At 71.4% G+C, this 57,671-nt stretch carries 50 protein-coding genes and 1 tRNA gene (1 of these 51 running past the window's edge); 17 read left to right on the top strand and 34 right to left on the bottom strand.

The features are described from left to right. Positions 1-171: 171 nt before the first annotated feature. Entirely contained in the window at positions 172-1,068 is an 897-nt protein-coding gene (locus tag QRN49_RS03425) for a hypothetical protein (protein ID WP_284753953.1), read from the bottom strand. A gap of 83 nt (positions 1,069-1,151) precedes the next feature. Next, positions 1,152-2,141 (bottom strand): class II fructose-bisphosphatase, encoded by a 990-nt coding sequence (gene glpX / locus QRN49_RS03430; protein ID WP_017886722.1) that lies wholly within the window; start codon positions 2,139-2,141, stop codon positions 1,152-1,154. 159 nt (positions 2,142-2,300) lie between these two features. On the opposite strand from glpX, the gene fbaA reads away from it, so the two are divergent. Together fbaA and QRN49_RS03440 are read left to right on the top strand one after the other, a co-directional pair. After that, positions 2,301-3,329 (top strand): class II fructose-bisphosphate aldolase, encoded by a 1,029-nt coding sequence (fbaA, locus tag QRN49_RS03435; RefSeq protein ID WP_017886723.1) that lies wholly within the window; start codon positions 2,301-2,303, stop codon positions 3,327-3,329. 105 nt (positions 3,330-3,434) lie between these two features. After that, complete coding sequence (locus tag QRN49_RS03440; RefSeq protein ID WP_284753954.1) at positions 3,435-4,694, top strand: M18 family aminopeptidase; 1,260 nt, start codon at positions 3,435-3,437, stop codon at positions 4,692-4,694. Positions 4,695-5,088: 394 nt separating this feature from the next. Here the strand turns inward: QRN49_RS03440 and QRN49_RS03445 are convergent, their stop codons facing one another. Both QRN49_RS03445 and QRN49_RS03450 read right to left on the bottom strand, forming a co-directional pair. After that, complete coding sequence (locus tag QRN49_RS03445; RefSeq protein WP_284753955.1) at positions 5,089-5,835, bottom strand: DUF6264 family protein; 747 nt, start codon at positions 5,833-5,835, stop codon at positions 5,089-5,091. After that, the gene (locus QRN49_RS03450) at positions 5,832-6,896 is read right to left on the bottom strand and encodes a 4-hydroxy-3-methylbut-2-enyl diphosphate reductase (RefSeq protein WP_081827167.1); all 1,065 of its coding nucleotides are present in this window, start codon (positions 6,894-6,896) and stop codon (positions 5,832-5,834) included. The genes QRN49_RS03445 and QRN49_RS03450 overlap by 4 nt, the downstream gene beginning before the upstream one ends. Before the next feature lie 126 nt (positions 6,897-7,022). Here QRN49_RS03450 and xseA point away from each other — a divergent pair, with 126 nt between their 5' ends. From xseA to QRN49_RS03475, 5 genes are all read left to right on the top strand, one after another. Beyond that, the gene (gene xseA / locus QRN49_RS03455; protein ID WP_111055645.1) at positions 7,023-8,258 is read left to right on the top strand and encodes an exodeoxyribonuclease VII large subunit; all 1,236 of its coding nucleotides are present in this window, start codon (positions 7,023-7,025) and stop codon (positions 8,256-8,258) included. A 71-nt stretch (positions 8,259-8,329) separates the two neighbouring features. Next, complete coding sequence (locus QRN49_RS03460) at positions 8,330-8,575, top strand: exodeoxyribonuclease VII small subunit (RefSeq protein WP_071405754.1); 246 nt, start codon at positions 8,330-8,332, stop codon at positions 8,573-8,575. Further along, entirely contained in the window at positions 8,572-9,207 is a 636-nt protein-coding gene (locus QRN49_RS03465; RefSeq protein ID WP_071405755.1) for a DUF4245 domain-containing protein, read from the top strand. The genes QRN49_RS03460 and QRN49_RS03465 overlap by 4 nt, the downstream gene beginning before the upstream one ends. A 56-nt stretch (positions 9,208-9,263) precedes the next feature. Then, positions 9,264-9,878 (top strand): carbonic anhydrase, encoded by a 615-nt coding sequence (locus tag QRN49_RS03470; RefSeq protein WP_027464510.1) that lies wholly within the window; start codon positions 9,264-9,266, stop codon positions 9,876-9,878. A 100-nt stretch (positions 9,879-9,978) separates the two neighbouring features. After that, positions 9,979-11,382, top strand: a complete 1,404-nt coding sequence (locus QRN49_RS03475) for a class II fumarate hydratase (protein WP_194621525.1) — start codon at positions 9,979-9,981, stop codon at positions 11,380-11,382. Between the two features lie 171 nt (positions 11,383-11,553). On the opposite strand, the gene phoH2 is transcribed toward QRN49_RS03475, so the two are convergent. The 3 genes from phoH2 to QRN49_RS03490 form a co-directional block, all read right to left on the bottom strand. Further along, positions 11,554-12,915, bottom strand: coding sequence for an RNA 5'-3' helicase PhoH2 (phoH2, locus tag QRN49_RS03480; protein ID WP_175330838.1), 1,362 nt, complete (start codon positions 12,913-12,915; stop codon positions 11,554-11,556). 521 nt (positions 12,916-13,436) lie between these two features. Then, complete coding sequence (locus QRN49_RS03485; RefSeq protein WP_284753956.1) at positions 13,437-14,546, bottom strand: aminotransferase class V-fold PLP-dependent enzyme; 1,110 nt, start codon at positions 14,544-14,546, stop codon at positions 13,437-13,439. An 85-nt stretch (positions 14,547-14,631) separates the two neighbouring features. Then, positions 14,632-15,417 carry an isoprenyl transferase gene (locus QRN49_RS03490; protein ID WP_027464506.1) on the bottom strand — a complete coding sequence of 262 codons (786 nt, stop codon included), beginning with the start codon at positions 15,415-15,417 and terminating at the stop codon, positions 14,632-14,634. Between the two features lie 96 nt (positions 15,418-15,513). Between QRN49_RS03490 and trhA the strand changes: the two genes are divergently transcribed. Further along, the gene (trhA, locus tag QRN49_RS03495) at positions 15,514-16,233 is read left to right on the top strand and encodes a PAQR family membrane homeostasis protein TrhA (RefSeq protein WP_245164562.1); all 720 of its coding nucleotides are present in this window, start codon (positions 15,514-15,516) and stop codon (positions 16,231-16,233) included. 183 nt (positions 16,234-16,416) lie between these two features. Here the strand turns inward: trhA and QRN49_RS03500 are convergent, their stop codons facing one another. Together QRN49_RS03500 and mca are read right to left on the bottom strand one after the other, a co-directional pair. Further along, positions 16,417-16,722, bottom strand: a complete 306-nt coding sequence (locus tag QRN49_RS03500) for a hypothetical protein (protein WP_194654674.1) — start codon at positions 16,720-16,722, stop codon at positions 16,417-16,419. After that, positions 16,719-17,609, bottom strand: a complete 891-nt coding sequence (gene mca / locus QRN49_RS03505) for a mycothiol conjugate amidase Mca (RefSeq protein ID WP_027464504.1) — start codon at positions 17,607-17,609, stop codon at positions 16,719-16,721. Before mca ends, QRN49_RS03500 begins: the two co-directional genes overlap by 4 nt. Before the next feature lie 19 nt (positions 17,610-17,628). Here mca and QRN49_RS03510 point away from each other — a divergent pair, with 19 nt between their 5' ends. Continuing rightward, complete coding sequence (locus QRN49_RS03510) at positions 17,629-18,120, top strand: DUF4307 domain-containing protein (RefSeq protein ID WP_051596498.1); 492 nt, start codon at positions 17,629-17,631, stop codon at positions 18,118-18,120. 71 nt (positions 18,121-18,191) lie between these two features. After that, positions 18,192-18,680: a transcription elongation factor GreA gene (greA, locus tag QRN49_RS03515; RefSeq protein WP_017886739.1), complete on the top strand. Its 489-nt coding sequence runs from the start codon at positions 18,192-18,194 to the stop codon at positions 18,678-18,680. Positions 18,681-18,812: 132 nt separating this feature from the next. Here greA and ilvA read toward each other — a convergent pair whose 3' ends face one another. Beyond that, complete coding sequence (gene ilvA, locus QRN49_RS03520) at positions 18,813-20,072, bottom strand: threonine ammonia-lyase (protein WP_071406124.1); 1,260 nt, start codon at positions 20,070-20,072, stop codon at positions 18,813-18,815. 48 nt (positions 20,073-20,120) lie between these two features. Then, positions 20,121-21,380, bottom strand: coding sequence for an AI-2E family transporter (locus QRN49_RS03525; protein ID WP_284753957.1), 1,260 nt, complete (start codon positions 21,378-21,380; stop codon positions 20,121-20,123). Positions 21,381-21,473: 93 nt separating this feature from the next. On the opposite strand from QRN49_RS03525, the gene QRN49_RS03530 reads away from it, so the two are divergent. After that, a complete protein-coding gene (locus tag QRN49_RS03530; protein ID WP_284753958.1) occupies positions 21,474-22,757 on the top strand; it encodes a winged helix-turn-helix domain-containing protein in 1,284 nt (427 codons plus the stop codon). A 4-nt stretch (positions 22,758-22,761) separates the two neighbouring features. Here QRN49_RS03530 and QRN49_RS03535 read toward each other — a convergent pair whose 3' ends face one another. Further along, positions 22,762-23,664 (bottom strand): M48 family metalloprotease, encoded by a 903-nt coding sequence (locus QRN49_RS03535; protein ID WP_284753959.1) that lies wholly within the window; start codon positions 23,662-23,664, stop codon positions 22,762-22,764. Between the two features lie 19 nt (positions 23,665-23,683). Next, a complete protein-coding gene (locus tag QRN49_RS03540; protein WP_027464499.1) occupies positions 23,684-24,265 on the bottom strand; it encodes a LemA family protein in 582 nt (193 codons plus the stop codon). Between the two features lie 218 nt (positions 24,266-24,483). On the opposite strand from QRN49_RS03540, the gene QRN49_RS03545 reads away from it, so the two are divergent. Both QRN49_RS03545 and QRN49_RS03550 read left to right on the top strand, forming a co-directional pair. Continuing rightward, positions 24,484-26,889, top strand: coding sequence for an Ig-like domain-containing protein (locus tag QRN49_RS03545; RefSeq protein ID WP_284753960.1), 2,406 nt, complete (start codon positions 24,484-24,486; stop codon positions 26,887-26,889). A gap of 240 nt (positions 26,890-27,129) precedes the next feature. Then, complete coding sequence (locus QRN49_RS03550; protein WP_284753961.1) at positions 27,130-28,821, top strand: class I adenylate-forming enzyme family protein; 1,692 nt, start codon at positions 27,130-27,132, stop codon at positions 28,819-28,821. Positions 28,822-28,888: 67 nt separating this feature from the next. Here QRN49_RS03550 and QRN49_RS03555 read toward each other — a convergent pair whose 3' ends face one another. From QRN49_RS03555 to QRN49_RS03590, 8 genes are all read right to left on the bottom strand, one after another. Further along, positions 28,889-30,229, bottom strand: coding sequence for a threonine/serine exporter family protein (locus QRN49_RS03555; protein ID WP_027464496.1), 1,341 nt, complete (start codon positions 30,227-30,229; stop codon positions 28,889-28,891). Positions 30,230-30,515: 286 nt separating this feature from the next. Continuing rightward, positions 30,516-30,589: transfer RNA gene (locus QRN49_RS03560), tRNA-Leu, on the bottom strand. 71 nt (positions 30,590-30,660) lie between these two features. Further along, complete coding sequence (locus QRN49_RS03565) at positions 30,661-32,136, bottom strand: NAD(P)/FAD-dependent oxidoreductase (protein WP_284753962.1); 1,476 nt, start codon at positions 32,134-32,136, stop codon at positions 30,661-30,663. A 40-nt stretch (positions 32,137-32,176) separates the two neighbouring features. Continuing rightward, positions 32,177-32,725, bottom strand: coding sequence for a DUF501 domain-containing protein (locus QRN49_RS03570; RefSeq protein ID WP_071406119.1), 549 nt, complete (start codon positions 32,723-32,725; stop codon positions 32,177-32,179). A gap of 75 nt (positions 32,726-32,800) precedes the next feature. Beyond that, positions 32,801-33,334, bottom strand: coding sequence for an FtsB family cell division protein (locus tag QRN49_RS03575; RefSeq protein WP_111029598.1), 534 nt, complete (start codon positions 33,332-33,334; stop codon positions 32,801-32,803). Between the two features lie 334 nt (positions 33,335-33,668). Next, positions 33,669-34,952 carry a phosphopyruvate hydratase gene (gene eno, locus QRN49_RS03580; RefSeq protein ID WP_027464494.1) on the bottom strand — a complete coding sequence of 428 codons (1,284 nt, stop codon included), beginning with the start codon at positions 34,950-34,952 and terminating at the stop codon, positions 33,669-33,671. Between the two features lie 123 nt (positions 34,953-35,075). After that, positions 35,076-36,320 (bottom strand): histidine--tRNA ligase, encoded by a 1,245-nt coding sequence (gene hisS, locus QRN49_RS03585; protein ID WP_259589161.1) that lies wholly within the window; start codon positions 36,318-36,320, stop codon positions 35,076-35,078. Positions 36,321-36,590: 270 nt separating this feature from the next. Further along, positions 36,591-37,286, bottom strand: a complete 696-nt coding sequence (locus QRN49_RS03590) for a MazG family protein (protein ID WP_284753963.1) — start codon at positions 37,284-37,286, stop codon at positions 36,591-36,593. Between the two features lie 90 nt (positions 37,287-37,376). Here QRN49_RS03590 and nhaA point away from each other — a divergent pair, with 90 nt between their 5' ends. Further along, on the top strand, positions 37,377-38,555 hold the full coding sequence (nhaA, locus tag QRN49_RS03595; protein ID WP_284753964.1) for a Na+/H+ antiporter NhaA: 1,179 nt from the start codon (positions 37,377-37,379) through the stop codon (positions 38,553-38,555). Positions 38,556-38,714: 159 nt separating this feature from the next. Here the strand turns inward: nhaA and mfd are convergent, their stop codons facing one another. The 12 genes from mfd to QRN49_RS03655 form a co-directional block, all read right to left on the bottom strand. Further along, positions 38,715-42,323 carry a transcription-repair coupling factor gene (gene mfd / locus QRN49_RS03600; RefSeq protein WP_284753965.1) on the bottom strand — a complete coding sequence of 1,203 codons (3,609 nt, stop codon included), beginning with the start codon at positions 42,321-42,323 and terminating at the stop codon, positions 38,715-38,717. A gap of 82 nt (positions 42,324-42,405) precedes the next feature. Then, complete coding sequence (gene pth, locus QRN49_RS03605) at positions 42,406-42,990, bottom strand: aminoacyl-tRNA hydrolase (protein WP_017886754.1); 585 nt, start codon at positions 42,988-42,990, stop codon at positions 42,406-42,408. A 29-nt stretch (positions 42,991-43,019) separates the two neighbouring features. After that, positions 43,020-43,643 (bottom strand): 50S ribosomal protein L25/general stress protein Ctc, encoded by a 624-nt coding sequence (locus QRN49_RS03610; RefSeq protein WP_071405234.1) that lies wholly within the window; start codon positions 43,641-43,643, stop codon positions 43,020-43,022. Between the two features lie 230 nt (positions 43,644-43,873). Then, on the bottom strand, positions 43,874-44,782 hold the full coding sequence (locus QRN49_RS03615) for a hypothetical protein (protein ID WP_284753966.1): 909 nt from the start codon (positions 44,780-44,782) through the stop codon (positions 43,874-43,876). A gap of 31 nt (positions 44,783-44,813) precedes the next feature. Continuing rightward, positions 44,814-46,166 carry a D-mannonate dehydratase ManD gene (gene manD / locus QRN49_RS03620; protein WP_284753967.1) on the bottom strand — a complete coding sequence of 451 codons (1,353 nt, stop codon included), beginning with the start codon at positions 46,164-46,166 and terminating at the stop codon, positions 44,814-44,816. Next, on the bottom strand, positions 46,163-47,446 hold the full coding sequence (locus QRN49_RS03625; protein ID WP_284753968.1) for a mannitol dehydrogenase family protein: 1,284 nt from the start codon (positions 47,444-47,446) through the stop codon (positions 46,163-46,165). The genes manD and QRN49_RS03625 overlap by 4 nt, the downstream gene beginning before the upstream one ends. Further along, the gene (locus tag QRN49_RS03630) at positions 47,443-48,330 is read right to left on the bottom strand and encodes a sugar phosphate isomerase/epimerase family protein (protein ID WP_284753969.1); all 888 of its coding nucleotides are present in this window, start codon (positions 48,328-48,330) and stop codon (positions 47,443-47,445) included. Before QRN49_RS03630 ends, QRN49_RS03625 begins: the two co-directional genes overlap by 4 nt. Next, on the bottom strand, positions 48,327-49,529 hold the full coding sequence (locus QRN49_RS03635; protein ID WP_284753970.1) for a Gfo/Idh/MocA family oxidoreductase: 1,203 nt from the start codon (positions 49,527-49,529) through the stop codon (positions 48,327-48,329). Before QRN49_RS03635 ends, QRN49_RS03630 begins: the two co-directional genes overlap by 4 nt. Then, the gene (locus tag QRN49_RS03640) at positions 49,526-50,365 is read right to left on the bottom strand and encodes a sugar phosphate isomerase/epimerase family protein (RefSeq protein WP_284753971.1); all 840 of its coding nucleotides are present in this window, start codon (positions 50,363-50,365) and stop codon (positions 49,526-49,528) included. The genes QRN49_RS03635 and QRN49_RS03640 overlap by 4 nt, the downstream gene beginning before the upstream one ends. A gap of 73 nt (positions 50,366-50,438) precedes the next feature. Continuing rightward, positions 50,439-51,398: a carbohydrate ABC transporter permease gene (locus QRN49_RS03645; RefSeq protein WP_206647628.1), complete on the bottom strand. Its 960-nt coding sequence runs from the start codon at positions 51,396-51,398 to the stop codon at positions 50,439-50,441. Then, positions 51,395-52,417, bottom strand: a complete 1,023-nt coding sequence (locus QRN49_RS03650) for a carbohydrate ABC transporter permease (protein ID WP_284753972.1) — start codon at positions 52,415-52,417, stop codon at positions 51,395-51,397. The genes QRN49_RS03645 and QRN49_RS03650 overlap by 4 nt, the downstream gene beginning before the upstream one ends. Continuing rightward, entirely contained in the window at positions 52,417-53,772 is a 1,356-nt protein-coding gene (locus tag QRN49_RS03655) for an ABC transporter substrate-binding protein (protein WP_284753973.1), read from the bottom strand. The genes QRN49_RS03650 and QRN49_RS03655 overlap by 1 nt, the downstream gene beginning before the upstream one ends. Positions 53,773-53,892: 120 nt before the next feature. Between QRN49_RS03655 and QRN49_RS03660 the strand changes: the two genes are divergently transcribed. The 3 genes from QRN49_RS03660 to QRN49_RS03670 all read left to right on the top strand — a co-directional run bounded on the left by QRN49_RS03660 (position 53,893) and on the right by QRN49_RS03670 (position 57,337). Beyond that, positions 53,893-55,050 (top strand): LacI family DNA-binding transcriptional regulator, encoded by a 1,158-nt coding sequence (locus tag QRN49_RS03660; RefSeq protein WP_284753974.1) that lies wholly within the window; start codon positions 53,893-53,895, stop codon positions 55,048-55,050. 63 nt (positions 55,051-55,113) lie between these two features. Continuing rightward, positions 55,114-56,610, top strand: coding sequence for a glucuronate isomerase (gene uxaC, locus QRN49_RS03665; protein WP_284753975.1), 1,497 nt, complete (start codon positions 55,114-55,116; stop codon positions 56,608-56,610). Between the two features lie 127 nt (positions 56,611-56,737). Then, positions 56,738-57,337, top strand: a complete 600-nt coding sequence (locus tag QRN49_RS03670) for a class I SAM-dependent methyltransferase (RefSeq protein WP_284753976.1) — start codon at positions 56,738-56,740, stop codon at positions 57,335-57,337. A gap of 30 nt (positions 57,338-57,367) precedes the next feature. Here the strand turns inward: QRN49_RS03670 and QRN49_RS03675 are convergent, their stop codons facing one another. Further along, a protein-coding gene (locus QRN49_RS03675; protein WP_259491845.1) for a type II toxin-antitoxin system death-on-curing family toxin crosses the window boundary here: on the bottom strand, positions 57,368-57,671 show its 3' portion. It continues 74 nt past the right edge of the window; 304 of the gene's 378 nt are visible here — the last part of the coding sequence; its start codon lies off the right edge, out of view; it ends in the stop codon at positions 57,368-57,370.

Genomic DNA, 57,671 nt, shown 5'->3' on the forward strand with positions numbered 1-57,671 from the left:
ACGGATCACCCTTGACCGGATCATCACCCTGATCGACAACGTCCCACCCCGACGGTCGCCCCATCATTCCTCCCCAGGTCCGATCTATCGCGCCGTTGTCCACAAGCGCGCGAGTGTGACCATATCAGGGGGCAGCGACGGGGACGAGTGCCGCCGACCGGGGTCCACCCGTCAGAGGGCCGCGCGGACCGACTCGAGATCCGGGAACCCGCGGAGCCGGTAGCGCGTCGGGCGGACCTCGAGTTGCTCGATCAACCCGGAGGCCAGCTCCCTCAAGCGACCGAACGGCACGGGCTGCGTCTGCCCGTCGAGGGTCACGAGCACGATCGTGTCGACCGCGGCGACGACGGTCTCGACGTCCTCGGTCCACGACGAGTACGAGAAGGCCGGGTCGTCCTCGGCGAGCCGGGCGACCGAGACCGCACCGACGTGGACGTCCTCGCCCCGCCGGTCGAACGACTCCTGCAGGGCGTCCTGCTGCAGGTTCGCGGCGGTCGCGGTCCAGAGCGCGCGGATCGTCCGGAGCTCGCCGTCGAGCGACGGGTGCTCGAACCGGACCCACCCGTCACCGCGCAGCACCATGGGCGGTCCGCTCAGGACCTCGCCCTCGTCGTCGGCCAGGATCTGCTGGGCGACACCGGCCGCGACCTGGAGCCCGTCCTCGTCCTGGTCGCCGGTGACGATGAACGTCGTCGGCGCAACCGGGAAGACCACTGCGCTGCCGCGGAACTCGATCCCCTGGAACGCCTGCGGTGCGAGCACGAGCACCACGGCGAGGTCGGGGTCCTGGATGACGATCGTGCCAGGCTGGATCACCGCGACGTCGCCTCCGGCCTGCTCCTGCGCGGCGGCGACGGCTGCGCGCAGGACGTCGTCGTCCGCCCAGCCCATCTCGGCGAGCGCCGGCGCGGTGAGGATCGCGCCGTCCTCGTCCGCCAGGATCACGCCGAGGTCAGGCGCCACCGGCACGACGTGCGGCAGCCGGTCGGCCGTGCCGTCCGCCTCCGCGTGCAGCGTGCGGATGCCCGCGGTGTCCAGTCCGACGATCCGTGCCGTTGTCGCAGTCATGCGTCGAGCCTACGCAAGGGCTCGTACAACGGGGCGCCGCCGGAAGACCGGCGACGCCCCGAAGCGGCAGACGATCGTCCGGCCTAGAACCACTTCTCCGCACGGTGGTCCGCCTGGATGCGGCGGATCGTGTTCGAGCGCGAGCGGAGCACGAGCGAGTCGGTGTGGATGACGCCGCGCGAACGACGGACACCGTCGACCAGGACGCCGTCGGTGACGCCGGTGGCGACGAAGAACGTGTTGTCACCCGTGACCAGGTCGTCCTGGTCGAGGACCTTGTCCAGGTCGTGGCCGGCGGCGATGGCGCGCTCACGCTCCTCGTCGTCCTTCGGCTGGAGCTTGCCGAGGATCACGCCGCCGAGCGCCTTGATCGCGCACGCCGTGATGATGCCCTCGGGGGTGCCGCCGACACCGACGCACATGTCGATGGTCGAGCCGGGCAGCGCGGCGGCGATGCCACCGGCGACGTCACCGTCGAGCAGCAGTCGCGTGCCGGCACCGGTCGCGCGGATGGCGCGGATCAGCTCGTCGTGGCGCGGACGGTCGAGCACGGCGACGACCATGTCCTCGAGGTCCTTGCCCTTGGCCTTCGCCAGCGCGCGGATGTTGTCACCGATCGGCTTCTCGAGGTCCAGGACACCGCGACCCTCGGGGCCGGCGGCGATCTTGTCCATGTAGAAGACGGCGGAGGGGTCGTACATCGAGCCACGGTCCGAGACGGCCATGACGGAGATGGCGTTCTGGCGGCCAGCGGCGGTGAGCGAGGTGCCGTCGATCGGGTCGACCGCGATGTCGCAGGCCGGGCCGTGACCGTTGCCGACGTGCTCGCCGTTGTAGAGCATCGGGGCGTTGTCCTTCTCGCCCTCACCGATGACGACGACGCCGTCGAAGTTCACCGTGCCGAGGAACTTGCGCATCGCGTCGACCGCGGCGCCGTCGGCGAGGTTCTTCTCACCACGCCCGACCCACGGCTGCGCACGGATCGCGGCGGCCTCCGTCGCACGCACGAGCTCGAGCGCGAGGTTGCGGTCGGGCTGGAGGAACAGGGAGCCGGTCTCAGTCGTGGGAGTCACGACCCGAGCCTACCGACCGGCGGCCGACCGACGGTCCGGACACCGGGCCCGTGCACGCATGTGCACGCCGGACGTGAGCCGACCGCGTAACCCGGACCGTGCCTCCAGTCCGGCTGACTACGATCGGCGGGGACATCACCGAAGTCGAAGGAGATCCACGTGCCCATCGCAACGCCGGAACAGTACGCCGAGATGATCGAACGCGCGAAGGCGGGCAAGTTCGCGTACCCCGCGGTCAACGTCTCCTCCTCGCAGACCATCAACGCGGTCCTCCAGGGCCTGCAGGAGGCCGGTTCCGACGGCATCCTCCAGGTCACGACGGGCGGTGCCGACTACTTCGCCGGCCACACCATCAAGAACCGCGCAGCTGGTGCCCTCGCGATGGCGAAGTTCGCCCACGAGGTCGCCAAGAACTACGACATCACGGTCGCGCTGCACACCGACCACTGCCCGAAGGACGCCCTCGACGGCTTCGTCCTGCCGCTCATCGCGGCGAGCGAGGAAGAGGTCCGGCAGGGTCGCAACCCGATCTTCCAGTCGCACATGTGGGACGGTTCGGCCGTGCCGCTCGACGAGAACATCGAGATCGCGAAGACCATGATCGAGAAGACGCGGAACATCAACGCGATCCTCGAGGTCGAGATCGGCGTCGTCGGCGGCGAAGAGGACGGCGTCCAGCACGAGGGCACGAACGACGCGCTCTACACGACCCCGAACGACGTCGAAAAGGTCGTCGACGCGCTCGGCCTGGGCGACAAGGGTCGCTGGATCGCGGCGCTCACCTTCGGCAACGTGCACGGCGTCTACAAGCCGGGCAACGTCAAGCTCCGTCCCGAGCTCCTCGGCGAGATCCAGGCGTCCGTCGCGGCGAAGCACGGCACCGGCGAGAACCCCCTCGACCTCGTCTTCCACGGCGGCTCCGGCTCGACCGACGACGAGATCCACGAGGCAGTCCGCAACGGCGTCATCAAGATGAACATCGACACGGACACCCAGTACGCGTTCACCCGCTCGATCGCGGACTCGATGTTCCGCAACTACGAGGGTGTCCTGAAGATCGACGGCGAGGTCGGCAACAAGAAGCAGTACGACCCCCGCGCCTGGGGCAAGGTCGCCGAGACCGCCATGGCGGCTCGCGTCGTCGAGGCCGCGAAGGTCCTCGGCTCGGCAGGCCACGCCAAGGGCTGAGCAGGTCCGTCCGGTCGGGTCCACCGGCCTGGAGGAACGGGGTGCGTCCGACGGACGCGCCCCGTTCTGCGTCGGGTCGCCCCCACCCCGTGCCACGATGGGCGGGTGACCGTCGACGCCATCGCCTCCGAGTTCGCCCAGTTCGTCACCGAGTCGCCCACCGCGTTCCACGCGGCGGCGGCGACCCGTGACCGTCTCGTCGCGGCCGGGTTCACCGAGCTGTCCGAGCTCGACGCCTGGCCGACCGAACCCGGTGCGTACGTGGTCGTCCGCGACGGCGCCGTGATCGCGTGGCGCCTGCCCGACGGTGCCGTCCCGACGACGCCGTTCCGGATCCTCGGCGCCCACACCGACTCCCCCGGCTTCCGCGTGAAGCCGAACCCCGGCGTGCGCACCTGGGGCTGGGAGCAGCTCAACGTCGAGGTCTACGGCGGCGCGCTCCTGTCGACCTGGTTCGACCGTGACCTGCGGATCGCCGGCCGGGTCGTCGACGCCGACGGCAGCGTGCGGCTCGTCAGCACCGATGCCGTCGCCCGCATCCCCAACCTGGCCATCCACCTCGACCGCGGGGTGAACGACGGCAAGGAGATCGACCGCCAGCGCCACACCCTGCCGATCGTCGGGGTCGACGGCGACGCCGGTGGGACCTCCGTCGTGGAGTGGCTGCTCGCCCGGCTCGGCGAGGGTGCCGTGTCGTGGGACCTGTTCCTCGCGGACACCCAGGCGCCGGCCCGGATCGGCATCGAGCGGGAGTTCCTGGCGTCCGGCCGGATGGACAACCTGACGAGCGTGCACGCCGGACTCCGGGGCATCGTCGACGCTCCGACCGACGGTGACCACATACCGGTGTTCGCGGCGTTCGACCACGAGGAGATCGGGTCGTCGACGCCGTCCGGTGCCGGGGGTCCATTCCTCGAGGACGTCCTCGGCCGTGTGCAGGAAGGACTCGGCGCCACCCGCTCCGAAGCCGCCCGGGCGTTCCGTGCATCGTGGCTGCTGTCGAGCGACGCCGGGCACCTGGTGCACCCGAACCAGCCGGAGAAGCACGACCCGACGAACCGCCCGCGCCCCGGGGCCGGACCGCTGCTGAAGATCAGCGCGAACCAGCGCTACATGACCGAGGCGAAGGGCGAGGCCGTCTGGGCCGCCGCCTGCGAAACCGCCGGTGTGCCGTGGCAGCCGTTCGTCAACGTGAACACGATCCCCGGCGGCTCGACCATCGGCCCGATCGCGGCGACCCGGCTCGGGATCCCGACGATCGACATCGGCGTCGGGCTGCTGTCGATGCACTCGATCCGGGAGCTCGTGCACGTCGATGACCTGGCTGCCCTGCACGGAGCGGTCGCGGCGTTCCTGGCCGGCTGACCTCCGGCTGCTGGCTGGGGTGGTCGCGACTCCCCGCACGCGCAGGGCCGAGGGGTCGCGAACTGTCGGTTGCGCCGGTGCCGGACGACACTTCGTGACCACTCGACGGCGGGCCCGCGGCGTGTTGCGACCAATCGGCGGTGGCTGCTGCGCTCGCCCGGGAGGCTGACGACGCTCGCCAGAGGGGCACCGGCACCGCGACCGGCCGACGGACGGGCTGCCGAGAGGTCACGACTCCCCGTACGCGCAGGGCCGAGGGGTCGCGAACTGTCAGTTGCGCCGGTGCCGGACGTCACTTCGTGACCACTCGACGGCGGGGCCGCGGCGTGTTGCGACCACTCGGCGCATGGATGTCGGCGCCGCGCGGAGACCGGCGCCGCGACCAGCCCGGCGGTCAGGCGCCGGACTGTCGCAGCATGAAGTCGACGAAGGCCTGGTCCTGCATGACCACGACGACGAACGCGATCGTGCTGATCGCCGTGGCGACGACCGCGCCGACCAGCGGCACCCAGAACGTCCGCTTCCGTGCGCGGAGCCGACGGATGGACCACCAGGCGACCAGGGCGAAGACGACGACGTTGGTGATCGCGGCGATGGCGGCCGCCGTGCTCAGGGCGCTCGGGTCGTTCAGCGCCGTGTACTGGGTCTCGAGGGTGCGCCGCACGGTGGAGGCGACCTCGCCCACGGACAGGGACTGCACCACGGAGACCAGCCCGAAGGCGAGCAGCCCGACGGTGAGCACGAAGTCGGCCGGTGTGCGACCGAACCGGCTGCCGGCCATCGACCGCTGCGCCCCGGCAGGGACTGCACCGGAGCGAGCGTCCGCACCGGCGCGGTCGCCGCGGACGCCGTCGCTCGGAGCAGCGTCGCGCACGCCGGTGGCGGGGGCCTGGTCCTGCCGCTCCCGTGCCTGGCGCTCCCGCTCCTGGCGTTCCTGCTCGACGAGGACCGGGTTCACCCAACCCTCTGGCGCGTACTCGCCGTACCCGGGGGCGGGACGGCCCTGGGGCCGGCCGTTCGCGGGGCCGGCGGCCGACGTCGCGGACGCACCCCGAGCCTCCTGACCGGTACCAGCGCCGGCGTCGCCGTGGTTCGCCGGGTCGCGACGCGGGACCGAGGACCAGCCGTCCGAGCCGCTCATGCCCGACGCCCGCCGAGCGCGCGCGTCGGGTTGCCCGACGCGTCGGTGCGGAGCTCCTTGGGGAGCGAGAACATCAGGTCCTCGTGTGCGGTGACGACCTCTTCGACGGCGGCGTAGCCGGCGTCGGCGAGCTGTTCGAGCACCTCGGCCACGAGTTCTTCCGGCACGGATGCACCGCTGGTCACGCCGACCGTCTCGACACCGTCGAGCCACTCCTGCTGGATCTCCTCCGCGTAGTCGACGCGGTGGGCGGCGCGGGCACCGTGCTCGAGCGCGACCTCGACCAGGCGGACGCTGTTCGACGAGTTCGCCGAGCCGACCACGATCACCAGGTCGGCACCGGGCGCGACCTTCTTGATCGCGACCTGGCGGTTCTGGGTGGCGTAGCAGATGTCGTCCGACGGGGGGTCCTGGATGGCCGGGAACTTCTCGCGCAGCAGCCGCACGGTCTCCATCGTCTCGTCGACGCTGAGCGTGGTCTGCGACAGCCAGACGAGGTTGTCCGGGTCGGGCACCGACAGCGCGGCGACGTCGTCGGGGCCGTTCACGAGGATCGTGCGGTCCGGGGCGTGCCCCATCGTGCCCTCGACCTCTTCGTGGCCGGCGTGGCCGATCAGGATGATGGTCCGCTCGGCCTTGGCGAACCGGGTGGCCTCGCGGTGGACCTTGGTGACGAGGGGGCAGGTGGCGTCGATGGCGTGCAGGTCGCGCTCGGCGGCACCCGCGACGACGGCCGGCGACACACCGTGCGCGCTGAAGACGACGTGCGAACCACGGGGCACCTCGGCCACGTCGTCGACGAAGACGGCACCGCGCTGCTCGAGCGTCGACACCACGTGCACGTTGTGGACGATCTGCTTGCGGACGTAGACGGGCTCGCCGTACTGCTCCAACGCCTTCTCGACCGCGACGACCGCACGGTCCACCCCGGCGCAGTAACCACGGGGGGCCGCGAGCAGCACCTTCTTGGGGCCGGCGACCGGTTCGTCACGCAGTCGACCCCGTGCCGCGTGCACACGCGGCGGGGCGAGCGGGACCGTGTGGCCGTTGGTGATCGTCACGTCCCCGATGATAGGTGAGCGGCACGCACGCGACCTGGGCGCGCGGAGTGCCTGTGGAGAACACGACGTCCGTCGCCTGTCACCGGTCTCGGGCACGATGGACGTCCCAGCAGGACGAGGAGCGACATGGCGATCGAACAGGGCCCGCCGACGGCCGACAACCCGTGGCCGGTGGCGCTCCTCGGCGCGAAGCTCCGCGACTGGATCGACCGACTCGGCACCGCGTGGGTCGAGGGCGAGATCACGCAGTGGAACGTCGCCGGCGGCAACGTGTACGGCAAGCTCAAGGACGTCGAGGTCGACGCCACCGTGTCGTTCTCCATCTGGTCGAGCGTGCGCTCCCGGGTGCCTGCGGACATCAAGCAGGGCGACCGGGTCGTCGCCGCCCTCAAGCCGAACTACTGGGTCAAGGGCGGCTCGCTGACGATGCAGGTCGTCGAGATGAAGCACGTCGGGCTCGGTGACCTGCTCGAACGCCTCGAGCGCCTCCGCCGCACCCTCGCCGAGGAAGGGCTGTTCGACCCGTCCCGGAAGCAGCGTCTGCCGTTCCTGCCGCACCGCATCGGCCTCATCACCGGCAAGGACTCGGACGCCGAGAAGGACGTCAAGCGGAACGCGCAGCTGCGGTGGCCCCAGGTGGAGTTCCGCACCGTGCACACCGCGGTGCAGGGCGAACGGACCGTGGGCGAGGTCACGGCGGCGATCCTCGAGCTCGACGCCGACCCCGAGGTCGACGTCATCATCATCGCGCGCGGCGGCGGCGACTTCCAGAACCTGCTCGGCTTCAGCGACGAAGGACTCGTCCGTGCGGCGGCCGCGGCGTCGACCCCGATCGTCTCGGCGATTGGGCACGAGGCCGACCGCCCGATCCTCGACGAGGTCGCCGACCTGCGCGCCTCGACCCCGACGGACGCCGCCAAGCGGGTCGTGCCCGACGTCGCCGAGGAGCTCGCCAACGTCCGGGCGGCCCGCGCCCGGCTCGGGCTCCGGCTCTCGCACACGCTGTCGGTCGAGGCCGACCGGCTCGCCGCGCTGCGGTCGCGCCCGGCCCTGGCGTCGACCGCGTGGCTCGTCGACACCCGTGCGGAAGAGGTCGCCCGCGACCTGTCCCGCGCCCGCGAACTGCTCGACCGCCGGCTGGAGCGCGGGCACTCCGAGGTCGGGCACCTGACCGCCCGGCTCCGGGCACTCTCGCCGCGGGACACCCTGCGCCGCGGGTACGCCATCGTGCAGCGCGCCGACGGCGGTGTGGTCCGCGGCACCGACGACCTGTCCGGAGCGACGCCGGTGCACGTCACGCTCGGTGCCGGCACGGCCACGGGCACGCTCGAGCCGGACGGCCCCGGCCCGGACGGCTCCTGACCACCACGGGTGTTCTCCACAGCCTGGGTCCGGGCGACGGATCGTCGGTGGACGCTCGGTAGGATCGACCCGTGCCATCCCAGCAGGAACCCGAGCAGACCGACGTCCAGTCGCTGAGCTACGAAGCGGCCCGCGACGAACTCGTGCGCGTCGTGAGCGAGCTCGAACAGGGCTCCGCGACCCTCGAGCGTTCGCTGGCGCTCTGGGAGCGGGGCGAAGCCCTCGCCGCCCGGTGCGAAGAGTGGCTCGTCGGCGCCCGCGCACGGCTCGACGCTGCCCGTGCGGCCAGCGACGCCCAGGACGGCGCCGGCCGATGACCGACGCCAACGGCCGCCCGATCGTCGCCGAGCTCGGTCGCCCCGAGACGGCAGAGGAGACCTGGGCCCGCAAGGACGCCGCCCGGACCGCCCGCCGACAGCACCAGACCGCGTTCAACCTGGTCATCGCGCTCATCGCCTCGCTCGGCATCGTGCTGTTCCTGGTGGCGGTCGTCGTCCGGCCCGACACCACGGTGGACCGCACCGTCGACTACCAGCAGATCGCGGCGAAGGCGAACGTCGACGACGTCACCCTGGTGGCGCCGCCGCTGCCCGACGGCTACAGCGCCAACCGCGCGGACTTCGCCAGCAAGACCACCGACGGCGTGGACGTCTGGACCGTCGGCTTCGTGACGCCGGACAAGCAGTACCTCGGTCTGCAGCAGGGCATCGACGCCAACGCCTCGTGGGTGTCGAACCAGCTCGACCAGCGGCCGTCCACCGGTGACCGCACGATCGGTGACACGGAGTGGACCGTCTACGACCGCCGCGCCGAGGGCACCGATGCCGGCAACCACGCGTACTCGCTCGTCTCGACGTTCGGCAAGAACACGATCGTGCTCTCCGGCACCGCCGACGACAAGGCGTTCCGGACCGTCGCGACCGCCGTCTCCCGAGAACTGACCGAGTAGACGACGGGCACCGCCCCGCCAGTCACCACCCCGTCCCACCCGAACCGAGGAGCCCCATGCCCGACCGCGCCGCCTCCACCCCGTCCGACGCCCTGCGCCTGCTGGTCGACGGCAACGCCCGCTTCGCCGCCGACAAGCGCCGGATGGGCCGCGTGGACCCGGACCGCCGCACCGAGCTCGAAGGATCGCAGTCGCCGTTCGCGACCGTCCTCGGCTGCTCGGACTCGCGGGTGCCGTTCGAGCACGTCTTCGACGCCGGCATCGGTGACCTGTTCGCCATCCGCAACGCCGGCCAGATCGTCGACGACGTCGTGCTCGGCTCGATCGAGTTCGCGGTCGTCGCCCTGGGCACGCCCCTGGTCGTCGTGCTCCGGCACACCCGGTGCGGTGCCGTCGCGGCAGCGCGCTCCGGTGAGCCCGTCCCCGCCCCGCACCTGCAGGCCCTCGTCGACGCGATCGCCCCGAGCGTCGAGAAGGTCCGACTCACCGACGCCGAGCTCCCGCAGGAAGCCGTCGGCGCCGCACACCTCGAAGCCACCCTCCGCCAGGTGATCGAGCGCTCCGGCGCGGTCTCCGACGCCGTGGCCGAGGGTAGATTGGCCGTCGTCGGGGCGACGTACGACCTCGCCACCGGAGAAGTCACCATCGACACCGTCGTCGGCCAGGTCTGACCGACCCGACCCCGACGACGACCGCCCCGGCGACCCCGGGGCGCAGGCACGGGCCGGCGCGACCGCGACCGGCGAGCACCCCAGGAAGGACCACGACGACGTGACCGACACCACCCCGACCGAGTTCCGCATCGAGCACGACACCATGGGCGAGGTACGGGTGCCGAAGTCGGCGCTCTACCGTGCCCAGACCCAGCGCGCCGTCGAGAACTTCCCCATCTCGGGCACCGGGCTCGAGTCGGCGCAGATCGTGGCACTCGCACGGATCAAGCGTGCGGCGGCCATCGTGAACGGTGAACTCGGCATCGTCGAGCCCGCCGTCGCCGACGCCATCGCCGGCGCGGCCGACCTGATCATCGGCGGGCAGCACCACGACCAGTTCCCGGTCGACGTCTACCAGACCGGCAGCGGCACGTCGTCGAACATGAACATGAACGAGGTGCTCGCGACACTGGCGTCCGACATCGCGGGTTCTGCGGTGCACCCGAACGACCACGTCAACGCCTCGCAGTCGTCGAACGACGTCTTCCCCACCTCCGTGCACGTCGCCGTGACCGAGGCGCTCCTCCGCACCCTCGTGCCCGCACTCGAGCACCTCGCCGAGTCCCTCGAAGCGAAGGCCACGCTCTGGGCCGACGCCGTGAAGTCCGGCCGGACGCACCTGATGGACGCCACGCCCGTCACCCTCGGGCAGGAGTTCGGCGGCTACGCACGCCAGATCCGCCTGGGCGTCGAGCGTGTGCAGGCGACGCTCCCCCGCGTCGCCGAGGTCCCGCTCGGCGGCACCGCGGTCGGCACCGGCATCAACACCCCCAAGGGCTTCCCGCAGCGGGTCATCGCCCAGCTCGCGAGCGACACCGACCTGCCGATCACCGAGGCCGTCGACCACTTCGAGGCGCAGGGCGCGCGTGACGCCCTGGTCGAGGCCTCCGGTGCGCTCAAGGTGCTCGCCGTCAGCCTGACGAAGATCAACAACGACCTGCGCTGGATGGGCTCCGGTCCGAACACCGGCCTGGGCGAGCTGCACATCCCCGACCTGCAGCCCGGCTCCTCGATCATGCCGGGCAAGGTGAACCCGGTGATCCCCGAGGCCACCCTGATGGTCGGCGCCCGGGTCATCGGCAACGACGCCACCATCGCCTGGGCCGGTGCCTCGGGTGCGTTCGAGCTCAACGTCGCCATCCCGGTGATGGGCACGGCGTTGCTCGAGTCGATCCGCCTGCTGGCGAACAGCTCGCGGGTGCTCGCGGACAAGACCATCGACGGGCTGCAGGCGAACCTCGAGCGTGCCCGCGCCTTCGCGGAGTCCTCGCCGTCGATCGTCACCCCGCTCAACCGGGTCATCGGCTACGAGGCAGCGGCCAAGGTCGCGAAGTACGCCGTCGCCGAGGGCATCACCGTGCGCGAAGCCGTCGTGGCCCTCGGCCACGTCGAGCGCGGCGAGGTCACCGAGGCGCAGCTCGACGAGGCGCTCGACGTCCTCAGCATGACCCACCCGAAGTAGCGCGACGCTCCTGACGCACCCCCAGGACGGACGGGAGGCCCGGTGCCAGCTGGCACCGGGCCTCCCGTCCGTCCGATGGCGGCTCTGCCCGCCTCACGCGCTGAGCGACAGGTCACGCGTCCGGAAGTGCGTGACCTGTCGGTCAGCGCGAAAACCCGACAGCGCCTGCCGCTACACCAGATCCGGCGAGTCCAGCAGGTCGGTGACCAGGGCCGCGATCGCGGAGCGCTCGGACCGCGTCAGCGTGACGTGCGCGAAGAGCGGGTGCCCCTTGAGCCGCTCGATGACCGACGCGATCCCGTCGTGCCGGCCGACCCGCAGGTTGTCGCGCTGCGCGACGTCGTGGGTGAGCACGACCCGTGAGTTCTGACCGATGCGGGAGAGCATCGTGAGCAGCACGTTCCGTTCGAGCGATTGGGCCTCGTCGACGATCACGAAGGCGTCGTGCAGGGAGCGGCCGCGGATGTGGGTCAGGGGCAGCACCTCGATCAGGCCTCGCTCGACCACCTCGTCGAGGACGTTGTCCGACACCACCGAACCGAGGGTGTCGTAGACGGCCTGCGCCCACGGGTTCATCTTCTCGCCGGCGTCGCCGGGAAGGAAGCCGAGGTCCTGCCCGCCCACGGCGTACAGCGGCCGGAACACCATGATCTTCTTGTGCTGCTGCCGTTCGAGCACGGCTTCGAGTCCGGCGCACAGGGCGAGCGCCGACTTGCCCGTTCCGGCGCTGCCGCCGAGCGAGACGATGCCGATCTCGGAGTCGAGCAGCGCGTCGATGGCGAGCCGCTGCTCGGCCGAGCGCCCGCGGAGGCCGAAGACCTCACGGTCGCCGCGCACCAGTGCGACGGCGCCGGCGACGTGCACGCGGCCGAGGGCCGATCCACGTTCGGAGTGGATGACGACGCCGGTGTTCACCGGGACGCCGTCGAGCTTCGAGGACCGGATCTCCTCCTTCTCGTACAGGTCGGACATCTGCTCGCCGGACACCTGCAGGTCGGCGATGCCGGTGTAGCCCGAGTCGACCGCGAGTTCGGCGCGGTACTCCTCCGCCGCCATGCCGATCGAGGACGCCTTGACCCGGAGCGGCAGGTCCTTCGACACGACCACGACGTCGAGCCCGTCGTTCTTCAGGTTCGACGCGACAGCGAGGATGCGGGAGTCGTTGTCGCCGAGCTGCAGGCCCGACGGCAGGACGGACTGGTTGGAGTGGTTCAGTTCGACGCGGAACGAGCCGCCGTCGCCGATCGCGATCGGGAAGTCGAGCCGCTCGTGCTCGATGCGCAGTTCGTCGAGCAGCCGGAGGGCCTGCCGGGCGAAGTACCCGATCTCCGGGTCGTTGCGCTTCGCCTCGAGTTCGCTGACGACCACCACGGGCAGGACCACGGCGTGCTCGGCGAAGCGGAACAAGGCCCGCGGATCGCTGAGGAGCACCGATGTGTCGAGCACGTACGTGCGCTGGGCGACCGATGTGGACGAGTCCGCGGTGTGCTGCTGCTGTGCTCCGCGAGAGACGTTCTGAGAGGTCACGACCACTCCATCCCCGGGCCGCGACGGGCCCGGTCCTGTCCTCGAACGCGGCCACGGAGCGGGTCCCGAAGCACCGACTGTGGCCGCTTCGATCGGGCGCGGTGCCCGATGGGGACAACGTACGTCCGGCCCCCGACACCCCGACAGCGACACGCGGTTTCCGGAGTTACGGTCGCGTGAACAACGCGAGCGCGGCTCGCGACGCCGCGCGCGGCGGCGACGCCGAGTGGTCACGAACCGTCGGCTGCGACGGCCCCGGCCGACGGGTGGTGACCACTCGGCGGACGTGAGCGGGGCGCCGTGACCGCTCGCGGACTCCGGACGGGAGGCCCGTGGCGGCCTGGCACCGCGCCTCCAGGCCGTCCGGTGGTCGCGACTCGTCGCGCGCGCAACGCCGAGTGGTCACGGACCGTCGGCTGCGACGGCGCCAGCCGACCGGTGGTGACCACTCGGCGGACGTGAGCGGGGTGTCCTGACCGCTCACGGGACGCGGACGGGAGGCAGCAAGCGCAGCAGCCGCGCCGCTGCTACTGCATGGTGGCGTACGAGACGCAGGCGTCGCGGAACATGTCCAGGGTCTCGTCGGTGGTCGACGGGAACACGGACACCCGCGCGACGCCGAGCCGCGTGGTCGCGGTGACGCCGTGGTTGTGCATCGCGGCGGACAGGGCCGTCACGCGACCCTGCGTCGGCCGGAGCACCACGATGCCGGCGCGCTCGGCCGGGTCGCGGCTGGACTCGACCTCGAGCCCGAACTCGTCGGCGATGGCGAACACACGCTCGACGCGGTCGGTGACCCGCTCCTGCACGGCGGCGACGCCGACCGCGGTGAGACGCTCGAGCGACACCGCGAGCCGGGCCTGCGCGACCGGGTCGATGCGGGACATCTGGAAGCCGGCGGCCCCCGGACGCACTGCGGGGACCTCGGTGGGCCAGCCGGACGTGCCGTGCGGGCCGGACAGCGCCGGACGGATCCGGTTCAGGGCGCGGTCGCTGAACGCCACGAAGCCGGTGCCCCACCCGGCGTGCAGCCACTTCTGCCCGCCGGTGGCGACGACGTCGGCGATCTCGTACGGGGCGTCGACGACGCCGAAGCCCTGGATCGCGTCGACGATGAGCAGGCGGTCGCCGATGACCTCGCGGATGGCGGCGAGGTCGGTCAGGTAGCCGGTGCGCCAGTCGACCAGGGACACCGCGACGGCGGTCACCTCGTCGGTCAGGCGCTCACGGATCAGCTCGGGCGTCACCCAGCCGGCACCCGACTCGATGACGACGGGCTGTACCCGTCCGCCGGTGGCCGAGGCTGCGCTGGCCAGCGCGAGCGGCAGCGACGGGTACTCGTCGGCGGACACGAGCACGCCACCGGTCAGACCGAAGGCGGTGTGCAGCAGGCCAGGGGTCGTCGCGGCCTGCGAGACGACCTGGTCCTCGCGGCGGCCGACCAGGCGGGCGGCGACGGTGCGGACGCGGGCGTCCTGCTCGTCGAGGGTCTCCATGGCGCCGAAGCGCATGTGTGCCTGGATGGTGCCGAGCACACGCTGCTCCTCGAGCACGGCGGTCTGCACGGGGCCGAACGCAGCGTGGTCGAGGTAACCGGGGTCTTCGGAGAAGCCGGCGGCGTACTCGTCGATGTTCACAGGTGGTGCACCTTTCACAGGGTTGAACCCTGAGAGCCTACTGGGACGCGGCTCCGCCGACGAACCCGGTGCGGGAGGTGGCTGCTCAGCCGCCGAACCGACGCGACCGGAGTCCGAAGTCGCGGACCGCCCGGAGGAAGTCGACCTCGCGCAGGTCCGGGTAGAACGCCTCGACGAAGTAGAACTCGCTGTGCGCGCTCTGCCACAGCATGAAGTCGGACAGCCGCTGCTCGCCCGAGGTCCGGATCACCAGGTCGGGGTCGGGCTGGCCCTGCGTGTACAGGTGGTCGCCGATGAGCTCCGGCGTCAGGACCTCGGCCAGGGTGTCGATGGTGCCGCCACCCGCGCCGTGCGCCTGCACGATGCTGCGCATGGCGTCCGCGATCTCACGACGGCCGCCGTACCCGACGGCCAGGTTGACGTGGAGGCCGGTGCGGCCGGCGGTGCGCTGCTCGGCCTGTTCGAGCGCGGTCACCAGGTTCTCCGGCAGCCCCTCGTTCGACCCGACGTGCTGCACGCGCCAGTCACGGTTGTCGGCCAGGACCCCGGCGAGGTCGGCGATGATGCCGACGAGTTCCTCGAGCTCCTCGCCGCCGCGACCAGTCAGGTTGTCGGCGGACAGCAGGTACAGCGTCACGACCTCGATGCCGAGGTCGTCGCACCACGTCAGGAACTCCGGGATCTTCGCGGCGCCGGCGCGGTGGCCGTGCGCGGCGGACTCGAGCCCGAGCTGCTTCGCCCAGCGGCGGTTGCCGTCCACGATCATGGCGACGTGCTTGGGCTTCGCTGCACCCTCGAGCTGGCGGCGGATCCGGCGCTGGTAGGCGCGGTAGAGGATCCCTCGCCCTGTCCATCCCGCCGTCCCGGTCACGCACCGAGCGTAGTGCACCACCGACACCGGATCCCTGAGGCTCCCGCTCTGCGGACACGTGGCTGTCGTTCGGGGTCAGGCCCTATGGTCGGGACCATGCAGGACGAGCACGAGACCGGAACACTCCCCCACGTCCCGTTCACGGAAGAGGCGTCGGCGAACACGACCACGACCGCCGCCGAACCCCGTCCGGCCTGGCGCGGCTGGATCCACCTCGGTGCGTTCCCGTTCGCGATCGCGATGGGGGTCGTCCTGATCGCCCTCGCCGACAGCACCGCCGCGAAGGTCGGCAGCGCCGTGTTCATGGCGACGTCGCTCGCGATGTTCGGCGTCTCGGCGACCTACCACCGGTTCCCGTGGGGGCCGAAGGTGAAGGCCGTGCTGAAGCGCATCGACCACACCAACATCCTGCTGCTCATCGCCGGCACCTACACGCCCGTCGCGATCTGCGCCCTGCCGCACACCCTGATGGTCGTCGTGCTCTGGGTGATGTGGTCGGGCGCGGCGCTCGGCATCGCGTTCCGGGTGCTCTGGATCAACGCGCCCCGCTGGCTGTACGTCCCGATCTACCTGGTGCTCGGGTGCGCTGCCCTCGGGCTGCTGCCGCAGTTCTTCGCGGCGAGCGTGCCGATGACCGTGCTCATCCTGTCCGGCGGCGTCGCGTACATCATCGGCGCGCTGGTCTACGGCTTCAAGCGGCCGAACCCGGTGCCGACGCAGTTCGGGTTCCACGAGGTGTTCCACGCCCTGACCGTGGTGGCCTTCGGTGCGCAGTGGGTCGGTGTGCTCATCGTCGCGCTGGACCCGGTGCGCTGACCGTCGCACGTTCCTTCCCAGAACACGTGCGATACCTGGTGGTTCCGGGCGTACTCACCAGGAAGTTCCGACCAGGTACGCCCGGTTCGACCAGGTACGCCCGGTTTCGGTAGGCGCGCGCACAAGGCGGACTGGAGGCCCGTGGCGATGCCGCCACGGGCCTCCCGTCCCTACCCGGTCGCGTCAGCCGCGCTCGGTGTCGTCGCCGACGTCTGCCCGGCCGTCCTCGGCCGCCCGCCGCTCCGGCTCGTCCGTCGCGGTGCCGTCACCCGCGGCGCCGTTCGCCTCGGCCTCGAGCCGCTCACGCACCTCGGCGCGGTAACGGGTCCGACGGATGCGTCGGGTCATGTCCACCACGAGCAGGATCGTCACGATCGCGACGAGTGCGATCGCGATGAACCCGACGACACCCGGGGTGACGTCGACGTCGGGGACGACCGAGGGGCTGGGGCTGGGGGTGGCGGCGAGTGCCGCCGCGATGGTGCTCACGAGGTCGGTTCCTTGTCGGCTGGGATCCCGGCGAACAGGTCGGTCTCCGGGAGCTCGGTCGGCACGCGTGCCTCCACGAGCTGGTAGTCCTCGGTCGGCCACACCGTCGCGAGGAGGTCGTTCGGCCAGTAGAAGAAGGCGCTGTCCGGTGCGACCTGGCTGGCGTGCGCGCGGAGTGCGGCGTCACGCTGGTCGAAGTACTCGTGCACGTCGACGTGGGTGGTGGCGAGGTCGGGCCGGTCGGCGAACCGCTCGACCCACTCGCGCAGCTGCTCGATCGCGGGGCTGTCCGGGTCGCGCTCCTGCAGGGCTTCGAAGATCGTGCTGAAGCGGCGCGGGTTCATCGTGCGCTCGTAGTAGAGCTTCGCGATCGACCACGGGGCACCGGCGGACGGGTACGCCGACGGGTCGGCGGCGGCGGACCACGCGGCCATCGAGACCTCGTGCGTGCGGATGTGGTCGGGGTGCGGGTAGCCGCCGTTCTCGTCGTAGGTGACGAGCACGTGCGGGCGGAACCGGCGGATAACGCGGACGAGGGCCTCGGTGCTGTACTCGAGCGGCACCGTGGAGAACGTGCCCGGCCGGACCGTCTCGCCCTTCTCGGCGTCGGGCAGCCCCGAGTCGTGGTAGCCGAGCCACACGTGGTCGATGCCGAGCGCCTGCTGCGCCGCGGCCATCTCGGTGCGGCGGTACCCGGCCATGTCACGGTGGGCACGGCTCGTCGCCGGCTCACCGAGCTGGTCGTTCAGGATGTCGCCGGCCTCGCCACCGGTGCAGGACACGACGAGCACCTGGTGCCCGTCGGCCACGTACTTCGCGGCGGTCGCGGCACCCTTGCTCGACTCGTCGTCGGGGTGGGCGTGGACGGCCAGCAGACGGTAGGGCACGTGGGGTTCCTCACTGCGGGTGAGCGGCGTCGGACGCGGGCAGCGCACAGCATCGCGTGAACTACCCTGGGATCAGGATATCCACCCCGGGAGCCCCGAACTGTCCGAACAGACCCAGACCGCCACCCTCGACGAGCGCTACGGCCGCACCCCGGCGCGCAAGCGCCGCAGCCGCCTCTTCGCGATCGTCGCGGCCATCGCGGTCGTCGTGGTCTTCGGTGCGTGGGTGATCTGGGCCGGGCTCGACCAGTCCGACCGCGGCCTCGACCAGGACGTCATCGGGTACGAGGTGCTGTCCGAGCACAGCACCGTCGTCCACTCGCAGGTGTCCGTCGACCCGGGCGTCGAGGCGAAGTGCGCCGTGCAGGTCCTCGACAAGAGCTACTCGATCGTCGGCTGGAAGGAGATCACCGTCCCGGCGTCCGAACAGCGCAGCCGGAGCATCTCCACGCAGGTCACCACGACGACGCGGGGCGTGACCGGCTTGATCCACGACTGCTGGATTCCCTAGACTGTCCTGATTCGCCTCTCGAGACCGACCACTCGGCCGGTCTCGTTTTTTCATGGTCGAAGGGACAGAACATGAGCAACGACACGCAGGTCACCTGGCTGACCCAGGAGGCGCACGACCGTCTCAAGGCGGAGCTCGACGAGCTGAGCGGCGAGGGCCGTGCCGAGATCGCGCGCCGCATCGAGGCCGCTCGCGAAGAGGGCGACCTCAAGGAGAACGGCGGCTACCACGCCGCGAAGGACGAGCAGGGCAAGATCGAGGCCCGCATCCGCGTCCTCACCGAGCTCCTCAAGCACGCCACCGTCAGCGAAGCCGAGTTCGACGGCACCGTCGAGCCGGGCACCGTCGTCACGGCGGTCATCGCCGGCGACGAGTCCACCTTCCTGGTCGGCAGCCGCGAGATCGTCGCCGAGGGCTCCGACCTGACGGTCTACAGCCCGGTCAGCCCCGTCGGCGCGGCCATCGTCGGCCTCAAGGCCGGCGACAAGGCCACGTACACGGCGCCGAACGGCAAGGAGATCGCCGTCGAGGTCGTCAAGATCGAGCGCTACGAGCCGTAGACCCGGCCCACTGCAGACGGGAGGCCCGTGGCGACACCGCCACGGGCCTCCCGTCTGTCCACTGCTCGCGCCCAGGGCGCCCACCGCACGTCCGACAGTCCACGCGTCGAACGACTCGTGGATCGTCGCGGACTAGTGCTCCAGGAGTTCCGGGCGGAAGCCGACCTCGTGCAGGCGCTGGATGACCTCCTGCGCGTGCTCGGGGCCGCGCGCCTCGATCGACAGGTCCAGCGCGACCTCGTTGATGACCAGGCCCTGCCCGTGGCGGGTGTGCAGCACCTCGACCACGTTCGCGCCGGCGTCGGAGATGACCTGGGCGACGCGGGCGAGCTGACCCGGGCGGTCCGGGAGCATGATGCGGATGCCGATGTACCGCGAGGCCGCGACGAGCCCGCGGGTGATCACGCGCTCCATCATGAGCGGGTCGATGTTGCCGCCGCTCAGCAGCACCACGGTGCGGCCGGTGTCGCGGACGGCACCGGACATGATCGCGGCGACACCGACGGCCCCCGCTGCCTCGACCACGAGCTTGGCGCGCTCGAGCAGGACGAGCAGGGCGCGGGCGGTGTCGTCGTCCGAGACGGTGACGATGTCGTCGACCAGGTCGCGGATGATCGGGAAGTTCAGGTCGCCGGGGCGCGCCACCGCGATGCCGTCGGAGATGGTCGGCTTCGTGGTGATGGTGACGGGTTCGCCGGCGGTGATCGATGACGGGTAGGCAGCGGCGTTCTCCGCCTGCACACCGATGACCCGGATCGGCCGTCCGAGCCGTTCGGCCATGCCCTTCACGGCGAGCGCGATGCCGGAGATGACGCCGCCGCCACCGATCGGTACGACGACGGTGTCGACATCGGGCACCTGGTCGATGATCTCGAGGCCGAGCGTGCCCTGCCCGGCGATCACGGCCGGGTGGTCGAACGGCGGGATGAACACGGCGCCGGTGTGTGCGGCGAAGTCCTTGGCGGCGCTCAGCGCCTCTTCGACGGAGTGGCCGCGCAGCACGACGTCGGCGCCGTAGTGGCGCGTGGCCTGCAGCTTGGGCAGGGCGACCCCGACCGGCGTGAAGATCGTCGCGGGGATGCCGAGCTCGCGGGCGGCGAGGGCGACACCCTGCGCGTGGTTGCCGGCACTCGCGGCGACGACGCCCTTGGCGCGCTGCTCGGCGGACAGGGTCGAGAGTCGGTTGTAGGCACCGCGCACCTTGTAGGCACCCGTGCGCTGCAGGTTCTCGCACTTCAGGTGCACCGGCGACCCGAGCAGCTCGGCGAGGAACTGCGACGTCTCCATCGGGGTGACGCGTGCGACGCCCTTGATGGTCTCGCGCGCCGCCTCGATGTCCGCGAGGGTCGGGATCGCGGCGAGCGTGTGCGGGGAGGCGCTGGTGTCGGTCACTCCCCCATCATCGTCGTTCCGGGGCCCCGCGGCGAACTCGTGTGACGCTCAGTTGGTGCTGGCGGTGTCTTCTTCGGCCGAGGGACCGGAGTCGACGCCCGGCGCCGGGACGTCGTCGCCGACCTTGTGCCGACGGCGTCGGAGCAACTGGATCTGCCCGTGCTGCCCGCGCTTGGGCGTCGCTTCGAGGACGTGGTCGGAGTCGAGCCGTCGCCAGCGTCCGCTCGCGATGGTGGTGACCATGGCGTTCAACGTCGCGATCAGGGGCACGGCGAAGAAGGCTCCGGCAATGCCGGCGAGCCCGGAGGCCGCGGTGACCCCGAGGACGACCGCCAGCGGGTGGACCTTGACCGCGTTGCCCATGACGAGCGGCTGCAGGATGTGGCCCTCGATCTGCTGGACCAGCAGGACGACGCCGAGCACCAGGACCGCCGCGAGGGGACCGTTGAAGATCAGCGCGACGAACACCGCCAGGAAGCCCGTGACGATGGCACCGACGACCGGGATGAACGCGCCGAGGAACACGAACGCGGCGATCGGGATCACCAGCGGCATGCCGCCGAAGAAGAGCCCGACGATGAAGGAGCCCAGGCCGATGCCGACCGCGTCGACGAAGGCGACGAAGATCTGCACGCGGATGAAGCTCGTCAGGGTGATCCAGCCGGCGACACCGGCGCCGTCCACCGCTGCGCGGGCCTTCGTCGGGAACAGCCGCACGGACCAGCGCCAGACGTTCTTGCCGTCGATCAGCAGGAAGATCGTGGTGAACAGGATGATGAAGAGCGCTTCGAAGGCGTGCGTTGCACCCGAACCCGCGCTGGCGACCCCGGACAGGATCGACGCGGAGTTGTCCTGCAGCCACTTCGTGCCGTCGTCGAGCCAGCCGTTCACGTCGGACTGGCTGATGCCGAACCCGGAGCTCAGGACGAAGTCCTTGATGTTCGCGTACTGGTCGACCGTCCGGTCACGCAGGGACGGGTACGACGCGATGATCTGGTCGACGACGAGCCAGATCAGGCCACCGAGCGCCGCGATGCCGCCGAGCAGGCTCGTCACGACGGCGAGCCACTTCGGCACGTGGTGCCGCTGCAGCCAATTGGAGATCGGCACGAGGAGCGCCGAGACCACGATGCCGACCAGGAACGGGATGAGGATCTCGCTGAAGACCGTGACGAGCCAGATGAAGACGGCGATCACGCCGACGACGACGAGCGCCCGCCACGACCACGCGCCGGCGATGCGCACGCCGACCGGGACGGATTCCTCGACCACGGGGTCGGGGTGTGTCTGCTTGCTTCCCCATGCCATGGGCCCGAGTGTAGCGATGTGCTTCCCGTCAGGTGCCTTATGCGGCATACGTTCGTGGACCCTCATGTCGGCGGGGTTCGGTAGCGTCGCGGCATGCCCAGGTCGACGCTCTCCGCCGCCGAGGCCCGCCGGGTCGCACTCGCCGCGCAGGGGTTCGGACGGCCACCCGCCGAGCCGGTCTCGACGCGTGCGCTGAACACCGCGTTCGGCCGGCTCGGGCTGCTGCAGATCGACTCCGTCAACGTGTTCGAACGCAGCCACTACCTGCCGCTCTTCGCCCGGCTCGGGGCCTACGATCGGTCGACGCTCGACCGGCTGACGCTCGGACGGTCGGGTCCCTACACCGAGTACTGGGCGCACGAGGCGGCGTTCATCCCCCGCGACGACCTGCGATTGTTCCGGTGGCGGATGGACGCCCTGCGGGAGCGTGACGCCGGCCCGACCCGGATCGACGGCGTCACCCGGACCGCTGCCGTCCGGCGCGAACTGCACGCCCTGCTCCGGGCCGAGGGGCCGATGCGGGCGAGCGCGGTGGAGCACGAGTCGAACGTGCGACGCGGCCCCTGGTGGGGGTGGAGCGACGTGAAGCTCGGGCTCGAGCAGATGTTCCGCTGGGGTGAGGCGGTGAGTGCCGGACGAGCCGGGTTCGAGCGGGTGTACGCCCTGCCCGAGCAGGTGCTGCCCGCGGGCTTCCTCGAGACCGCCCCGCCGCGTGCCGATGCCGTGCTCGAGCTCGTGCGCCAGGCCACACGGGCGCTCGGCATCGGCACCCGAGCGGACATCGCGGACTACTACCGGCTGCGCTCCGACGACACGGCCACGGCCATCGCCGACCTCACCGACGCCGGCGAGCTCCTGCCGGTGCGGGTCGAGGGCTGGGGCGAGCGGGCCTGGCTGCACGCGGGGGCTCGGGTCCCCCGGCAGCTGACGGCGGACGCGGTGCTGAGCCCCTTCGACCCGGTCGTCTGGTTCCGGCGACGGGCCGAGCGGATGTACGGCTTCCACTACCGGATCGAGCTCTACACACCGGCCCCGAAGCGGGTGTTCGGCTACTACGTGCTGCCGGTGCTGCAGGACGACCGGCTCGTCGGGCGGATCGACCTGAAGAGCGACCGGCAGCGCGGTGTGCTCCGCGTCCGGACCGCGTGGCAGGAACCCGGCGAGCACCTGGACCCCGAGCGGCTCGCCGACACACTGCGACGGACCGCGAGCTGGCAGGGTCTCGGCGCGATCGAGGTGACCGACCGAGGCACCGCTGCTGCGGCCGTCGCCGGGGCGCTCGGAGTGCCCCTGGTGCCGCACGCGTCCGCTGACGACGCGGACACCCCCGAACCGATCGAGACGGCCGAGGACACGGTCGCCGACGGCATCGGCTGACCCGTCAGAACCGGTCGGCGTTCGCCCGCAGCCGCGCGATGCGGTCGGGCAGCGGCGGGTGCGTCGAGAACAGTCGGTCCATCACACCGGGGCGCATCGGGTCGGCGATCCACAGGTGCGCCATTGCGGAGTTCTGCGTCTGCATCGGTCGGCCGTACGCGCCGAGCTTCTCGAGGGCCCGGGCGAGGCCCTCCGGGTGCCGGGTCGTCATCGCCCCGGTCGCGTCGGCCAGGTACTCGCGCTGCCGGGACACCGCCGCCTGCACGCCGGCCGCCGCGATCGGGGCCACGATGACGGCGACGATCCCGGCGATGAGCAGCACCGGGTTGGCGCTGCCACCGTTGTCCGAGTTGCGGTTCCGCCCGCCGGACAGGCCGCTGAAGATCGAGATGCGGAGCAGGACGTCGGCGATGAGCCCGACGGCCACGACGAGACCGAAGACCATCGTGGACACCCGGATGTCGTAGTTCCGGACGTGTCCGAGCTCGTGCGCCATCACGCCCTGCAGCTCCTGGTCGTCCATGAGCTCGAGCAGCCCCGTCGTCGCCGCCACCACCGCGTGCTCCGGGTCACGCCCGGTGGCGAAGGCGTTCGGCGAGGGGTCGGGGATGACGAACACCCGGGGCATCGGCATGCCGGTCGCGATGGCGAGGTTCTCGACGGTGCGCCACAGCCGCGGTTCCGAGACGCGGTCGATCTCGACCCCGCCGGCGATCGCGGTGGCCTGCCGTGCCGCCAGGAAGTACTGCAGCACCGCGTACCCGAGGGCCACCACGAGCACGATGAAGCCGATCGAGACGTTGCCGGCGAGGTACCCGCCGAGGAACCCGAGCGCGCCGATGATCAGCAGGAACACCAGGACGATGACCACGGTGTTGCGCTTGTTCCGCGCGATGGCGCTGTACACGTCGGATCCGACGCTGGGGTCAGAACTGGACGCGCGGCGGCTCGGCGATGGCCGCCGGCTCGTTCGTCTCGAAGAACGGGGCCTCGGAGAAACCACGGTTCTTCGCGAACGTGGAGTTCGGGAACACCCGGATCTTCGTGTTCAGCTCACGCACACCACCGTTGTAGAAGCGGCGGGCGGCCTGGATCTTGTCCTCGGTGTCGACGAGCTCGGACTGCAGCTGCAGGAAGTTCTGGCTCGACTGCAGCTGCGGGTACCCCTCGGCCACCGCGAACACGCTCTTGAGCGCCTTCTGCATGTGCCCCTCGGCGGTGGAGGCCGTGTCGGCGTCACCGGCGGACAGGGTCTCGGCGCGGGCCTTCGTCACGTCGTCGAAGACCGCCTTCTCGTGCGTGGCGTACCCCTTGACCGTGTCCACGATGGTGGGGATGAGGTCGGCGCGGCGCTTCAGCTGCACCGAGATGTCGCTCCAGGCTTCGTCGACCCGGACCTTGAGCGTCACGAGGGAGTTGTACGTCACCCAGAGGTAGATCCCGATGATCACCAGGACGACCACCACCACTCCGACGACGATGAGCGTCGTGACGAGTCCGGTGTCCATGCGGGCGTACTCCTTTGCGCGTCGGGATCCGCGGTGCTGCGTTGGCCTGAACGGCCATCGTGAAGTCTATCGACGCACTGAGCATGCTCCGTTCCGTGAGCAGTGTTCACGGGCGATTCCCGAGTCACGCACACCGTGTTCCCGGACTGCGGCCCGATCCCGAACCTCATCCGCGAGGTGTATTGACCGGAGGCCGCAGATCCCGTGGGATGGGTCCGGTGAACACGAGCGGGGAGAACGTGGACGAGGGGGCTGTCGGGGGCGACAGCCCTCGTCGTCGTCCCCGCTTCGCCCTGCTCGCAGCGGCGACGACGGTCCTCGTCGCCGCCCTGCTCGGCGCCGCGGCAGCCCCGGCCGTCGCGGTCGCCGCGGACGGCACATCGGTCGACGCCGCCGCTGCGGACGCCCCGGCAGCCCCCGCCGCCCGGGCAGCCGCCACCCCCACCGCCACCCCCGAGCCGAGCGAGATCGCTCCGCCGAGCCCCGGCCGACCGGGCGCCCCGACGCCCACCCCCACGCGTCCCGCCGTTCGGCCCACCATCGCCGACCCCGGTGACGTCACGACGGGGACGACGCGCTTCCACGGCACCGGCACCCCCGGGCACACCGTCCGGGTGACCGGCCCGGCCGCGACGGGTTCGTCCGGGTGCACGACCCGGGTGGAGCCGAACGGTTCCTGGGCCTGCCTCGGCACCGTGCGCTCCGGCCCGCAGCAGGTCTTCACGGTGCGCGACCTCGTCGCCGCACTGCCCGTCGCGAGTGCACCGGCCTCGGACGTCATCGTCCCGCCGACCCTGGCGGCCGCCGGGCCCACCGGCGGAACGGTCTCCGGTACGGGGTACCCCGGATCGACGGTGCTGCTGTCGGTGTCCGGCTCCTCGGCTCAGCAGATCGCCCGGGTCGGTGCGGACGGCCGGTGGGTGGCCGCCCTCGGGTCGCTCGCCGACGGCCGGTTCACCGTCACCGCGTCGCAGACCGCCAGCACGGCGCGCGGCTACCGGTCGGACCTGCGGAGCGCGGCCTCCGCTCCCGTGACGATCACGGTCGACCGCACGGCGCCCGCTGCCCCGCGCATCACGACACCGGACGACGGCCAACGGATCGGCACCCGCTCGACGACGGTGGCCGGGACCGGTGAGCCGGGCGCCCGCGTGACCGTGTACGTCGACCGTGCGCCGGTGTGCGGCGTGGTGGTCGCGTCGGACGCCTCGTGGTCGTGCTCCACCGCGGGGTCGACGCTGCGCGCCGGCGGGCACCAGGTCACCGCGACGCAGCACGACGTCGCCGGCAACTACTCCCGGTCGTCGGCCGCCGTGCGGGTCACGGTGTGGTCCACCACCACGGCTCCGACCGCCACACCGACCCCGGGCGTCACGGACACCCCGGGGACGCCGGGTACGTCGACGCCGGGGTCCGGCGCGACGACGGGCACCCCCGGCGCGACCGGCCACGGAGGAACCGGCAACGGCACTGGCAACGGCCCGAACGCCGCTGGCAACGGGGGCGACGGCGGCAACGGCGGCAACGGCGGCAACGGCGGTGAAAACGGCGGCGCAGCAGGCGCCGGCAACGGCACCGGCGACGGCACCGGCAGCACCCCGGCCGGCGTCGGCAGCGCCGGAGGCCACCCCGACTGGTCCGGCCCCGCCGGCGACTGGACCGCGGCGACCGCCTACGACCGCACCGTCCCGACCATCCAGGCCGCGTTCTCGTGGAAGACCGTCCTGATCGCCACCGCCGTCGCCGCCGGGTTCCTCCTGCTGATCGCCGCGCCGCTCGCCCTCGTGGCCGCGGTCACCCGGGGCCGCCTCCGCTCGCCGTTCGCCGGGCTGCTCGGCCGCAACCGCTCGCGGTCCGACCGCGCTCGGGGCGACGACGTCCTGCCGACCTGGGCGTCGATCACCATCGCGGTGTCCGTCGCGGCGCTGTGCACCCTGCTCGGGGTGGGCGTCGAGCTCGAGGCCCGCTACGCCCGTCTGGCGATCGCCGTCCTCGCCGGGACCGGCGTCCTGACCGCCGCCGTCGTGTTCGCCACGCGGTGGGCAGCCGGCAGCGACCACCGCACCGTCGGGTTCCGGGTGTCGCCGTGGCTCGTGCTCGCAGCCCTCGTGGCGTGCGGCGTCACCCGCGCGGCCGACCTGTCCCCCGCACTCATCGTCGGGGTCGTCCTCGTGCCGTCCGTCCGCCCCGGTCTGGCGACCGGCCCGCTCCGCCTGGGCACCGGGATCGCCGCGAGCGCCCGGGGTGCGACCTGGCGGGTGCTGGCACTGCTCGGGCTCGCCGCGGCCGGCTGGGTGCTGCACAGCCTGCTCGCGGGCGGTGGCTTCTGGGTGTCGCTCGGGTCGGAGTTCGCCATCACGCTGTGCGTCGGCGGGCTCGGTGCCGTCGTCGCGACGCTGCTGCCCGTCGTGGGGTCAGCCGGCAGTGCACTGCTCGCCGCCTCCCGTGGCCGGTACGTCGCGCTCGCGGTGGTCGCCGTCGCGCTGACCACCGCGGTCTACTCGGGGACGACCGGCACGCACGCCGCACCGGCCCTGCTCGTCGGCATCGCCGCGGCCTGCGTGGCGGCCGCGATCGCGGCCCTGGTCTGGCTGCGCACCGACAGGCGTGCGGCCCGCGTCTGACCCGAGCCGGGCCTCCAGAGCGGCGCACCGCACCACCCGTCGGACAGAAGACGCACATCCGGGCCGGTTCGCGGACAGCGGGCTAGTGTGACGAACGGTGCTGGTCGCACCGCACGGGGGACGTTCGCCGTCCCGCACGGACGACCGACGCCGCACCGGACCAGCGGTGCAGCAGTGCCGCGCGACCGGTGCCCGCGCAGCACCGACGGTGTGCACCGCACGACCGCGGCAGGAGCGATGATGACCGACACCCGACCCGACCCGGAACCCCGCACCGACACCCGGTCCGACTACGACGCGACGCGCTTCCGCGAGGTGTTCGAGGGCAGCTTCACCTACGCGAACGGCTTCGCCCGCAACACCCACCGCTTCGCCGGCCGACCCGCGCTCCGCGAGCCGGAGACGGACCGCTCGTGGACCTACGCCGAGCTCGGCGACGCCGTCGACCGGATCGCCGGGTGGCTCGTCCGGCACGGTGGCGGACGGGGTTCCGTCGTGATGGTCGAGCTGTTCAACTCACCCGAGTTCGCGATGCTCTACCTGGCCTGCCACCGCATCGGCGCGGTGTTCTCGCCGACGAACTTCCGGCTCGCCCCGGACGAGGTCGCGTTCATCATCGAGGACTCCGCACCCGCCGTCCTGGTGCACGACACCGAGCGGACGAGTGCGATCGCCGCTGCGATCGAGTCCTCGCCGCACCGGCCGGACCAGGTCGTCCCGGTGGGCGGCGACCACGACCGGTTCGCCGAGCTGCTCGCGTCCGAGCCCGTCTCCCCCGAGGAACTCGCGGCGATCGGCCCGCGCAGCACCTACGACGAGTCCACCCGGCTCTACACCTCGGGCACCACCGGTCGGCCGAAGCCCGTCCCGCTGCCGAGCCTGGTCGAAGTGCTCAGCGCGCACGACGTGGTCATGCACTTCCCGCTCAGTCCGTTCGACAAGACGCTCAACATGTCACCGCTGTTCCACCGTGGCGGCCTGTACTCGGGCGGCCCGAACCCGGTGTTCTACGTCGGCGCGGAACTCACGACGCTGCGCCACTTCGACGCCGACCGGGTGCTCGACCTGGTCGAGTCCGAGCGCCTGACGTTCCTGATCGGGGCCCCGCCGAACCTGGTGCAGCTCGCCGACGCCCAGGAACGCCGGGCGCGGGACCTGTCGAGCCTCAACGGCATCGTCACGATGGGCGCACCGCTCGACCGTGCCGCGGCGCTGCGGTACCAGGAGCTGCTGTCGCCCCGGATCTTCAACGGCTACGGCACCACCGAGACCTTCTGGAACACGTTCCTGCGCCCCGAGGACTTCCCGGAGGGCGCCGGCTCCACCGGTCGCGCATCGACCGACGACGACGTCGCCGTCGTCCGCGTGCACGAGGACCGTCTGGCCGACCCGACCGACACGGTGGCGAAGGACGGTACCGAGATCGGCGAGTTCGCCGTCCGCACCGTGAAGTCCGGCTACTCGTACCGGAACCCCGGGCTCGAGGCCGAGAAGTTCGCGAACGGCTGGTTCTACCCCGGCGACCTCGCCACGTGGGACGAGCACGAGCGGGTCACGATCGTGGGCCGCAAGGACGACATGGTCATCTCCGGCGGCGAGAACGTGCACCCCGTCCAGGTCGAGGCCGTGCTGCAGGAGCACCCCGGGGTCGCCGACTCCATCGTGGTGGGCGTGCCGGACCCGCGGTGGGGCGAGGTCGTCACGGCGTACGTCGTCCGTGCCGGCGACCGGCTGCCGGCCGACGACGCCGAGGCAGCGGCCGTGCTCGAGGAGTGGACCGGCTCCCACCCGGGCCTCGCCCGGTACAAGCGCCCGCGGCGGTACCGCTTCGTCACGGACGTCCCCTACAACGCCACCGGCAAGAAGGTGCACTACCTGGCGAAGGACACGGCCGCGGCGGATGCGGCAGCCGGCCGGCTGATCGAGCCGTAGCGGGCCCGGTACCCGACCGGTGACGGCCTGGAGGCCCGTGGCGGCGCCGCCACGGGCCTCCCGTCCGTCAGCTGGTCGCGTCCACCGCGCGCCGGGGCGCGTTGCGGGCGAAGAGGCCGGGCAGGAGCCCGCCGATCTTCGTCCCGATGCACAGGCTGACGAAGGTCGCGAGCGGGGTCGCGAGCGCCTCGGGATCGAAGGTGGCCACCGCCACCAGCCCGACCGTCCCCGGCACGAGCAGCAGGAACGCCGGGAAGAACGACACCGTCGCCGGGATCGCCGGCACGAGCCGCTCGAGCAACCGGGTCGCGACGAACAGCAGCGCCGCTGCGGCCCCGGTCGCGACGACGCTGCCCCAGAGCGGCGTCGTCGTGCTCACCACGGCGTAGGCGGTGACCATGACCGCCACCGACACGAGCGTCAGGCGCCACCCGGACCGGAACACCAGACCGAGCCCGACCGCGAGCACCACGACGGCCACCCACGACACCCAGTACGCCGGCACGGACTCCCAGCCGGCCAGGTCGGTGCCGACCCCCGCGACCTCGCCGACGAGCGCCGCCGACGACGGGTCGACGTGCAACCCGGTCAGGGCGCTGCCAGACGCGATGCCGGCGGCCATGAAGCCGAGCATGATGAGCCCCTGCACCAGTCGCGACGACCCGGTGACGATGTCCGCGGCGGTGAGTTCGAGCAACGCGTTGGTGATGAGCGCGCCCGGGACGAACACCGCCACCGGGGCGCAGACCGCGAAGAGCGGGACCTGCTCGAACCCGGTGCCCGCGGCGACCAGGCCGACGATCGCCGTCGACACGAACGCGGCCAGGAACGGGATGATCGCCACGGCCTCGCGGAAGCGCCGGAGGACCAGTCCGATCACGCCGACCAGGCCGCCGACGACGAGCGCCAGGACGATCGCCCACCAGGGGCAGCGGAAGACGACGGCCAGGCCGGCCGAGGTCAGGGCGTTGCCGAGGATCCACGGCAGGGCGGGCGGCGGGACGGTGCCGGCCCGGATGGCCCGGACGCGCGCGGGGATCTCGGCGAGGGCGATGGAGCCGCTCTCGAGCCCGAGCACGACGCGGTTGGCGCGGGCGGCCTGGCGGGAGGACAGTTCGACACCCTCGGCGTTGACGATGGTGGCGGCGCCCGTCGAGACCTCGCTCACCATCACCAGGGCGGGCAGGACGCCGATCGCGAGCGTCGGTCCGACCCCGGCGGCGTCCCGGGCCTTCTCGAGCGCCGACCGGACGTCGGTGACGGAGCTGCCGGCGTCCAGGAGCAGGGCTCCGAGGGTGCCGAGGAGCATGCCGACCGGGACGCTCTCGCCGTCGACGACCTCGACGTGGGCCTCCGGTCGGCGGAGGGCGTTCTGCAGGTTGGCGAGTGCGCTTCCGAGTCCGACCACGATCGTCGATGCTACTGGGCGGCGAGCCGGTCGTGCAGTCGCGCCGTCTTCGCGGGAAGGCGACGGTCCGCGGGCCGGGAGGCACGTGGCGGGCCGGTCCCGCGCCTCCAGTCCGATGCCCAGGGCGACCCGACCGCACCGTCGAAGCGACAGATGGCAGGACCAGCGCTCCGACTGTGCGGCCGGAGCGACAGAACGACGCGAACTGTTCGCGGGGTTCTGTCGCTCTCGCAGCGGTACGCGGCGGGCAGGCGCCGCGCAGCGGGCGCCCCCCCATTCTCGGCGGTACCCCCGGTGGGACTCGAACCCACAACTCAGCGATTTTAAGTCGCGTGCCTCTACCGATTGGGCCACGGGGGCGGGCCGCAACAGCCTACCGATGCACGAAGGCGGCCACCCTTCACAGGTGACCGCCTTCGTGACGAGTGGTGCTACTTGGCGTCGGCCGGGGCCGTCACGGGCTCGGGGGCGTTGGAGACGTCCTTCGCGGGCTCGCCGTAGACGGGACCGGCGGCACCGGCGACCTTGCCCTCTTCCGGAGCCGGGGCCGCGGCGGGCGCGGTCGGGGCCTCGGCAGCGGGCTTCGGACGGGACGCGAACGCCTCGAACGCGGCACGCGGGGTCTCGCGGTCGTCGAGCGACACGATGTCGCGGCCCAGGAAGAAGCCACCGACCCAGTCGCCGATGACGCGCCACTTGCGCTCCCACGACGGCATGGCCAGGCCGTGGTAGCCGCGGTGGGCGCCCCAGGCCAGGAAGCCCTTCATGGCGAACTTGCCGGACTGGAACACACCGGTGCCCAGGCCGAGGCCCGCGACGGCGCCGAGGTTCTCGTGCTTGTAGTCGGTCGTCGCCTCGCCTCGGATGGTGGCGACGACGTTCTTCGCGAGCTGCTTGGCCTGGCGCACGGCGTGCTGGGCGTTCGGCACGCAGAACCCGCCGACGCCGCCACCGGTCAGGTCCGGCACGGCTGCGACGTCGCCGCAGGCCCATGCGTCGGCGATCACGCCGTTGTCGTCGACCACGCGCAGGTCGGGCTGCACACGGATGCGGCCACGCTGCTCGAGCGGGAAGTCGGTGCCCTTGACCATCGGGTTCGCCATGACACCGGCGGTCCAGATGATGAGGTCGGACGGGATGGTCTCGATCGCGCCGTCGCTCGTCTTCAGCTCGCAGACGCCACCGACGGCCGAGGCCAGCTGGGTCTCGAGGTGCACGGTCGCGCCACGCTCGGCGAGGTTCTTGAGCACCCAGTGCGAGGTCTCGAGGGAGACCTCGGGCATGATGCGGCCCATCGCCTCGACCAGGTGGAAGTGCGTGTCGTCGAAGGACAGCTGCGGGTGGCTCTTCAGCAGGTCGGTGACGAAGGAGCGGAGCTCGGCGAACACCTCGATGCCGGCGAAGCCACCACCGACGACGACGACGGTGAGCAGGCGGTCGCGCTCGGGACCGGCCGGCAGGTTCGCCGCCTTGTGGAAGTTGCTGAGGATGCGGTCACGGATGGACGCGGCTTCCTCGATGGTCTTCAGGCCGATGGCCTCGTCCGCGACGCCCGGGATCGGGAACGTGCGGGACACCGCGCCGGCGGTCATGACGATCTGGTCGTAGGACTCCTCCCACGCCTCGCCCTCGGTCGGGGTGATCGTCGCCGTCTTGGTGGCGTGGTCGACCTTGGTGACCTTCGCCGTGACGACGCGGGTCTTCTTGAGGTGACGACGGTGCGCGACGACCGCGTGACGCGGCTCGATGGAACCGGCGGCGACCTCGGGCAGGAACGGCTGGTACGTCATGTACGGCAGCGGGTCCACCATGACGACCTCGGCTTCGCCCTGGCGAAGGTGCTTCTCGAGCTTCCATGCGGTGTAGAAACCGGCGTAACCGCCGCCGACGACGAGGATCTTGGGCACGGGGGATGATCTCCTTGGATGGGGGTGTGCGGGAGTCGGGTCAGACTTCGCCGCCACCCGCCCCGACTCCAGCGTCTGCACCGTCATCATACGCCCGGCACTCACACCGGGAGGGCGACCAGTCCGCGCGCTCGAGCGCGAGGTCGCCGATGGGGTTGACGCCGGGTCCGGCGGCGAGGGCGTGGCCGACGAGGGCGTGCAGGCACTTCACGCGGGTGGGCATGCCACCGGCGCTGATGCCGTCGATCTCGTCGACGTGTTCGATCGACTCGCGATCGGCCAGGTACGACTCGTGGGCCGCGCGGTACTGCGCGGCGACTTCGGGGTCCTCGAGCAGGGCTGCCAGCTCGGGCATCACCTGGTTGGCCTCGAGGGTGCTGACCGCAGCGGTGGCCGCGGGGTGGCACAGGTAGTAGAACGTCGGGAACGGGGTGCCGTTCGACAGCCGGGGCTTCGTGGAGACGACGGTGGGGTTGCCACAGACGCAGCGTGCCGCGATCCCGATGACGTCACGTGCCGGTCGGCCGAGCTGCGCCGACACGACCTGGACGTCGCGGTCGGAGGGCGGGTCGAAGGGAGGGGTCGTCACGGGAACGTGAGCCTACCGGAGAAGCGGAACCCCTCGCACCGTCGGGCCGGACGGCGCCGCGCCCCGCGGTTCGGACTACTTGCTGTCGCCCGTGCCGGAGACGTCGGGGGCGACGAGGTCGGCGGCACGCTCGTCCGTCAGTCCGGACTGCAGCACCGACGAGAGCATCGCCTGCACCCAGTCGACCTTGGGCGTCTGCACCTTCGCGCTCACCGGGGTGCCGGAGTCGGTGGTGGGGGTCTTCTCGGCCCGCTTGTCCTCGGTGCCCATCACGAGGTAGCTCTCCTCGCCCGGGTACACGTAGAGCAGCCGGTCACGGGCCTGCGCCTCGATGTACGCCGGGTCGTCCCAGCGTGCGACGTCCTGCTTCTTCTGCGTGACGTCGGCCTTCTGGCTCGCGACCTCCTGCTGCTGCTGGGCGATCTGCTCCTGCTGCTGGATGAGCGTCCGGAGCGACGGCGCGAGCACCACCACGAAGAGCACGATGATCGCGAGCATGAGCAGGCTGAACCCGGAGAAGTGGATCGAGCGGTACCAGGGCTGCGCGGGCGTGCTGCCGTCGGGCATCGCCACGGGGACGCGGCGGACGCGGGGCTTCTGGCTGGGCACGGTCCGACGATAACCCGGCACGGTCGGTCGGGCCGCCCGGCACGCGGCCGTTCGGCGCCCTCTCAGCGTCTCGCGTCGTGACGTCGAGGCAGCCGGGAGGCACGGCTCCGGCCCGCCCCCTCCGTCCCGCAGCCGGAGTGGTCACCACACACCGCCCGACGCACGTCCGGTGGTCACGTCCTGTCGGCCGGGCCCGGGCCAACCGACGACTCGTGACCACTCGACGCAGCGCGCGCGGCACGTCCTGACCACTCGGCACCGCACACACGACGAGACGCCGCCCTCCTGGAGGAGGACGGCGTCTCGGTGGTGCGGGTACTGCTGGCCGGGCTGCTTACAGCGACGCGGCGCGCGGGAAGGCCGAGCGACCGGCGTACACCGCGGCGTCGCCGAGCTCTTCCTCGATGCGGAGCAGCTGGTTGTACTTCGCGACGCGGTCCGAGCGGGCCGGGGCGCCGGTCTTGATCTGACCACCGTCGACCGCGACCGCGATGTCCGCGATCGTGGTGTCCTCGGTCTCGCCGGAGCGGTGCGACAGGATCGAGGTCAGGCCGTGACGGTGCGCGAGCGAGACCGCGTCGAGCGTCTCGGTGAGCGTGCCGATCTGGTTGACCTTGACGAGGATCGAGTTCGCGGCCTTCTCGTCGATGCCCCGCTGCAGACGCTTCGGATTGGTGACGAACAGGTCGTCGCCGACGATCTGGACCTTGTCGCCGAGCTCGGCGGTCAGGTGCGACCAGCCCTCCCAGTCGTCCTCGGCCAGCGGGTCCTCGATGGTGACGAGGGGGTAGTTCGCGACGAGCTCGGCGAAGTAGGAGGTGAACTCCTGGCTCGAGAGCTGCTTGCCCTCGAACTGGTACTTGCCGTCCGAGAAGAACTCGGTGGACGCGACGTCGAGGCCGACGGCGATGTCCTTGCCGGGCGTGTAGCCGGCCTTCTCGATCGCGGTGAGCAGGAAGTCGAGCGCCGCGCGGTTCGACGCGAGCTCCGGCGCGAAGCCGCCCTCGTCGCCGAGGCCGGTGGCCAGGCCCTGCTTCTTCAGCTCGCCCTTGAGGGCGTGGTAGGTCTCGACGCCCCAGCGGAGTGCCTCGGAGAAGGACTCGGCGCCGTAGGGCACCAGGAAGAACTCCTGGATGTCGACGTTGGTGTCCGCGTGGGCACCACCGTTGACGACGTTCATCAGCGGGACGGGCAGCGTGTGCGCGTTCGGGCCACCGAGGTAGCGGAAGAGCGGCAGGTCGACCGAGTCGGCTGCGGCACGGGCCACGGCGAGCGAGGCGCCGAGGATCGCGTTCGCCCCGAGGCGGGACTTGTTCTCGGTGCCGTCGAGCTCGATGAGCGCGGCGTCGACGAGGCGCTGGTCGGTGGCGTCGAAGCCCTCGAGCGCCGGGCCGATCTCGTCGAGGACGGCGTCGACGGCCTTGAGCACGCCCTTGCCGCCGTAGCGCGAGGCGTCGCCGTCGCGCAGCTCGTACGCCTCGAACGCGCCGGTGGATGCACCGGACGGGACGAGCGCGCGGGACACGACGCCGTCGTCGAGGAGGACCTCGACCTCGACCGTCGGGTTGCCTCGGGAATCGAGGACTTCGCGTGCGCCTACGGCATCGATCAGGGCCACGGGGTACTCCCTACACATTGGTTGTGGTGATTGCGGTGTCGATCCTAGCGAGCGGAGGTGAACACGACGTCGGCCGTGACGCCCCGCTGTGGACGAGTCCGTGCTGGAACGAGGACTGGGTGCTCAGTCGAGCGGGCGGAACTCGACGCCCCCGAGCGACGCGGTGTCCGCCGAGACGGTCGCGAACGCTGTGAAGCCCTGGGCGGCGAGGCCGGAGAGCAGGTTCTTGGTGTTCTTCGTGCGGCGCTCGAGCCGGACGCGCCGGTGGGACGCCAGGGCCTCGGTCTTCAGCGCGGCGAGCCGGACCGGGTCGACGTCCTTGTCGTACACGAGCACGACGGCGTCGGCCTCGGCGGACTCCGGGAGGGTCACGAGGTCGACGAGCCGCTCGAACCCGAGCGAGAACCCGACCGCGGGGACGTCCTGACCGAGGAACCGACCGATCATCCCGTCGTACCGGCCGCCGCCACCGAGGCTGTAGCCGAAGTCGGGGTGCGCGACCTCGAAGATCGTGCCCGTGTAGTAGCCCATGCCGCGCACGAGCGTCGGGTCGAAGCGCAGGTCCACCCCTGGGAGCGCCTCGCGCAGGCGGAGCAGGTCGGCGAAGGCCTCGGCGTCGAGCCACGGCGCCCCCTCGACCGACGTCCAGTCGGCGGCCTCGAGCGCACGGATGGTGTCCTCGAGCCCGGGCAGATCGGCGCCCACGGTGCTGCGGAGTTCCGCCGCGACGCCGTCCGCACCGATCTTGTCGAGCTTGTCGATCGTGATGAGCGCGCGGTCGGCGGCGGCGGGCTCGGTGATCCCCCACGACGCGAGGAGCGCCAGCAGGATCCGGCGGTCGTTGATCCGGATCGTCGTGCGGCGGACCCCGAGGGCGTCGAGGGCCGCGGTCGTCGCGCGGATGAGCTCGATCTCGGCGAGCTGCCCGGGCTCCCCCAGGATGTCGATGTCGCACTGCACGAACTGGCGGTAGCGGCCCTTCTGCGGGCGCTCGGCACGCCAGACCGGCGCGATCTGCACGGACCGGAACACCGACGGCAGCTCCGCACGGTGCGAGGCGTAGAACCGGGCCAGCGGGACCGTCAGGTCGAACCGGAGACCGAGGTCGGCGAGGTCCAGCGGCGCTTCGGCCGCCTGCAGGTCTTCGGTGGTCAGCCCGCGCTTCATCACCGCGAACGCCAGCTTCTCGTTGTCACCGCCGAGCCCGGAGTGCAGCCGCGCAGCGTCCTCCACCACCGGGGTCTCGATCTCGTCGAAACCGTGCCGTGAGTAGACGTCCCGCACGACACCGAGCACGTGCTCGCGCCGGGCCTTGTCCGCCGGGAGGAAGTCACGCATGCCACGGGGTGCCGTCACGGTCGTTGCCATGCGGTCAATTCTGGCAGACGGGCGTCTCCGGCTTGCGCGCCTGCCGACCCACTGGCATACTGCATGCAGAACCTCGGTCCGGATCGTGCCTGATCCACGCTCCGGACCGATTCGCGGGGCGACGTGCTGCAGTGCGTCCCGCGGTTCGAGCGGGCTTCCCTGTCGGCCCCTCTCCCTGGTGGAGCCGACGCCCGCTCACGGGCGCCCTCTCTTTTTCGGGTTGGGAGGGCGCCCGTTCTCCCCTGCCCGGAGCGACCTCCCGACCGGGGATCACTCCACAGCCCGACCGGCCTCCTCCAGCGCCGACACCGCGGCCCGCAGACTCGCGACCGGGTCCACCCCGCGTCCCGCCGCAGCCGCGACCTCCCCGAGCACCGCTCGCCCCCACTCGGCGTCGACCGTGCCGACCCCGTCGTCGGCAGCGGGCGCGGCGGACGCACCACGGTCCTCCAGGCCGACGCCGGAACCAGCCCCGACGACGGACGCGACGACCGCGTCGGCGTCCCCACGTTCCTCCAGGCGTTCCAGCAGCTTCACCGCGCGCTCCAGCGGCGGCATCGCCCGCGGCACCCCGTCGAACGCACTCCGCCGACTCGCCTTCTCGGCAGCCTTGGCCGCACGCCAGACCCGCACGACGTCCTCGACGGTGTCCGCCGTCTCGTCGCCGAACACGTGCGGGTGCCGCCGGGTCATCTTGTCCCGCACCCCGGCGGCGACGTCCTCGAGGGTGAAGTTCCCCGCCCGGGCGGCGATCCCCGCGTGCAGGACCACCTGGTAGAGCAGGTCGCCGAGTTCCTCGCGGACGTCGTCCGGGTCGCCGTCGTCGATGGCGTCGACGAGTTCGTACGACTCCTCGACGGCGTAGCGGGCGAGCGAGGCGTGGGTCTGCGCCCGGTTCCAGACGCACCCGCCGTCCTCGGCGAGCAGGCGGTCGACGACGGTCACGAGGTCCGGTACGGCGGTCATCAGGTCATCGTGCCACCCGCGTAGACTGGCCGTGGTGTGTCGGGAAGTCTGGTCGACGGACACTCACCCGACCCCTCGAGACGGAGATCCATGTCGTCCCTCGTCCGCTCCCCCCGCTTCAGCGCCATCGCGCTCCTCACCGCCGCCGTGTTCGGCCTGGTCGTGGCGAACTCCCCGATCGGCCCCGGCCTCGAACAGCTGCTCGACGCGCACCTGCCGCTCGGTGCCCTCGGCCTCGACCTGTCCATCGCGCACTGGATCAGTGACGGTCTGCTCGCGGTCTTCTTCCTGCTCGTCGCGATCGAGCTGAAGCAGGAACTCGTCGACGGCGAGCTGTCGAACCCCAAGACCGCGATCATCCCCGCCATCGCGGCGGTCGGCGGCGTGCTCGTCCCGGCCGGCATCTTCCTGCTCGTCACCGCGGGCACGCAGTACACGCACGGGTGGCCGATCCCGACGGCGACGGACATCGCGTTCGCGCTCGGGGTGCTCGCCATGTTCGGTCGCGGGCTGCCGAGCGGCATCCGGGTGTTCCTGCTCGCGCTGGCCGTGCTCGACGACCTCATCGCGATCATCATCATCGCCGTGGTGTTCGCCCACGACACCGACTTCCTGGCCCTCGCGGGCGCTGTCGTCACCCTCGCGGTGTTCTGGCTGCTCGGCCGGATGCTCCGTCCGGGGCGCAGCGGGCAGACGTTCATCATCGTGGCGATGGTCGTCGTCGGGCTCCTGACCTGGTGGCTCGTCTACCACTCCGGTGTGCACGCCACCATCGCCGGCGTCGCCCTCGGGCTCGTGCTGCCCCGCCGCCCGGGCCACACCCTGCACGAGAACGTCGAGCCGTGGTCGAACGCCATCGTGCTGCCGGTGTTCGCGTTCGCGTCGGCCGCCGTCATCATCCCCTCGGTCGGCATCAGCGAGCTCTCCCCCACGTTCTGGGCCGTCGTCCTCGCACTGCCGGTCGGCAAGGTCATCGGCATCACGCTGTTCGGCACGATCGCCACGCGGATCTTCCGCTCGCCCGGCCGCTCGTCGCTGTCGTTCTTCTCGATCATCACCGTCGGCGTGCTCGGCGGCATCGGGTTCACGGTGTCGCTGCTCATGAACGAGCTGGCGTTCGCCCGCAACGAGGAGATCCTCGACGAGGGCGTCCTCGCCGTGCTCGTCGGCTCGGGCATCGCCATCGTCGCGTCGGCGGTCGTCGTCACCCTGCGGGCGCGGGCGTACCGCGCGCGCCGCGAGCTGTCCGAGGCCGAGGACACCGAGTAGCGGCTCGCGGCCCGCGGTTCGCACCCGTTCCACGACAGGCCACGCGTCGTTCGACGCGTGGTTCGTCGCGGACGGCGCGCGCGCCGTGGACGTGGCCGATGACGGACTGGAGGCACGGTGCGGGCCCGCACCGTGCCTCCAGTCCGACTCCGCTCGCGTCTACGCGGCCGGTGCCTCTGCGGGGGTCGTCGCGCCGTACACGGCGGTGAGGATGCTCTCCACCCACTGGATGAGGGCGTCGTCCGGCAGCGCCCGGTCGTGCGGACGCGGCATCGGGATGCTCGTCGCGTTCTGCTGCGGGAACCAGCGCGCACCCGGGAACATGCGCTTCAGGCGCACCTGCGACGAGTCGGCGAGCTCCTTGCCGGCGACCCGCAGGTTCGAGCCCATCACCACGACGTCGGACAGGCCGACCTGCTGCGCCATGCGACGGAGGCGGGAGACCTCGACCAGGGTCTGCACGGCCTGCGGCGGCTGCCCGTAGCGGTCGGTGAGCTCGTCGAGCACCATGTCGATCGCGTTCGGCTGCGCCGTCGGGGCCGACGCCGCCGACAGCTTCTGGTACGCCTCGAGCCGGAGTCGCTCGGACTCGACGTAGTCCTCGGGGATGTGCGCGTCGACGGGGATCTCGAGCCGGAGTTCGGTCTGCCCCTCTGCCACGTCGCCACGGAACTGCGACACCGCCTCGCCGATCATCCGCAGGTACAGGTCGAACCCGACGCCTGCGATGTGGCCAGACTGCTCCCCGCCGAGCAGGTTGCCGGCCCCGCGGATCTCGAGGTCCTTCATGGCGACCTGCATGCCCGCGCCGAGCTCGTTGTTCGCGGCGATCGTCTCGAGGCGGTCCTGGGCGGTCTCGGACAACGGCTTCTCGGAGTCGTACAGGAAGTACGCGTACCCGCGCTCCCGCCCACGGCCGACACGACCACGCAGCTGGTGCAGCTGCGACAGGCCGTACTTGTCCGCCTTGTCGATGATGAGCGTGTTCGCGTTGGCGATGTCCAGGCCGGTCTCGATGATCGTCGTCGAGACGAGGACGTCGAAGCGGCGCTCCCAGAAGTCGACCATGACCTGCTCGAGGGCGGTCTCCGACATCTGCCCGTGCGCGACGGCGATGCGGGCGTCCGGCACGATCTCGGCCAGGTGCGCGGCGACCGACTGGATGTCCTTCACGCGGTTGTGCACGTAGAACACCTGGCCCTCGCGCAGCAGCTCGCGGCGGATCGCCGCCGCCACCTGCAGGTCGGACTGCGGTCCGACGAAGGTCAGGATCGGGTGGCGGTCCTCGGGCGGGGTCGCCAGGGTCGACATCTCGCGGATGCCCGTGACCGCCATCTCGAGCGAGCGCGGGATCGGGGTCGCCGACATCGCCAGGACGTCGACGTTCGTCTTGAACTTCTTGAGCTGGTCCTTGTGCTCGACGCCGAACCGCTGTTCCTCGTCGATGATGACGAGCCCGACGTCCTTGAAGGTGATGCCCTGCGACAGGATCCGGTGGGTCGCGATGACGATGTCGACCGTGCCGTCGGCGAGCCCGGCGATGGTCTCCTTCGACTCCTTCTCGGTCTGGAACCGGCTGAGAGCGCGCAGGTGCACGGGGAACCCGGCGAAGCGCTCCTGGAACGTCTCCATGTGCTGGCGGACGAGCAGGGTCGTCGGGACGAGCATGACGACCTGCTTGCCGTCCTGCACCGCCTTGAACGCGGCACGGATCGCGACCTCGGTCTTGCCGTAGCCGACGTCGCCGGACAGCAGGCGGTCCATCGGGATCGGGCGTTCCATGTCGCGCTTGATCTCGTCGATCGTGGTGAGCTGGTCGGCGGTCTCGGCGAACGGGAACGCCTCTTCCAGCTCGCGCTGCCACGGGGTGTCCGGCCCGAACGCGTGGCCCTTCGACGCCATGCGCGCCGAGTACAGCTTGACCAGGTCGACGGCGATGTCGCGGACGGCCTTGCGGGCCTTCGACTTGGCGGCGGACCAGTCCGAGCCGCCCATCTTCGACAGGGTCGGGGACTCGCCACCGACATAGCGCGACAGCTGGTCGAGCTGGTCGGTCGGCACGAAGAGCTTGTCGCCCGGGTAGTTGCGCTTCGACGGCGCGTACTCGAGCACGAGGTACTCGCGCTGCGTCTTCACGGCGTTGCGGCCACCGCTGGAGACCTCGCGGCTGACGAGCTCGACGAACTTGCCGATGCCGTGGGTCGCGTGCACGACGACGTCGCCCGGCTTGAGCTGCAGCGGGTCGACGACGTTCTTGCGGCGGCTCGCGAGCTTCTTGACGGTGCGGGCACCCTGCTGGACGCTGCGGCCGTAGAACTCCGCCTCGCTCAGGACCGCGATGCGGGGGTCGGGGATCGCGAAGCCGTGCTCGACGGTCGCGGTCGTCACGACGGCGAACCCCGGCTCGGGTGGCGCGTCGACCGCTGCGGCACGGGTGGCGACCCCGGCGTCGGCGAGGACCTGCACCGCACGCTCGACGAGGCCCTGGCCCTGCGCGGTCACCACGACGGCCCACCCGTCGTCGGTCAGCGACTTGACGTGCGCGATCGCCCCGTCGGCGCTGCCGGCGAAGCTCGGGACGGCCTCGGCCCGGACGCGGATGTACTCGCCGGCCTCGGCAGCGGCCTCGGCGTCGGTGAGGACGCGCTCGGTGTCCCCTTCGTCGAGGCCGGAGTCGAACGGCGACACCGTCCACCAGGTGCGCTGCCCCCGGGTGTTCTTGAGCTGCTGCACGGTCAGGAAGTTGCCCGCGTCGAGGTCGATCGGTGCCTGGGCACCCGCGACCGCTGCGCTCCAGGCCGCCTGCAGGAACTCGGTGTTCGTCTCGGCGAGGCTGTTCGCGCGGCCGTTCACCCGCTCGGGCGAGAACACCGCGATGGTGGCGTCGTCCGGTAGGTAGGAGGTCATCGGCACGAGGTCCTGCACGAGCGCCGGGGCGAGGGACTCCATGCCCTCGACCGGGATGCCCTCGGCGATCTTCGCGAGCATCTGCGACAGGTTCGGGAACTCGTGCAGCATCTCGCGCGCCCGCTGCCGGACGTCGTCGCTGAGCAGGAGTTCGCGCGAGGCGGTCAGCTCGACCGAACCGAGGTCGTCCTCGGTCGTGCGCTGGTCGGCGACGGAGAACGCCTTGATCGCCTCGATCTCGTCGCCGAAGAAGTCGACGCGTGCCGGGTGGTCGGCCGTCGGCGGGAAGACGTCGAGGATGCCACCGCGCACCGCGAACTCACCACGGCGGGTGACGAGGTCGACGCGCGAGTAGGCGAGGTCCACCAGCTGGGACGCGATCGCCGCCAGGTCGTTGCCCCGCGAGTCGGTCCGCAGCACCACGGGCGCCAGGGACGTCAGGTTGCTCGCAATCGGCTGCAGCGCGGCGCGGACGCTCGCGACGACGATGGTCTGGCGACGATCCGCCGGGTCCGCCGCCTGCCACGCCGCGAGCTTCCGGAGCGTCGCGATGCGCGTGCCGACGGTCTGGGCACTCGGGCTGAGGCGTTCGTGCGGCAGGGTCTCCCACGCCGGGAACTCGAGCACGTCCGCGTCGGGGACGTAGCTGCCGAACGCTTCGCGGACCGCCTCGGCTTCACGCCCGGTCGCCGTGATGACGAGGACGCACTGCGGACCGTTGCGCTCGGCGAGCAGCGCACCGAGCAGCGGCACGCGCAGGCCGTCCACGACGGAGAAGTCGGCGTCGCGCGGTGCGGCGCGCAGCACGCGATCGAAGGCGGAGGCGCGCGAGAGCGCAGGGATGATGCCCGAGATCGTCACTCAGGAGATGGTACCGGCCGCCACCGACACCGGCCGCGACGTGCGCGACGGGCGAACAGCGCCGACGCCCGGCACGGAGCGCTCAGGACGGAGCGTGCACGCGCTGCTGTGCGGCGAGGAGCCCGACCTCGGCGATCGCCTCGACCGCGTCGGCCGCGTCGGCCAGCAGGATCGGCAGCGTCTTCTTCTCGGCTGCGGAGAAGTCACGCAGCACGTAGTCGGCCGGGTCCTGCCGACCGGGCGGACGCCCGATGCCGACCCGGACGCGCATGAACTCGTTCGTCCCGGTGGCCTTGATGATGTCGCGCAGCCCGTTGTGCCCGCCGTGACCCCCGCTGCCCTTGAGGCGGACGGTGTCGAACGGCAGGTCGAGCTCGTCGTGCACGACGACGAGGTCGGCCGGTGTGGCGCTGTAGAACCCGAGCACCGAGGAGACCGGTCCGCCCGAGGTGTTCATGAACGACCCGGGCTTCGCCAGCACGAGTCGTGTGCCGCCGGGCACCAGGCGCCCCTCGGCGACCTGGTTCGGCGTCTTGTGCTTCTTGAACGTCGCTCCCATGCGGGACGCGAGTTCGTCGAGGACCATCTGGCCGACGTTGTGGCGGTTGCCCGCGTAGTCGGGCCCGGGGTTCCCGAGCCCGACCACCACGAGGATGTTGTCCGTCACAGCGTCGACCAGATGTCTTCGAAGGGGTGTTACTCGGAGTCCGCGGCGCCCTCGGCACCCGACTCGGCACCGGCCTCGGCCGAGGCCTCGTCCGCAGCGTCGTCGTCAGCGGTGCCACGCGGGGTGACGATCGCGACGACCAGCGCCTCGGGGTCGGTCTCGAGCTCGGCGCCCTCGGGGAGCTCGAGCTGCGCGGCGTGGATCTGCACGCCGTCCTCGAGGCCCTCGACGTTCACGGAGACGTGCTCCGGGATGTCGGTGGCGAGCACGAGCAGCGAGATCGTGTTGAGGTCCTGCACGTGGATGGTGCCGGAGAAGGACTCGCCCTCGATGACGACGGGCACGTCGACCGTGACCTTCTCGCCGCGGCGGAGGACCACGAGGTCGATGTGCTCGATGATCTGGCGCACCGGGTCACGCTGGACGTCCTTGACGAGGGCGAGCTGCGCAGCACCCTCGATGTCGAGGTCGACGACCGCGTTGGCGGTACGGACGAGCAGCATGGTCTCGTGACCGGGCAGCGAGATGTGCTTCGGCTCGGTGCCGTGGCCGTAGACGACCGCTGGGATCTTGTCGGCCGCGCGGAGCTTGCGAGCAGCGCCCTTGCCGAACTTGGTGCGGACTTCCGCTGCGAGCTTGGTGTAGTCGGCCATGGTGCCTCCTGGTGTCGGGGACGACGCCGGGGTGCCGGCATCGTGGGGGTCTGTGGTGTTGCAACTCGAACGCGTGCACGCGTGAGGAACGATCCCAGGGTCTTGCCGGGTATCCCACCGCGTCGATCACGGCCGCGCGTACGCAGCCCTCGCCGAAGTCAGGGACTGAGTCTAGCAGGGCCGTCCGGGCGTGTCGTCCCGTGATCTGCCCGCTCCGGCTGCGACGACGCTCAGCGGCCGACCTGCCGACGGTGCTCCTGCGCGGCGTGGAGGACGTCGCGCGCCCGGTCGCTCGCTGCCTCGGCCTCGTCGCGGGCTGCCTCGAGCCGGGTGATCTCGGCCTCGGCCTGCTCGAGGGCACGCTGGAGCTCCGCGCGGCGCTCCTCCGCCTGTTCGAGATCGGCCTCGGCGGTGTCGAGTGCTGCGTCGGCGTCGCGGGACTCCGTGCGCGCTGCGGTCTCGGCCTGGCGCGCGGCCTTCCGGTCGGCGGCCGGGTCGCGCTTCGATTCGGGTTCGGCGTCCGGCTCCGACTCCGGGGCGTCGCGCTGCGCGGGCCTGGAGGCACGGCTCGCCTTCCGCGCACCCCTCGCCTGGGAGATGGGGATGGGTGGGGCATCGCTGCCGGACCAGGCATCGGGCACCGCGTCCGGATCCGCGAGCGCCCCATCGAGGTCGACCGCGTCGAACCCCACGCTCTCGAGCGCCGTCACGAGCAGCCCCGACCGGACGGCCGCGCCGGCGTGCGGGTCCGCCATCGCCGCCTCGATCGTCGACCGGACCTGCTCGAGCACCGCCGGGGTGACAGGGTGTCCGGCGTCGGACGCCAGGTCCGCACCGGCCTGTGCGAGGGCGTCGACGACCTCGGCGCGCTGCCGACGGAGGGTCCGGATCGCGTCGGGGTCGGCGTCGGCCTGGGCCTTGCGGAGTGCCGGTCCGAGGTCGACGGCGTCGTCGAGGGCACCGTCGTGGGCGAGCAGGTCGATCACCCAGGCCGCCGGCGCGGGCTTCCGGAGCTTTCCGACCGCCGTGGCGAGGGCACGGTCGTCCTTCCGCACCGCGCGCTGCCGTGCGGTGCGCTCGGCGACGAAGTCCTGCGGCGCGACGAGCAACAGCTCCCTGGCGACGTCCGCGAACTCCATGCCACCACTGTGCCCTCCACGGCGCCGCGGACTACCAGTCGTGGACGGTGCCGTCGGCCAGGCGGTTGAACGGCAGGTACGCCTGCTCGTAGGGGTACTTGCCGGCTTCGTCGACGTCGAGGCTGACCCCGAGGCCCGGCTCGTTCCCCGGGTGCAGGTAGCCGTCGGTGAACGTGAACGTCTGGTGGAACACCTGGTTGGTCTGCGGTCCGTGCTGCATGTACTCCTGGATGCCGAAGTTGTGGATCGCGAGCCCGAGGTGCATCTGCGCGGCAAGGCCCACCGGGGAGATGTCGGTCGGTCCGTGGAACCCGGACCTGACCTGGTAGAGCGCCGCGTACTCCATCGTCTTCTTGAGCGGGGTGACGCCGCCCATGTGGGTGACGGCACCGCGGACGTAGTCGATGAGCTGGTCGCGGATGATGTCCTTGAAGTCCCAGATGGTGTTGAAGACCTCGCCGATCGCCAGCGGCGTCGTGGTGTGCTGCCGGACGAGCTTCAGGGCCTCCTGGTTCTCGGCGGGGGTGCAGTCCTCGAGCCAGAACAGGTCGTACGGCTCGAGCGACTTGCCGAGCTTGGCGGCCTGCAGCGGGGTCATCCGGTGGTGACCGTCGTGCAGCAGGGGCAGTTCGGGGCCGAACTCGTTGCGGACGGCCTCGAACACGGTGGGCACGTGGCGCAGGTAGGCGCGGGTGTCCCAGTCCTCCATCGCGGGGTACGCACCGCGCTGCGCGGGCTCGAAGTCGTAGCGGACGCCGGCGTTGCCCTCGGTGGTCCTGTTCGACGCGATGCCGTAGATGGACTCGAGGCCGGGGACACCGGTCTGCACGCGGATGGAGCGGTAGCCCTCTTCCTGGTGTTCGCGGATGGAGTCGAACAGCTCGGGCAGCTCCTTGCCCGAGGCGTGGCCGTACGCCATGAGCCCGGTGCGCGATGCGCCGCCGAGCAGCTGGTACAGCGGCATCCCGGCGACCTTCGCCTTGATGTCCCAGAGGGCCATGTCGACGGCGGCGATCGCGGCCATCGTGACCGGACCACGGCGCCAGTACGACGACCGGTACAGGAACTGCCAGGCGTCCTCGATGCGGCTGGCGTCACGGCCGACGAGCAGCGGGACGACGTGCTCGGACAGGTAGGCGGAGACCGCGAGCTCGCGGCCGTTCAGGGTGGCGTCGCCGAGCCCGGTGACGCCGTCGGCCGTGGTGAGCTTGAGCGTCACGAAGTTCCGGTTCGGGCTGGTCACGATGACCTCGGCCCGCTCGATCAGCTGGCCGCGGTCCGCCGAGACCCAGGTGTCCGGACGGCCGGCGGTGGTCTCGGCCGGCCCGCTGTCGGTAGCACCGGGGACCGGGGCCGCGGGGTTCGTGGTGTTCGTGTCGGTCATGCGTGGACTCCTCCGTTGGAGCGTTCGCGGGCGCGTGCCGCGGCGGTGCGGATGCGGTCGGCCGCCGCCGTCACGGCGGCGACCACGGGGGTGGTGTCGAGTTCGGGCGCGACGACGGCCAGGACGTCGTGCACGTCCGAGTCTGGCCCGGGGGCACCGGGGTCGTCCACCAGGTCGGGTTGCTCGGTGACGTGCAACCACCACGCGGCGAGGGCGGTGGCCGCTCCGGTGCCGATGCCGGCCGAGGGGTCGCGGGCGAGCCGGTGCCGCACGACGTCGACGACACGGACGGGCAGCTTCTGCGAACCGCCGGACGCGATCTGCCGCAGCGTGTGCCGGATGCGCGGGTTGGCGAACCGCTCGACCAGGGCCGCGCGCGCGTCGGAGACCTCGGCCTCGGGCAGCGGGAGCTCGAGCGCGGCCTCGTCCCAGAGCTGCTCGACGGCGGTGCGGCAGACCGGGTCGTCCATCGCCTCGGCCACGGTGTCGTGGCCGAGCTGCAACCCCAGGTAGGCGAGGAGCGAGTGCGAGCCGTTCAGCAGCCAGAGCTTCCGCTGCTCGTACGGCGTGACGTCGTCGACGATGCGCACCCCGGCGGTCTCCCACGCGGGGCGGTCGATCCCGTCGAAGGCGTCCTCGAGCGCCCACTCGGCGAACGGCTCGGTGACGACCGGGACCCGGTCTCCGGCGAGCGCACCCGGCAGTTCCGACAGGCGCGCGACGTCGTCGTCGGTGGTGGCCGGGGTGATCCGGTCGACCATCGAGCTCGGGAACGTGACGTTCGCCTCGATCCAGTCGTGCAGGGCGTCGTCGGTGACGGCGTCGAGCACGGCGTCGCGCAGGACCGCCCCGTTGCGCGTCAGGTTGTCGAGACTGACCAGCGCGATGCGCCCGGACCCGGCGGCACGGCGGGCGTCGAGCCCCGCGACCAGCCGCGCCGGCACGTCGGAACCGGGCCGGTAGCCCTGCTCGGTGACCGTCAGCGTGACGATGGTCGTCTCCGGGGACGCGACCACGTGCCTCCAGACCGTGTCGTCGCTGCCCGGGTGGGCGGCCACGATCGTGTCGACCACCTCGGCTCCGTCGCCGGACGCGGCTCGGGTGACGAGCGTGTACCGGCAGTCCTGCGCGGCCAACGCGTCCGCGGCGGCGGGCGAGCGGCCGGTGAAGGCGGTGATGCCCCACGGCTCCCCCGTGGTGTGGGCGGTGTACCAGGCGATGTGGGCACGAGCAAAGGCCCCCACCCCCAGGTGGACGATGCCCGGGCGCCGATCGGTCATGCCGACACCGGTACGAGGGAGCGGAGGTACGCCAGGTTGTCGGCGGTGCGGGCCTCGAGCGGGAGGTCGGTGGAGAAGTCCTCGATGGTGACCCACCCGTCGTACCCGACCTGGCGGAGCGCGTCGAGGTACTCGGACACCGACGCCTGGCCGGTGCGCAGGGGTGCCCACTCGTGCTGCCAGATCGAACTGCCGTCGGCCCGGGTGTCGCCGGTGTCGATCCAGCGGGCGTTCTTCACGTGGGCGTGCGCCAGGTACGGCCCGAGCAGTTCGAACGCGCCGAGGTGGTCTTCGTACCCCTCGATCACGAGGTTGCCGAGGTCGTGGATGACGCCGACGTGTGCGGGGTCGAGACCGTCGATCAGTCGCAGTGCTGCGGAGGCCGACGGCGTGATCGTCATGTGGTGCAGCTCGACGAGTGCTTTCACGCCGAGCTTCGACGCACGCGAAGCGACCCACTCGAGGTCGGTGCGGGTGCGGTCGAAGAGCTGCGGGTAGGTCTCGCCGGTGCGTTCCTTCTCGCCACGGTAGTGCGGCATCGTGACGCGGACCTGCCGGGCACCGAGTTCGCTGGTCACGCGCAGCATCGTCTCGACACCGTCGTGGTCGGCGGCCGGCTGGTAGCCACCGATGCCCGAGTACTCGAGCCCGGCGGCGTCGGTGACCCGGGCGATCTCGCCGACCCGGTCGCGGATGCCCGTGTACTGCCAGGTCGAGTTGTTGCCCGCCCAGAACGACCGCTCGGCGGGGACCTCGACGCCGTCGGCCGGGCGGTCGTCGACGATGCGCCACTCGATGCCGTCCCAGCCCTGCGCCGCCAGGGTCTCGGCGGCTTCGGACGGGGTCCAGTCGGGGGTCGAGGCGGTGAACACGGAGAACTTCATCGGGTGGCTCCTTCGGTCGCGGTGGCGGTGGCGGGTGTGCCGACGACGGGCACCACGTCGTCGTACTTCCCCTCGATCACGTCGTCGATGCGCACGGGGTGCCCGAGCGTCGCGCTGACGTAGAGCCCGCGGACGGTGGCGAGCGACACGAGGGCCGCGTCGACGGTGACACCCGGTTCGCGGCCCTGCCGGATCGCGTCGACGATGTCCGTGTACTGCCGAGCGTGGCCCGCGGCGAAGTGGTCGGGTTCGGCCGGGCCGCCGACGACGTGCTCGGGCGGGACGACCTGGTCCTTCTGGTCGACCGCACCGGCGACCGCGGTGGCGTTCGACGTGGTCGCGGCGGACTCGAGCGTGGCGGTGTCCGGGGCGATGTGGAAGTACGCGAGCCGGTCGTCGTCGACGATGGCGGAGCCGTGCGTGCCGTACACGGCGTACCGGGCGGAGAGCCCCGGGTACGCGGCGGTCGTGCAGTGGACGACCCCGAGCGCCCCGCCGGCGAACCGGACGGTGGCGACGGCGGTGTCCTCGACCTCGATGCGGTCGTGCGCGAGGAGCCCGGTCTGGGCCGAGATCTCGACCGGACGACCGAGCGCCCAGACGAGCAGGTCGACGGTGTGCACGCCCTGGTTCATCACCGCGCCGCCGCCGTCGAGCGCCCAGGTGCCGCGCCAGTCACCGGAGTCGTAGTACCCCTGCGACCGGTACCACGCGACGCTCGCGAGCCCCGAGGTCACGGTGCCGAACCCGCCGTCGTGCGCGGCCCGGGCGACGGCTGCCGACGCCGGGTCGAAGCGGTGCTGACTGATGACGCTCGTGACGAGCCCGCGGTCACGCGCGGCTGCGGCGAGTGCCGCGATCTGCCGTGCCCGGGGCATCGTGGTGTCGAGCGGCTTCTCGATGACGACGTGCTTGCCGGCGGCCAGGGCGGCCTCGGCGAGCTGCACGTGCATGCCGGACGGCGAGCAGATCGCGACGACGTCGATGTCGGTCTGGTCGATCGCCTCCTCGATGGTGGAGGTGGTGATCGGGCGGGCGGCCCCCAGCTCCTGTACCGCGTCCGCGGCGCTCGTGGCGGCTTCGGGCACGGCGTCGACGAGGGCGACGACCTGCAGGTCGGGGTGGTGGACGGCGACGGTGGCGTGGTGGCGGCCGATGACGCCGGCGCCGACGACTGCCAACTTCAGTGGGGTGGTCATCGCAGGGTGACTCCGATCTGGTCGGTGAGGGTGCGGAAGGCCCGGCCGGCACGACCGAAGGCCGCGGGGCCGGAGAACCCGCCGAGGGAGGTGAAGTCGCTGAGGTGCGGTTCGAGCGAGGCGTACGCGGAGTAGCCGGCGTCGCGGAGCGCGGTGAGGGTCTGGAGCAGTTCGCCGTCACCCTCGCCCGCGGGGACCACCGACGAGTCGGCGGCGAGGGCGTCCTTGACCTGCAGGTAGTCGACGTACGGGGCGAGCTTCTCCCAGCCGTCGGTGAAGGGCCGGACGCCGCACTGCACGTAGTTCGCGTTGTCCCAGGCCAGGCGGAACGCCGGCGAACCGACGCTCTCGACGATGTCGAGCACCCGCGCGGGGACGTCGCCGTAGATGTCCTTCTCGTTCTCGTGCAGCAGGGTCACGCCCTCACGCTCGGCGAGGTCGGCCAGCGCCCGCATCCGGACGAGGACGTCGTCGCGGACGTCCTCGGGGCTGCGGCCCTCGAAGTAGAACGAGAAGATCCGGATGTTCGTCGTACCGAGGGCGTGCGCGGCACGGATCGCACGGGTGAGCCGAGACACCTCGTGCTCGACGGGTTCGTCGACGGGCACCTTGCCGATCGGCGAGGCGATCGCGGACACGGTCTGCCCGCGCTCGTCGAGCAGCCGGTGGAGTCCGGCGAGCTGGTCCTCGTCGAGGTCGACGACGTTGACGCCCCAGGCGCTGCGGACCTCGATGGCGCTCGCGCCGAGCGCCTGGAGGACCGCGACCTGGACGACCGGGTCGGCGTCGATCTCGTCGCCGAAACCGGAGAGTTCCCAACTGGGCTGGTCGGTCATGGTGTCCTTTCGTTCGGACGGGAGGCGCGTGGCGGGGCCGCCACGGGCCTCCAGTCCGGTTCTGGGTTGCGGCCTACTTGACGGAACCGGCGGTGAGCCCGCCGACCAGGTAGCGCTGGAAGATCAGGTACAGGGCGACGACGGGGACGGCGCAGACGATCGAGGCGGCCATCATCTGGCCGTAGATCGGGACGGCGCCGCCCTCCTGGGTGGTGCCGAGCACCTGCAGGACCACGGCGACCGTCCGGGTGTTCGGGGTCGTCATGATCGTGGAGAACAGGACGTCGTTCCAGCCGAGCAGGAAAGCGAAGATCGCGGACACGACGATGCCGGGCCACGACAGCGGGAGCACGATCTTCGTCAGGATCTTCGTCGAGCTGGCGCCGTCGATGCGCGCCGCTTCCTCGAGTTCCTTCGGCAGGCCGCGCAGGTAGGTGACCATCACCCACGTCGAGAACGGCAGGGCGAAGGTCAGGTAGGTGACGAACAGGCCCCAGCGGGTGCCGATGATCTGCACGCCGGTGGCGCTGGCGATGTTCGAGAACACCACGAAGACCGGCAGGAGCAGGAGCGTGCCGGGGATCGACTGCAGGGCGAGGAGCCCACGCAGGATCGTCAGCCGCCCGAGGAACCGGAACCGGACGAGCACGTAGGCCGTGGACACGGCGAGCGCGGCACTCGCGACGGCGACGGCACCGGCGGTGAGCATCGAGTTCACCAGTCCCTCGCCGAGGGCGACGGTGGACCAGATCTCGACGTAGTTCGACAGGGTGAACTCCGACGGGAAGTACTCGCCGCGGGCGACCGCGACGTCGGAGTTGACCGAGCCGAACAGGATGTAGAGCACCGGGACGGCGATGAACGCGATGATCACCGCGATGACGGTGACGAGCAGCCAGCGCGGCAGCAGCCGGGTGACGTCGGTGTCGTAGGGACGCTTGCTCCGTCGGCCGCCGCTGCCGGTCGTGATGCTCTCGGTGAGCGTCGCGGTGGGGCGGGTGCGGGTACTGAAGGACGTGCTCGGGGTGGTCATGCGCGTGCTCCGTCGATGTCGGCGGCGGTCGGGGCGGCGGCGAGCGTGGCGCGGTCGGCGCGACGCTGCTTCCGGTTGGGGCCGGCGTCGTCGCCGGTGTCGAGCTTGACCGCCCGCAGGTAGACGAACAGCGGGATCGCGACGATCACGAGCGAGCAGATCGCCATCGCCGCGGACAGGCCGAAGCGGAACGACTGGAAGCTCGCGATGTACGTCAGGACGGGCATCACCTCGACGCTGGACGGCAGCGGGATGCCGAACAGCACGAACGGCAGCGTGAAGTTGTTGATGTTGTGCAGGATCGAGATGATCACCGCGAGGCTGAGGGGTCCGCGCAGGTACGGGAAGATGATGTACCGCAGCTTCGCCCACCAGGTCACCCCGTCGAGCGCGGCGGCCTCGTGCACCTCGTTGTCCACGGCCTGCAGCCCGGCCAGGGACAGCAGGTAGACGAAGGGCCAGCTCGTCCAGATCATCACGCCGGCGAGCGCCCAGTACGACGCCGAGCCGTTCAGCCACAGCACGTCGGTGTGCAGGATCGAGTTCACGACCCCCTGCGGCTGGAGCATCGTGCGGAAGAACGTGCCGACGACGAATGCCGGGAGCACGTACGGGATCAGGTAGATCGATCGGACGAGCCCGCGACCGGAGAACCGGTTCTGCGTCGAGACCGCGGCGGCGACCCCGATCGGCACGTTCACCGCCGTGACGAGCACCGACAGCGACACCGAGATCCAGATGGAGTGCAGCAGCGGCGAGTTCGTGAACGCCTCGGTGAAGTTCGCGAACCCGACGAACGGAGCGCTGAACCACTGGCGGAGCGTGTACTGGTCGAGGTCGAGCATCGCGATCCAGAAGCCCACCAGGAGCGGCACCACGATGACGGCGAGCATGAGGACGCCGCCGGGCAGGAGCATCCACAGCGGGCGCTCGCGTTTGTAGAGGGGCGTCTTGCCGGCCGGGCGGACCGGCCGGGGCGGCGCCGCGTCGGTGCGGGGCCTGGTCTGCGTGCTGGTCATCACAGACCTCCGTTCTTCTGACGGTCGAGGGTGGCCTGGGCGTCCTTCTGGGCGTCCTGCAGTCGCTTGCGGAGCTGGTCGTCGGTGACCTCGCCGGACTTCAGCGACGGGATCGACTGCACGACCACGTCGACCAGGGCGAGCTGGATGTCGGACCAGGCGCCGGTGAACGCGGTCGGCTTGGACAGGCGGCCGGCGTCGATGATCGGCTTGAGCTGCGGGTTGTCGGCTGCCAGGTCGGCGGCGGCCGAGGCGTTCGTCGGCAGGTTGCCGAACAGGTCGTAGTACTCGAGCTGGGCCTTCGGTGCGCTGAGCTGCTTGACGAACGCGAACGACAGCTCCTGCTTGGTGCCGTAGTCGGCGACGACCCAGTTGTCGCCGGACAGGATGCTGGCGGCCTCGATGCCGTCGGACGGCCGCTCGGTCGCACCCGGCGGGACGGTGGGGAGCAGGGCGAACTCGTACTTGCCGTCGACCTTGGTGCCCGTGAAGGAGTTGATGGCAGTGGTGGTCGTCATCGGGAAGAACGCGGCCTTGCCCTCGGTGAACTGCGCGAGGGCCTGGGCGTTGTTCCAACCGATCGCGGCCGGGTCGACGACGCCGTCCTTCGTGACCCAGTCGAAGTAGGTGCGGTAGGCGTTCTCGACGGCCTTGCTGTCGATCTCGGCCTTCGAGCCGTCGACGATCGTGTTGCCGGCGTTCTGGGCCATCCCCCACACGAACTTCCAGGGGTCGAAGCCGTCGGCGTAGGCGATCGCCATGCCGTGGCGTCCGTCACCCGTGGTGGCCTTCGCATCGGCAGTCAGCTCGTCCCACGTCGTGGGCATGTCGGTGATCCCCGCCTTGGCGAGCAGGTCCTTGTTCACCGCCATCACGAACGGACGGCTGGCGAACGGGATCCCGATCTGCTTCGACGGACTCGGACCGGAGATGCCGAACGAGGCGGGGTCGAACTGGTCCTTGCCGCCGATCGCGTCCCACTCCTTCGCGCCCATCTCGACGAAGGCACCGGTGGCGTACGCGGTCGGGGTGAAGGTGGTGCCGATCGCGTAGACGTCGGGGCCCTGGCCGGAGATGACGCTCGTCTGGATCGCGGTCAGTTCCTCCTGCGCGGACGAGTAGGTCTCCCACTGGATGTCCGCACCAGTCGTGCGCTTGAACTCGGCGGCGGTCTCCCGCTGCCACTGCTTGCGTTCCTTGGGGTAGGTGGTGTCCGCGCCCATCATCACGCGGAGGGTGTTCGGGTCGTCGCCGCTGCCGTTCACCACAGCGCATCCCTGCAGGGACAGTGCGGCGAGGGCGACCACGGCGACGGCACCGACGAGGGTGCGGACTTGCAGTCTTCGCGTCTTCACGGGGGTTTCCTCCTCGAGACCTCCTCCGAGCGGCGCTGCTCGGTGGCACCACTGTTCCGCCGATGGCAACATGCGGCAACCGGTTGCCACTTGTTGCCAGACGCGAATACGTTCGGCCTCGTGAAGGACCTCTCGACGGGCGGCGGCGGGCGCACGGGCGGTGCCGCTGGCGGTGCTGGTGGCGCCGTCGCCGCTGGCGCGGGCGCCGCCGTTGGTGCTCGCGCTGCCGGCACCGCCGCTGGTGCCGCGCGTCGCGTCACCATCCGCGACATCGCCGACGCCACCGGGGTCGCCGCGTCCACCGTCTCCCGCGCGCTGTCCCTGCCCGACCGGGTCAACCCCGTCACCCAGGAGCGCATCCAGCGAGCGGCCCGCGAGCTCGGTTACGTCGCCAACTCGCAGGCCCGGGCGCTGACCTCCGGTCGCACCCGCGCCGTCGCCGTGCTCGTGTCCGACATCACGAACCCGTTCTACTTCGACGTCATCCGCGGCACGCAACACCAGCTCGCCGGGGCCGGCTGGACGCAGCTGCTCGTCGACACCGAGGAGTCCGCCGACGCCGAGATGGCCGCACTCACCGCCGTGGGGGCGAAGGCCGACGGGGTCGTGCTCACGGCGTCACGCCTGTCCGACGCGCAGATCGCACGGTTCGCCGAGCGGATCCCCCTGGTCGTGGTGAACCGTCGGCCCACCGGCGTGCCATCGGTGCTCATCGACACCCCCGGCGGGGTGGAGCAGGCGGTGCAGCACCTGGTGTCGCTGGGACACCGGGAGATCCTGTACGTCGCCGGGCCGGACAGCTCGTGGTCGAACGAACGTCGGTGGCGCGCGCTCGTGCAGGTCGCCAAGCGCCTGGGGATCCGCGTCGCCCGGGTCGGACCGCACGCTCCCTTCGTCGACTCCGGCGCCGCGGCCGCCGACGCCGCCGTGCACGCCGGCGCGACCGCGTGCATCGCCTTCAACGACCTGATCGCCATCGGGATGCTCGCCCGACTGCGGGAGCGCGGGGTCCGCGTCCCCGAGGACATGAGCATCGTCGGGTGCGACGACATCTTCGGCGCCGACTTCTGCAACCCGCCGCTCACCACGATGACCTCGCCGATCGAACGGGCCGGCCGGGTCGCGATCCGGATGCTGCTCGGACGGCTCGGCGCGCTGCCCGCCGACGAACTCCCCGGGGAGCACATGTCCGGTGCCGTCGCCCTGCCCACCCACCTGACCGTGCGCGAGTCGACCGGGCCGGCACCGCGCGCCGGCACCGACGCCGGCACCGCCTGATCCGAAAATCCCGCCGCCCCACACTCGCACCACCCGAACCCGCCGCCCTCGAAGGAGTCGATGATGACCCGCACCAGCACCCCCACCCGGCTCGCACCGCACCCCGACCGGCTGTTCCCCGCCGACCCCGGAGCGCGAGCCGTGGCACGCACCGTGTACGAGGCGGTCAAGGACGCCCCGATCATCTCGCCGCACGGGCACGTCGATGCAGCGCTGATCGCCTCGGACCAGCCGTTCAGCGACCCCGCGTCGCTGCTCATCACGCCCGACCACTACGTGCTCCGCCTGCTGCACGCGAACGGGGTGGACCTGGCCGCGCTGGGACGCGCGGACCTGTCGGGGCCCCGCCCGGGCTCGCAGGCTCGCCCAGCGGCGTCGGCGCATCGCTGGCGCGATGCCGCTGAGCCGACGCCGCCAGGCCGTGCCATCTGGCGGCAGCTGGCGGAGCACTGGGACGACTTCCTCGGAACCCCCGTGCGCTACTGGTTCGAGACGGAACTGCACGACGTGTTCGGGCTCGACCAGGCGCCGTCCGCCGCCAACGCGGACGACCAGTACGACCACATCGCCGGCCTGCTGGCGTCCCCCGCCTTCCGGCCACGCGCGCTCTTCGACGCCTTCGGCATCGAGGTCCTCGCCACCACGGACGGCCCGGCGGACGACCTCGCTGCTCACGCGCAGCTCGCGGCGGACCCCGGCTTCACCGGCCGGGTGCTCCCCACGTTCCGCGCGGACGCCGTGTTCGACCCGACGCGGTCGGACTGGAGGCCCGTGGTCGCGTCGATCGGCGAGGCCGCCGGCATCGACACGGGCACCCACGCAGGGCTGTTGGCGGCTCTCCGCGCACGTCGCCACTACTTCATCGAGCACGGTGCGACCGCCACGGACACCGGGGTGCTCGACGCGGGCTCCGCTCCCCTGCCGTCGAGCGAGCGGGAACGCATCCACGCCGCGGCGCTGCGCGATGCGTCGTCGGTCACCGAGGCCGAGGCGACGGCGTACCGGCACGACATGCTCTACCGCTGGGCGGAGATGAGCGTCGAGGACGGCCTCGTCATGCAGCTGCACCCCGGGGTGATCCGGAACCACCACACCCCGACGCTCGAGCGCTTCGGGCCGGACACCGGGCACGACCTGCCGGCCGTCGGGTCCTTCACCGAGCCGCTCCGGCCGCTCCTCGAGTCCTTCGGCACCGCTCCCGGGTTCCACCTCGTGCTCTTCACCGTCGACGAGACCGTCTTCTCGCGCGAGATCGGGCCGCTGGCGGGCTTCTACCCCGCCGTGTACGCGGGCGCACCGTGGTGGTTCATCGACACCCCGGCGGCCATCGGGCGCTACCGGTCGGCCGTCACCGACTCCGCGTCGTTCGCCAAGACCTCCGGGTTCATCGACGACACCCGTGCGTACTGCTCCATCCCCGCGCGGCACGACATGGCGCGGCGGGCGGACGCGGCGTACCTGGCGTCGCTCGTGGTCACGCACCAGGTCTCGGAGGAGGACGCGGTCCGCACCGCCCGGCGCATCGTGTCCGACATCCCGAAGGCGACGTTCAAGCTCTGACGCTGGCGGCGGGGGTGGTGCCGCGTGGTGCGAGGTTCCGTGCCTGGTGCGAGGGTTGCCGGGTCGCACGGAACACGCAACCTCGCACGGTTCGGCGCCGCGGCGGTGCGGCGGTACGGTCGGGCGCATGACGGAGCGGGTGACGGCGGCGTACAGCGCTCGAGCTGACGAGTACGCGACGCTGCTCGGGTCGATGGACGCCGTCCACCCCGACGACCGAGCCGTCGTCGAGGCCTGGGCAGCCGGTCGCAGCGGTCCCCTGGTCGACGTCGGGTGCGGCCCCGGTCACTGGACGGCGCACCTCGCACGGCAGGGGCACCGTGTCAGCGGCATCGACGCGGTGCCGGAGTTCGTCGAGCACGCACGACGGACGCACGGCGCCTCGGTCGACTTCCGGGTCGGATCGCTCGACGCGCTCCCGCTCGCGGACGGCAGCGTCGACGGGGTCCTGGCCTGGTACTCGGTGATCCACCACGAACCGTCGCGGATCGGTGGGCCACTCGACGAGTTCCGTCGGGTGCTCACCCCCGGCGGTGGGCTGCTGCTCGGGTTCTTCGAGGGCGCCGCGGTCGAGGCCTTCGACCACGCCGTCGTCACCGCCTACCGCTGGCCGGCCGCGTCCCTGGCGGCGCTGCTGGACGGAGCGGGGTTCGACGTCGTGGACGTCCACACCCGCACGGCCCCGGGGCACCGGCCGCACGGGGCGATCAGTGCGGTGCGCCGCTGATCGCTGACCGCTGTCCGTTCCAGCGGCCGGTCAGGCGTCCGAGACCATCGAGGTCAGAGCAGCAGCGATCTCCGGCACAGCATCGAGTTCTCCCTCAGCGATCGCGACGATGAAGTCGTACGCCTGATCGTTCGAGGCGTGGAGCCGGACGCCGTTCACGCCGAGGAAGACCACGAGCAGCATCAGCCCGAGGCGCTTGTTGCCGTCGACCAGGGCGTGGTTCCGGACGGCGGAGTGGACGAGCGCCGCCGCCTTCTCGACCAGCGTCGGGTAGGCGTCGTTCCCCCCCACCGACGCGGCGGGTCGCGCGACCGCCGCCTCGAGCAGCCCGACG

This window comes from Curtobacterium sp. ME-Dv--P-122a, from assembly GCF_030209645.1.
Taxonomy (GTDB): domain Bacteria; phylum Actinomycetota; class Actinomycetes; order Actinomycetales; family Microbacteriaceae; genus Curtobacterium; species Curtobacterium flaccumfaciens.

Coding starts and splice junctions, on each gene's coding strand:
- QRN49_RS03425 (WP_284753953.1), bottom strand. CDS start 1,068: ATGACTGCGACAACGGCACGGATCGTCGGACTGGACACCGCGGGCATC.
- QRN49_RS03445 (WP_284753955.1), bottom strand. CDS start 5,835: ATGAGCGGCTCGGACGGCTGGTCCTCGGTCCCGCGTCGCGACCCGGCG.
- xseA (WP_111055645.1), top strand. CDS start 7,023: ATGGCGATCGAACAGGGCCCGCCGACGGCCGACAACCCGTGGCCGGTG.
- QRN49_RS03465 (WP_071405755.1), top strand. CDS start 8,572: ATGACCGACGCCAACGGCCGCCCGATCGTCGCCGAGCTCGGTCGCCCC.
- QRN49_RS03470 (WP_027464510.1), top strand. CDS start 9,264: ATGCCCGACCGCGCCGCCTCCACCCCGTCCGACGCCCTGCGCCTGCTG.
- trhA (WP_245164562.1), top strand. CDS start 15,514: ATGCAGGACGAGCACGAGACCGGAACACTCCCCCACGTCCCGTTCACG.
- greA (WP_017886739.1), top strand. CDS start 18,192: ATGAGCAACGACACGCAGGTCACCTGGCTGACCCAGGAGGCGCACGAC.
- QRN49_RS03525 (WP_284753957.1), bottom strand. CDS start 21,380: ATGGCATGGGGAAGCAAGCAGACACACCCCGACCCCGTGGTCGAGGAA.
- QRN49_RS03530 (WP_284753958.1), top strand. CDS start 21,474: ATGCCCAGGTCGACGCTCTCCGCCGCCGAGGCCCGCCGGGTCGCACTC.
- QRN49_RS03540 (WP_027464499.1), bottom strand. CDS start 24,265: ATGGACACCGGACTCGTCACGACGCTCATCGTCGTCGGAGTGGTGGTG.
- QRN49_RS03550 (WP_284753961.1), top strand. CDS start 27,130: ATGACCGACACCCGACCCGACCCGGAACCCCGCACCGACACCCGGTCC.
- hisS (WP_259589161.1), bottom strand. CDS start 36,320: ATGGCAACGACCGTGACGGCACCCCGTGGCATGCGTGACTTCCTCCCG.
- QRN49_RS03590 (WP_284753963.1), bottom strand. CDS start 37,286: ATGACCGCCGTACCGGACCTCGTGACCGTCGTCGACCGCCTGCTCGCC.
- nhaA (WP_284753964.1), top strand. CDS start 37,377: ATGTCGTCCCTCGTCCGCTCCCCCCGCTTCAGCGCCATCGCGCTCCTC.
- QRN49_RS03610 (WP_071405234.1), bottom strand. CDS start 43,643: ATGGCCGACTACACCAAGCTCGCAGCGGAAGTCCGCACCAAGTTCGGC.
- QRN49_RS03615 (WP_284753966.1), bottom strand. CDS start 44,782: ATGGAGTTCGCGGACGTCGCCAGGGAGCTGTTGCTCGTCGCGCCGCAG.
- manD (WP_284753967.1), bottom strand. CDS start 46,166: ATGACCGACACGAACACCACGAACCCCGCGGCCCCGGTCCCCGGTGCT.
- QRN49_RS03625 (WP_284753968.1), bottom strand. CDS start 47,446: ATGACCGATCGGCGCCCGGGCATCGTCCACCTGGGGGTGGGGGCCTTT.
- QRN49_RS03630 (WP_284753969.1), bottom strand. CDS start 48,330: ATGAAGTTCTCCGTGTTCACCGCCTCGACCCCCGACTGGACCCCGTCC.
- QRN49_RS03635 (WP_284753970.1), bottom strand. CDS start 49,529: ATGACCACCCCACTGAAGTTGGCAGTCGTCGGCGCCGGCGTCATCGGC.
- QRN49_RS03640 (WP_284753971.1), bottom strand. CDS start 50,365: ATGACCGACCAGCCCAGTTGGGAACTCTCCGGTTTCGGCGACGAGATC.
- QRN49_RS03645 (WP_206647628.1), bottom strand. CDS start 51,398: ATGACCACCCCGAGCACGTCCTTCAGTACCCGCACCCGCCCCACCGCG.
- QRN49_RS03650 (WP_284753972.1), bottom strand. CDS start 52,417: ATGACCAGCACGCAGACCAGGCCCCGCACCGACGCGGCGCCGCCCCGG.
- uxaC (WP_284753975.1), top strand. CDS start 55,114: ATGACCCGCACCAGCACCCCCACCCGGCTCGCACCGCACCCCGACCGG.
- QRN49_RS03670 (WP_284753976.1), top strand. CDS start 56,738: ATGACGGAGCGGGTGACGGCGGCGTACAGCGCTCGAGCTGACGAGTAC.